37 protein-coding genes, 1 pseudogene and 1 other annotated feature are annotated in these 41,622 nt (G+C 36.8%); of the genes and pseudogenes, 7 read left to right on the top strand and 31 right to left on the bottom strand.

Annotation, left to right across the window (positions count from 1 at the left end):
- Positions 1 to 170: 170 nt before the first annotated feature.
- From aspS to AC2CGR_RS15985, 10 genes are all read right to left on the bottom strand, one after another.
- Entirely contained in the window at positions 171 to 1,946 is a 1,776-nt protein-coding gene (gene aspS / locus AC2CGR_RS16030) for an aspartate--tRNA ligase (protein ID WP_087965859.1), read from the bottom strand.
- Between the two features lie 12 nt (positions 1,947 to 1,958).
- Positions 1,959 to 3,230, bottom strand: coding sequence for a histidine--tRNA ligase (hisS, locus tag AC2CGR_RS16025; protein WP_033656406.1), 1,272 nt, complete (start codon positions 3,228 to 3,230; stop codon positions 1,959 to 1,961).
- A gap of 69 nt (positions 3,231 to 3,299) precedes the next feature.
- Positions 3,300 to 3,531 (bottom strand) — a binding site (T-box leader).
- A 54-nt stretch (positions 3,532 to 3,585) separates the two neighbouring features.
- Positions 3,586 to 3,762, bottom strand: a complete 177-nt coding sequence (locus tag AC2CGR_RS16020) for a hypothetical protein (RefSeq protein WP_001242605.1) — start codon at positions 3,760 to 3,762, stop codon at positions 3,586 to 3,588.
- Between the two features lie 187 nt (positions 3,763 to 3,949).
- Positions 3,950 to 4,390, bottom strand: coding sequence for a D-tyrosyl-tRNA(Tyr) deacylase (locus tag AC2CGR_RS16015; RefSeq protein WP_001266956.1), 441 nt, complete (start codon positions 4,388 to 4,390; stop codon positions 3,950 to 3,952).
- 17 nt (positions 4,391 to 4,407) lie between these two features.
- Positions 4,408 to 6,591, bottom strand: a complete 2,184-nt coding sequence (gene relA, locus AC2CGR_RS16010) for a GTP diphosphokinase (RefSeq protein ID WP_001262809.1) — start codon at positions 6,589 to 6,591, stop codon at positions 4,408 to 4,410.
- 209 nt (positions 6,592 to 6,800) lie between these two features.
- Positions 6,801 to 7,313 (bottom strand): adenine phosphoribosyltransferase, encoded by a 513-nt coding sequence (locus AC2CGR_RS16005; RefSeq protein ID WP_000346214.1) that lies wholly within the window; start codon positions 7,311 to 7,313, stop codon positions 6,801 to 6,803.
- A gap of 47 nt (positions 7,314 to 7,360) precedes the next feature.
- The gene (recJ, locus tag AC2CGR_RS16000) at positions 7,361 to 9,700 is read right to left on the bottom strand and encodes a single-stranded-DNA-specific exonuclease RecJ (RefSeq protein WP_087965863.1); all 2,340 of its coding nucleotides are present in this window, start codon (positions 9,698 to 9,700) and stop codon (positions 7,361 to 7,363) included.
- A 101-nt stretch (positions 9,701 to 9,801) separates the two neighbouring features.
- Positions 9,802 to 10,695 (bottom strand): cation diffusion facilitator family transporter, encoded by an 894-nt coding sequence (locus AC2CGR_RS15995; RefSeq protein ID WP_484481000.1) that lies wholly within the window; start codon positions 10,693 to 10,695, stop codon positions 9,802 to 9,804.
- A gap of 153 nt (positions 10,696 to 10,848) precedes the next feature.
- Entirely contained in the window at positions 10,849 to 13,113 is a 2,265-nt protein-coding gene (gene secDF, locus AC2CGR_RS15990; protein WP_087965865.1) for a protein translocase subunit SecDF, read from the bottom strand.
- Positions 13,114 to 13,382: 269 nt separating this feature from the next.
- Positions 13,383 to 13,667 (bottom strand): post-transcriptional regulator, encoded by a 285-nt coding sequence (locus AC2CGR_RS15985; protein WP_000886980.1) that lies wholly within the window; start codon positions 13,665 to 13,667, stop codon positions 13,383 to 13,385.
- A 172-nt stretch (positions 13,668 to 13,839) separates the two neighbouring features.
- On the opposite strand from AC2CGR_RS15985, the gene spoVB reads away from it, so the two are divergent.
- Positions 13,840 to 15,399 carry a stage V sporulation protein B gene (gene spoVB / locus AC2CGR_RS15980; protein WP_029440003.1) on the top strand — a complete coding sequence of 520 codons (1,560 nt, stop codon included), beginning with the start codon at positions 13,840 to 13,842 and terminating at the stop codon, positions 15,397 to 15,399.
- Positions 15,400 to 15,428: 29 nt separating this feature from the next.
- On the opposite strand, the gene AC2CGR_RS15975 is transcribed toward spoVB, so the two are convergent.
- Positions 15,429 to 16,076, bottom strand: a complete 648-nt coding sequence (locus AC2CGR_RS15975; protein WP_087965867.1) for a DUF421 domain-containing protein — start codon at positions 16,074 to 16,076, stop codon at positions 15,429 to 15,431.
- A gap of 102 nt (positions 16,077 to 16,178) precedes the next feature.
- Between AC2CGR_RS15975 and AC2CGR_RS15970 the strand changes: the two genes are divergently transcribed.
- Positions 16,179 to 16,562: a TIGR04086 family membrane protein gene (locus AC2CGR_RS15970; RefSeq protein WP_000349152.1), complete on the top strand. Its 384-nt coding sequence runs from the start codon at positions 16,179 to 16,181 to the stop codon at positions 16,560 to 16,562.
- A gap of 36 nt (positions 16,563 to 16,598) precedes the next feature.
- Here AC2CGR_RS15970 and yajC read toward each other — a convergent pair whose 3' ends face one another.
- Genes yajC through ruvA form a run of 6 tightly spaced genes read right to left on the bottom strand, consistent with a single transcriptional unit; the run spans position 16,599 to position 20,932 of the window.
- A complete protein-coding gene (yajC, locus tag AC2CGR_RS15965; protein WP_001068065.1) occupies positions 16,599 to 16,859 on the bottom strand; it encodes a preprotein translocase subunit YajC in 261 nt (86 codons plus the stop codon).
- A gap of 27 nt (positions 16,860 to 16,886) precedes the next feature.
- Positions 16,887 to 18,026, bottom strand: coding sequence for a tRNA guanosine(34) transglycosylase Tgt (gene tgt, locus AC2CGR_RS15960; RefSeq protein ID WP_000125362.1), 1,140 nt, complete (start codon positions 18,024 to 18,026; stop codon positions 16,887 to 16,889).
- 12 nt (positions 18,027 to 18,038) lie between these two features.
- Positions 18,039 to 19,091 (bottom strand): tRNA preQ1(34) S-adenosylmethionine ribosyltransferase-isomerase QueA, encoded by a 1,053-nt coding sequence (queA, locus tag AC2CGR_RS15955; RefSeq protein WP_087965869.1) that lies wholly within the window; start codon positions 19,089 to 19,091, stop codon positions 18,039 to 18,041.
- Positions 19,092 to 19,110: 19 nt separating this feature from the next.
- Entirely contained in the window at positions 19,111 to 19,311 is a 201-nt protein-coding gene (locus AC2CGR_RS15950; protein WP_000138162.1) for a DUF2905 domain-containing protein, read from the bottom strand.
- Positions 19,308 to 20,309, bottom strand: coding sequence for a Holliday junction branch migration DNA helicase RuvB (ruvB, locus tag AC2CGR_RS15945; protein WP_000344453.1), 1,002 nt, complete (start codon positions 20,307 to 20,309; stop codon positions 19,308 to 19,310). Before ruvB ends, AC2CGR_RS15950 begins: the two co-directional genes overlap by 4 nt.
- A gap of 5 nt (positions 20,310 to 20,314) precedes the next feature.
- Entirely contained in the window at positions 20,315 to 20,932 is a 618-nt protein-coding gene (gene ruvA, locus AC2CGR_RS15940; RefSeq protein WP_000464508.1) for a Holliday junction DNA helicase RuvA, read from the bottom strand.
- A 188-nt stretch (positions 20,933 to 21,120) separates the two neighbouring features.
- Here ruvA and AC2CGR_RS15935 point away from each other — a divergent pair, with 188 nt between their 5' ends.
- A complete protein-coding gene (locus tag AC2CGR_RS15935) occupies positions 21,121 to 22,065 on the top strand; it encodes an iron-hydroxamate ABC transporter substrate-binding protein (protein ID WP_484480999.1) in 945 nt (314 codons plus the stop codon).
- A 13-nt stretch (positions 22,066 to 22,078) separates the two neighbouring features.
- On the opposite strand, the gene AC2CGR_RS15930 is transcribed toward AC2CGR_RS15935, so the two are convergent.
- The 3 genes from AC2CGR_RS15930 to AC2CGR_RS15920 all read right to left on the bottom strand — a co-directional run bounded on the left by AC2CGR_RS15930 (position 22,079) and on the right by AC2CGR_RS15920 (position 24,044).
- Positions 22,079 to 22,606 carry a BofC C-terminal domain-containing protein gene (locus AC2CGR_RS15930; protein ID WP_087965873.1) on the bottom strand — a complete coding sequence of 176 codons (528 nt, stop codon included), beginning with the start codon at positions 22,604 to 22,606 and terminating at the stop codon, positions 22,079 to 22,081.
- A 120-nt stretch (positions 22,607 to 22,726) separates the two neighbouring features.
- Positions 22,727 to 23,656 carry a DMT family transporter gene (locus tag AC2CGR_RS15925; RefSeq protein ID WP_484480998.1) on the bottom strand — a complete coding sequence of 310 codons (930 nt, stop codon included), beginning with the start codon at positions 23,654 to 23,656 and terminating at the stop codon, positions 22,727 to 22,729.
- A 67-nt stretch (positions 23,657 to 23,723) separates the two neighbouring features.
- Positions 23,724 to 24,044, bottom strand: coding sequence for an ArsR/SmtB family transcription factor (locus tag AC2CGR_RS15920; protein WP_087965877.1), 321 nt, complete (start codon positions 24,042 to 24,044; stop codon positions 23,724 to 23,726).
- Between the two features lie 443 nt (positions 24,045 to 24,487).
- Here AC2CGR_RS15920 and AC2CGR_RS15915 point away from each other — a divergent pair, with 443 nt between their 5' ends.
- A complete protein-coding gene (locus AC2CGR_RS15915; RefSeq protein WP_000721231.1) occupies positions 24,488 to 24,922 on the top strand; it encodes a hypothetical protein in 435 nt (144 codons plus the stop codon).
- Between the two features lie 34 nt (positions 24,923 to 24,956).
- Here AC2CGR_RS15915 and AC2CGR_RS15910 read toward each other — a convergent pair whose 3' ends face one another.
- From AC2CGR_RS15910 to nadB, 5 genes and pseudogenes are all read right to left on the bottom strand, one after another.
- Complete coding sequence (locus AC2CGR_RS15910) at positions 24,957 to 25,598, bottom strand: YhcN/YlaJ family sporulation lipoprotein (RefSeq protein ID WP_484480997.1); 642 nt, start codon at positions 25,596 to 25,598, stop codon at positions 24,957 to 24,959.
- 1,844 nt (positions 25,599 to 27,442) lie between these two features.
- Positions 27,443 to 27,599, bottom strand: a pseudogene (gene safA / locus AC2CGR_RS15905) (SafA/ExsA family spore coat assembly protein); the annotation flags it as partial.
- A 220-nt stretch (positions 27,600 to 27,819) separates the two neighbouring features.
- Entirely contained in the window at positions 27,820 to 28,926 is a 1,107-nt protein-coding gene (nadA, locus tag AC2CGR_RS15900; RefSeq protein WP_061688010.1) for a quinolinate synthase NadA, read from the bottom strand.
- A 30-nt stretch (positions 28,927 to 28,956) separates the two neighbouring features.
- Positions 28,957 to 29,790 carry a carboxylating nicotinate-nucleotide diphosphorylase gene (nadC, locus tag AC2CGR_RS15895; protein ID WP_087965881.1) on the bottom strand — a complete coding sequence of 278 codons (834 nt, stop codon included), beginning with the start codon at positions 29,788 to 29,790 and terminating at the stop codon, positions 28,957 to 28,959.
- 19 nt (positions 29,791 to 29,809) lie between these two features.
- Entirely contained in the window at positions 29,810 to 31,339 is a 1,530-nt protein-coding gene (gene nadB, locus AC2CGR_RS15890) for an L-aspartate oxidase (RefSeq protein ID WP_087965883.1), read from the bottom strand.
- Between the two features lie 152 nt (positions 31,340 to 31,491).
- Between nadB and AC2CGR_RS15885 the strand changes: the two genes are divergently transcribed.
- From AC2CGR_RS15885 to AC2CGR_RS15875, 3 genes are all read left to right on the top strand, one after another.
- Positions 31,492 to 32,634, top strand: a complete 1,143-nt coding sequence (locus AC2CGR_RS15885; RefSeq protein WP_087965884.1) for an IscS subfamily cysteine desulfurase — start codon at positions 31,492 to 31,494, stop codon at positions 32,632 to 32,634.
- The gene (locus tag AC2CGR_RS15880; RefSeq protein WP_000812272.1) at positions 32,634 to 33,176 is read left to right on the top strand and encodes a transcription repressor NadR; all 543 of its coding nucleotides are present in this window, start codon (positions 32,634 to 32,636) and stop codon (positions 33,174 to 33,176) included. Before AC2CGR_RS15885 ends, AC2CGR_RS15880 begins: the two co-directional genes overlap by 1 nt.
- A gap of 79 nt (positions 33,177 to 33,255) precedes the next feature.
- On the top strand, positions 33,256 to 33,903 hold the full coding sequence (locus AC2CGR_RS15875; RefSeq protein WP_087965886.1) for an MOSC domain-containing protein: 648 nt from the start codon (positions 33,256 to 33,258) through the stop codon (positions 33,901 to 33,903).
- Between the two features lie 94 nt (positions 33,904 to 33,997).
- Here AC2CGR_RS15875 and pheA read toward each other — a convergent pair whose 3' ends face one another.
- From pheA to AC2CGR_RS15845, 6 genes are all read right to left on the bottom strand, one after another.
- Complete coding sequence (pheA, locus tag AC2CGR_RS15870; RefSeq protein WP_000621725.1) at positions 33,998 to 34,849, bottom strand: prephenate dehydratase; 852 nt, start codon at positions 34,847 to 34,849, stop codon at positions 33,998 to 34,000.
- 96 nt (positions 34,850 to 34,945) lie between these two features.
- On the bottom strand, positions 34,946 to 36,859 hold the full coding sequence (locus AC2CGR_RS15865) for an ABC transporter permease (RefSeq protein WP_087965888.1): 1,914 nt from the start codon (positions 36,857 to 36,859) through the stop codon (positions 34,946 to 34,948).
- Between the two features lie 49 nt (positions 36,860 to 36,908).
- Positions 36,909 to 38,831 carry an ABC transporter permease gene (locus AC2CGR_RS15860; RefSeq protein WP_484480996.1) on the bottom strand — a complete coding sequence of 641 codons (1,923 nt, stop codon included), beginning with the start codon at positions 38,829 to 38,831 and terminating at the stop codon, positions 36,909 to 36,911.
- Positions 38,806 to 39,582, bottom strand: a complete 777-nt coding sequence (locus AC2CGR_RS15855; protein ID WP_000114530.1) for an ABC transporter ATP-binding protein — start codon at positions 39,580 to 39,582, stop codon at positions 38,806 to 38,808. The genes AC2CGR_RS15860 and AC2CGR_RS15855 overlap by 26 nt, the downstream gene beginning before the upstream one ends.
- Before the next feature lie 93 nt (positions 39,583 to 39,675).
- Positions 39,676 to 40,758 carry a HAMP domain-containing histidine kinase gene (locus AC2CGR_RS15850; RefSeq protein WP_484480995.1) on the bottom strand — a complete coding sequence of 361 codons (1,083 nt, stop codon included), beginning with the start codon at positions 40,756 to 40,758 and terminating at the stop codon, positions 39,676 to 39,678.
- Entirely contained in the window at positions 40,748 to 41,455 is a 708-nt protein-coding gene (locus tag AC2CGR_RS15845) for a response regulator transcription factor (protein ID WP_061688020.1), read from the bottom strand. The genes AC2CGR_RS15850 and AC2CGR_RS15845 overlap by 11 nt, the downstream gene beginning before the upstream one ends.
- Between the last annotated feature and the right edge of the window lie 167 nt (positions 41,456 to 41,622).

Genomic DNA, 41,622 nt, shown 5'->3' with positions numbered 1-41,622 from the left:
CCGAGCAGATCGAGGCGCTGAAGCCAGGAGGAGCGCAGTGTAGCTTTAACTACTCGAGCACCGGACTGGCGAGGCAACGATGAGATGCGACAGTTATCTGAACCGGACTTTTTAAACTTCCTCTCAAAAAAAGTCTAGATGGTATTAGTATAACCATCTAGACCCTATTCTTACTTCTCTTCTTTTAAGCTTAATTTTAAGTTTAACTCTTCAAGTTGCGCTTCTGCAACTGGGCTTGGAGCTTCTGTTAATAAGCAGCTTGCGCTTGCTGTTTTCGGGAACGCAATTGTATCACGAAGGTTCGTACGACCTGCAAGTAACATAACAAGACGGTCTAAACCTAATGCGATACCGCCGTGTGGTGGCGTACCGTATTCGAATGCTTCTAATAAGAATCCGAATTGCTCTTGTGCTTCTTCTTGTGAGAATCCAAGTGCTTTGAACATTTTTTCTTGTACGTCACGCTCGTAAATACGAAGTGATCCACCGCCAAGCTCATAACCGTTTAATACAAGGTCATATGCTTGTGCACGTGCTTTTTCTGGTGCTGTTTCTAATAGCTCAACGTCTTCACGGAATGGCATTGTGAATGGGTGGTGAGCTGCGAAGTAACGATCTGCATCTTCATCGTACTCAAGAAGTGGCCAATCTGTTACCCATAGGAAGTTAAATTTACTTTCGTCAATTAACTCAAGCTCTTTACCTAGACGTAAACGAAGTGCGCCTAAGCTATCTGCAACAACGCTCTTCTTATCTGCTACGAATAGTAATAAGTCACCAGCAGTAGCTTCTAATGTGCTCATTAACACATTTGCATCTTCTTCACCGAAGAATTTCGCAATCGGTCCTTTTAAGCCGTCTTCTTCCACTTTAAGCCAAGCTAAACCTTTTGCACCGTATACTTTTACGAATTCAGTTAATGCATCAATGTCTTTACGAGAGTATTTGCCCGCAGCACCTTTTGCATTAATTGCTTTTACTTGTCCGCCGCTTTCTACAGCACTTGTAAATACTTTAAAGCCACAACCTGCTGCAAATTCAGATAGGTCTGTTAGTTCCATTTCAAAGCGTGTATCTGGCTTATCAGAACCGTAACGAGCCATTGCATCAGCATATTTCATACGAGGGAACGGTGCACTCACTTCTACACCTTTTGCATCCTTCATAACTTTCGTCATCATGCGCTCCATCATATCTAAAATTTCATCTTGTGTTAAGAATGAAGCTTCAATATCGATTTGCGTGAATTCTGGTTGACGATCCGCACGTAAATCTTCGTCACGGAAACAACGTGCTACTTGATAGTAACGCTCAAATCCGCCGACCATAAGAAGCTGTTTAAATAGCTGTGGAGACTGTGGTAATGCATAGAATTCACCATCATGTACACGGCTTGGTACTAAATAGTCACGAGCTCCTTCTGGTGTGCTCTTCGTTAAAATTGGTGTTTCCACTTCTAAGAACTCTTCTGTGTCTAAGAAGTTACGGATTGTTTTCGTTACGTCATGACGCATTTTGAATGTGTTAAACATTACCGGACGACGTAAGTCTAAATAACGATATTTTAAACGTACATCTTCTGATGCATCTGTATCATCAGCAATAATGATTGGCGTTGTTTTCGCTGCATTTAATACGTTTACTTTCGTTGCTTGTACTTCAATACGACCAGTTGCCATATTGTCATTAATTGCGCCTTCACCACGCTCAACAACTGTACCTTCTACGTGTAATACGTATTCGCTACGAATTGTTTCTGCTACTTCTAACGCTTCTTTTGATGTTTCTGGGTTAAATACAACTTGTACGATACCTGTACGGTCACGTAAGTCGATAAAGATTAATCCACCTAAGTCACGGCGTTTTTGTACCCAACCTTTTAATTGAACTGTCTGTCCAACTGCTTCTACTGTTACTTTTCCACATGCATGTGTTCTTTCAGCCACTGTAAGTTCCCCCTATATTAATTTCTCTGCTACGTATGAAGCGAATACATCTAATGCTACTTCTTCTTGTTCGCCTGTTGCCATATCTTTCAAGTTAATGATGCCTTTATCTAGCTCATCTTCCCCTAATACAGCTACAAATTTCGCTTTTAGACGATCTGCTGATTTAAATTGTGCTTTCATTTTGCGATCTAAATAATCTTTTTCAACTGATAATCCAGCTTTACGAAGATCAAACGCAACCTTTGCAGCATGGTCTTTTGCTTTTTCACCAAGCGCTACAACGTAACAATCGATACTATGTTCAATTGGTAATTCGATGTTTTCAGCTTTTAGCGCCATAATTAAACGCTCGATACTCATCGCAAAACCGATACCTGGCATTTCTGGTCCACCGATTTCTTGTACAAGTCCGTTATAACGACCACCACCGCTTAATGTAGTGATAGCACCGAAACCTTCTGCCTCACTCATAATTTCAAAAACAGTGTGTTGGTAGTAGTCTAAACCACGTACTAAGTTCGGATCTTTTTCAAATGGAACATCCATCATCGTTAATAGTTCTTGAACTTTGTCATAGTATACTGCTGAATCTTCGTTTAAGTATTCTGTAATAGATGGTGCTGTTCCCATTAATTCATGGTTACGGTCCTTCTTACAATCTAAAATACGAAGAGGGTTCTTTTCTAAACGAGATTGACAGTCAGAACAGAACTCGCCGATACGTGGCTCGAAGTGTGCGATTAACGCATCACGGTGCGCTTGACGGCTTGCTGCATCACCTAAGCTGTTTAATACAACTTTAATATTTTTTAAGCCCATGCCGCGATAAAACTCCACAGCAAGTGCAATTACTTCTGCATCAATTGCAGGATCGTTACTGCCGATTGCTTCAATACCGAATTGTACGAATTGACGATAGCGACCTGCTTGTGGTCTTTCATAACGGAACATTTGGCCGATATAGTATAATTTCGTTGGTTGTGTTGCGTCACCGAACATTTTATTTTCAACGTAAGAACGTACAACAGGTGCAGTACCTTCTGGACGTAATGTTAAACTACGCTCTCCACGATCTTGGAATGAGTACATTTCTTTTTGTACGATATCTGTCGTATCACCAACACCACGTAAAAATAGCTCAGTGTGTTCAAAAATTGGTGTACGAATTTCTTTATAATTGTAACGACGGCAAATTTCGCGTGCTTGCCCTTCGATATACTGCCATAACTCAACAGTGCCTGGAAGAATATCTTGCGTTCCGCGTGGGATTTGAATAGACATATTCAGTTCCTCCTCAAATTGTTTTAATCTTAATAAAAATAAAAAAACTCCCGCCTCTACTGTATAAACAGTAGGGACGAGAGTATTATACCCGTGGTGCCACCCTAATTGAAGCACGTATGCTTCCACTTTTTTTAATAACGCTTAAATGTGCGTTCATCTCTACTAAGCGTATATGCCGTTCAAGTTGAAACCTCTAGAGTGTCATTCAATCAGTCATCATGCAGAAATGTTTTCAGCCTAAGACATTTCTTCTCTTTCCATGTGTGTCTCATTTACTCTTCTCTATCAACGGTTATATTCATATGTAAATATAAAATTACTATACGTTTGTTCAGTAGGATTGTCAAGTATTCTAAGAGCGTTCAATCTGCTTCTTTAGACGCTTTACATCTTGAAGAGAAATGCCAAACTCAGAAGCAAGTTCCATTGAAGTATTGTTTTGCTCTTTCGAAATAAAATCATGAAAATTTACGTTAAACAGTTGATTTGCACCATTTGTAACAGAATGCCCTTTTTCATTCATACGCATACGTATATCCCTCACATTCAATATGGATGTTTTACTTTTTATTGTTCCATATTGAAGAGAGAGTTATACATAACTGAAACAGCTATTAATTCTAAAAATAAGAATCCAACTAGCGGAATAAATGAACAAAACATACAACAATGTATAAAAAAGAGAGGATGATTTCACCCTCTCTTCTTAAGCAACACTATTTACTTTCCACAATTAAGGTCACCGGACCATCATTGATTAATGAAACATCCATCATTGCTCCGAACTTTCCTGTTTCTACATGCAACCCTTGCTTACGAACTTCTTCATTAAAGAAATCGTATAAACGCTCTGCATAGTCAGGTTTGGCAGCATCCATAAAGTTTGGACGTCTTCCCTTGCGGCAATCTCCGTATAATGTGAATTGCGAAATTGATAGAACTTGTCCTTCTACATCAAGTACAGAATGATTCATCTTTCCGCTCTCATCTTCAAAAATACGTAAGTTCGCAATTTTTTCTGCAATGTAAGTTGCATCTTTTTCTGTATCTTCATGCGTAATGCCAACTAGTAATGTTAAACCGAACGGAATTTGTCCTACGATCTCACCGTCTACTGTGACAGACGCTTCTTTTGATCGTTGTAAAACAACTCTCATCTTTTCTACACTCCCTATTAATGCATCATGCGTCGTACTGCATAAATTTCTGGAACACGTTTAATGCGTTCTACTACTTTTTTCAAGTGTTGTAAGTTACGAATAGAGATTGACATATTAATTGTCGCCATCTTATTACGGTCACTTCTACCAGAAACTGCCGAAATGTACGTTTTCGTCTCTGTAACAGCTTGTAATACTTCATTTAATAAACCACGGCGATCGTAACCTGAAATTTCAATATCAACGTTATACTCAATTTCTTTTTCAGGGCTACCTTCCCACTCTACTTCTAATAAACGTTCTATAGCTTCTTCTGTATGAACATTTACACAATCACGGCGGTGAATCGATACGCCTCGGCCTTTCGTAATATACCCAACGATATCATCGCCTGGTACTGGGTTACAGCATTTTGATAAACGAATTAATAAATTATCCGCACCACTTACTTTAACGCCAGAATCCCATTTTCGAATTTTCATCGGTTTACGAACTTCTTTAACTTCAACAATCTCTTCTTCTTCACGTTGCTTACGGAACTTGTCCGTCAGTCGTGTAACAATTTGTGATGCAGTGATGCCATTATATCCAACTGCTGCAAACATATCTTCTTCATTTGCAAAGTTGAATTTTTCAGCAACACGTTTTAAATTGTCAGGAGCTAACACTTCTTTCATCTCATACTCTAGGCTACGTACTTCTTTCTCAACAAGTTCACGGCCTTTTTCAATATTTTCATCTCTACGTTGCTTCTTAAAGAATTGACGTATTTTGTTTTTTGCATGAGATGTTTGAGCTAGTTTCACCCAATCTTGACTTGGTCCATACGAATGTTTCGATGTTAAAATCTCAATAATGTCACCTGTTTTTAATTTATAATCAAGTGTCACCATTTTCCCATTTACTTTTGCACCAATTGTTTTATTCCCAATCTCTGAATGCACGCGATATGCAAAGTCAATCGGAACAGATCCAAGTGGTAATTCCATTACATCGCCTTTCGGTGTAAAGACGAATACCATGTCAGAGAATAAATCAATTTTTAACGACTCCATAAACTCTTCTGCATTAGAAGCTTCATTTTGCCATTCTAATATTTGACGGAACCATGTAAGTTTCTTCTCTAATGTGCCTGTTGTTTCTGCTGTTTTTCCTTCTTTATACGCCCAGTGTGCCGCAATCCCGAATTCTGCAATCTCATGCATTTCTTTCGTACGAATTTGCACTTCAAGTGGATCACCTTTCGGCCCAATTACAGTCGTATGAAGAGATTGATATAGATTTGCTTTCGGCATTGCAATATAATCTTTAAAACGACCTGGCATCGGCTTCCAGCACGTATGAATAATTCCAAGTACTGCATAACAATCTTTAATACTATTTACAACGACACGTACAGCTAATAAATCGTAAATTTCATTGAACTGTTTATTTTGCAGTGCCATTTTACGATAAATACTATAAATATGTTTTGGTCTTCCAGAAATTTCAGGTTGAATTGCAACTTCGTCTAATTTCTCACGAATACCAGTCATTACTTCGTCTAAATACTCTTCACGTTCTGCACGTTTACGCTTCATTAAATTTACAATACGATAATATTGCTGTGGATTTAAATAGCGAAGTGACGTATCCTCTAGCTCCCATTTAATAGTACTAATTCCGAGTCTATGTGCTAAAGGTGCAAAGATTTCTAACGTTTCATTCGCAATGCGACGCTGCTTCTCTTGAGGCAAATGTTTCAATGTACGCATGTTATGAAGACGATCAGCTAGTTTAATTAAAATAACTCGAATATCTTGAGCCATTGCAATAAACATTTTGCGATGGTTTTCTGCTTGTTGTTGCTCATGAGATTTATATTTAATCTTCCCGAGCTTTGTTACACCATCGACAAGCATAGCAATTTCTTTATTAAATTCCCGTTCAATATCTTCTAATGTAATCTCTGTATCTTCTACTACATCATGTAAGAAACCTGCTGATACTGTAGCTGGATCCATGTGTAAATCAACTAAAATACCTGCAACTTGAATTGGATGAATAATGTACGGTTCACCCGATTTTCTGTATTGTTCGCTATGTGCATCGCGTGCATATTCATAGGCACGTGCTACTAGCTCAATATCTTCATCCACTAAATATTGACTTGCTTTCTCGAGTACCTGTTCAGCTGTTAGTACCTGCTCATTTGCCATCGAATCACCTTTTATTGAAAATTGACTTTATCTTTATTAAATAGAATAAATTATATTCTATCATTATAACCCAATGATTGTGAATTGTGAAAAGGAAAAGATTTTACTGACATTTCACCATAATTTTTTGTTCAATTATACAAAAGTACCCGCTCCTCTCCAAGAGATTCACGGGTACTTCTTATCACCGTAGTTTTACTATATAGTAATTAGTATTTTTCTAATACTAATACATCGTAACCATCTAACATTTTACGACCATCTAAGTAAGTAAGTTCTACTAAGAATGCAATTCCTGCTACAACTCCGCCTAGCTCTTCAACTAGCTTAATTGTCGCTTCGATTGTTCCACCTGTAGCTAATAGATCATCTGTAATTAATACGCGTTGGCCTGGCTTAATTGCATCTTTATGGATTGTTAAAACATCTTTACCATATTCTTTACCGTAGTCAACTGTAATTACTTCACGTGGTAATTTTCCTAATTTACGAACTGGCGCAAATCCTACTTCTAATGCGTAAGAAACTGGGCAACCGATAATAAAGCCACGAGCTTCTGGTCCTACTACAAGGTCGATGTCTCTCTCTTTTGCATACTCAACGATTGCATCTGTTGCTGCTTTGTATGCTTTACCGTCGTTCATTAGCGGTGTAATGTCTTTAAACACGATACCTTCTTTCGGATAGTCCGGTACAATTGCGATATGTTGCTTGAAATCCATATTTCTGAATCCTCCTCAGATCTAAAAGGTTTGTAAATACAAATCCTTTACCCTAACTGTTCTACTTCTTTATGATTACGAATCGTTTCAAACCATGTATATAGTTGCTGATATGTGCTATAAACCAATTCTTTTTCTAATTGTAAGTGGTTCATTTTCTCACGATATGTGTTCGATTCAATTAAATCACGCTTTTGTTTTTTGTCTGCCATAAAAATGACGCCATCTTTTATTGTAACAAATTCTAACTCAAAAAACACCTGTGTCATGAAATTTACTGTATCTTTTGACCAACCTTTATGTTGACATAGTTGTTCTCCATATTGTCTTAAAGAAAATGGTGATTTTTGGCTCAAGAACGAATAATACCATTTAAAGTGTTCTCTCGTTGGAACAGTACTAAATAAATGATTATTCTCTTGATAAAATAGTGTATAGATTCGCGAAGGGAACCCTACTTTAAATAGCTCTCGTAATTCATCTGTTCCTTTTGGTAAATCAAGGAACACGATGTATTGATCATCTAATTCTGTTACTTCTGATGCATGCATCATATACTCTTTATAGTCTTCTAAAGAAAATTTATGCAATACCTCTTCAGAAAAATACACCATCGTTATTTTTTCTTTCGGAAGTTCTGCTACATTTGCTTCTACGTTACGCATACTGCGCCAATCAAATAATTGCCATGCCTCTACAGCAATATCTTGTACCATTAGTTGTGGCTTCTTAAAATTATTCCATTCATTAATAGACGCTTCCCCAATTACAGAGACCTTTGCAACTGGAGAGATTTCTTTCGCATATGCGCCAAAACCGAATCCAATTGTATCCAATGTTGCTTGTCCATCACGAAGAGCCATTTTTAAATGAGAACCGTCTGATCCAATTGCACGAATACTTTCTAACTCTGCATCCTTCACCGCAATACGTGGCTTTGGATTTCCAACACCAAATGGCGCCAACTTTTGCATATCCTCGATTGCTGCAAGTGTTACGTCCTCCACTTTACAAAAAGCATCAACAGCTGTAATCGGAATAAAATCTTCTTCTGTTAAAATTGTATCTGCTTGTTCATTTAAGCGGCGGCGTAATTCATCTACATCATTCATATGCAGCGTCATTCCCGCTGCCATCGGATGTCCCCCAAAGTGTGGCAATAACTCTCTACAATCTGACAAGTTTGCAAACAAATCGAATCCTGCAATACTACGCGCTGAACCTTTTGCAGTTTCTTTTACAGGATCAATGCATAATACAATCGTTGGACGATAAAAACGTTCAACTAATTTAGAAGCGACAATTCCAATTACACCTGGATTCCATCCTTCTTTTGCAAGCACTAATACTTTATTGTCTTCAGGCGGGAAATTCGTTTCCACTTCGGCGATAGCTTCTTCTGTAATTTTCTTTACAATATCTTTTCGCAGTTTGTTCAGCTCATCAATTTCTTCAGCCAACTCTTTCGCTTCTTCCGGATCCTCTGATAATAAAAGATGTACAGCCGGCGTAGCATCTTCTAAACGTCCAACTGCATTAATACGAGGTGCGATTGAGAAGCCAATACTCTCTTCTGTAATTTCACTTTGCGAAACGTTAGCAACTTTAAATAGCGCCTTTAGTCCTATATTTTTCGTCATGCGCATATGTTTTAAACCGCGCTTCACTAGCAATCTATTCTCACCATGAAGTGATACTAAATCAGCCACTGTACCAATTACTGCAATTTCTAATAAATGTTCTGGTACACGGCCCAGTAGTGCATGCGCAACTTTAAACGCAACACCAACGCCCGCTAAATAGTGAAACGGATACATACCGCCATCTAATTTCGGGTGAATAATCGCAAGTGCTTCTGGCAATTCTGGTGGCGGCTCATGATGATCTGTAATAATTAGATCTATCCCAAGTTCCTTCGCTACTTTCGCTTCATGTACAGCTGCGATACCAGTATCGACAGTAATAATTAATGAGAATCCTGCGCTATGTGCCCAACGAAATGCGTCTTCGTTTGGTCCATATCCTTCTGTAAAACGGTTTGGAATATAAAATTCTACATCTGCACCTAATTCTTGCAAGGCAAGATATAACACAGTCGTACTACTTACTCCGTCCGCATCGTAGTCACCAAATATTAATATTTGCTCTCCATTTTGAATCGCCTTATTTACACGTTCTACCGTTCTATCCATTCCTTCTAATAAAAATGGATCATGAAATTCTTGATTTTCTGTATTTAAAAAATCTAAAATCTTATCTTCTGTATCTAATCCTCTACCGAGGAATAACGAAACGACAAGTGGTGATAATTGTAATTTACTTGCTAATTCACTCACTTGCTCGCCATTATATTCTTTTTCTTTCCAACGCGTCTTCGGTTGTAACACGAAATCACCCCTTAACCTGTTCATTATACAAGACAGATTAAGGGGTGACAATATAATGCAAACTACGATGCAATATCTATATACTAAAATGTTAATAATGTTTAATTTGGAGAATACGGATTTATATGTACAAACACATTTTGTACGTTATCTTGTTTCATAAGCGTTTCTTTCACATGCTTTCCAATGCGATGCCCTTCTTCTACAGTAATGTATGGATCTACAGAAACTTTAATATCAACAATAACGTAATGACCATGTTCCCTTGCGTATAAAGAACCAATTTTTTTTACACCATCTATTTGAAGTACTGCTTCTCTAAGCGGAATAACATCTTCCTCATGAAGCACATGATCAAGCGTTGCATGAATTGCTTCTGCCCCAATACTCCATGCCATTTTTGCAACAAGAAGCGAAACAAATAACCCTGCAATTGGATCGGCATACACAAGCCAATCTAACCCGAACTTACCACCAATAATCGCTGCACAAATACCGATTAAAGCTGCAATTGAAGAAAATACATCTGAACGGTGCTCATATGCATTTGCAATAATTGCATCACTATTTACTCTTTTCCCTAATCGAAATTTATATTGAAACATTCCTTCTTTCACAACAATCGAAAGAACGACAGCAAAAATCGTAATCCCTTTCGGTGGTTCTAGTTCCTGCGAAAAAGCTTTTATGGACGAAATCGCTATCTCGATTCCCACAATAAATAATAATACTGCAACAATAATCGCTGAAATCGATTCCGCTTTACCATGACCATACGGATGATCTTCATCGGGCGGCTGCTTTGCTGCTCGTAACCCAAACAGTACAGCTAGCGAACCAATTACATCTGATGCAGAATGCACCGCATCTGCTAATAGCGCTTTACTGTTCCCAATATAACCAATTACCGCCTTTATAATCGCTAATAGAATATTACCAACGATCCCGACAATAGCACCAAACTCGGCCTGTTTAAAACGTTCATCTTTTTCCATAATTAAAATCCCTTCTTTTCTTAACCTATCTTTTTATTGTAACAAAAACAGCGATACCATCACCACTTTCTTCCATTTTATCATTTCAAAGTAACTATCTTATTGTATCCACAAACGAAAAAAGAGATGCCTCATAAAGAGACATCATCTTTTTTATACTTGCGGTTCAGATTCTACTTTCTCAACCTTTTTCTTGTTTTTGCCCTTTTTCAAACGACGGTTTTCAAGCATTAACCAAATTTGAGAAGCAACGAAAACAGAAGAATACGTACCTACAACTAATCCAACAAGTAACGCAAACGAGAAGTTACGTAGTGACTCACTACCGAAGATAAGCAGTGCAATTACTGGGAATAACACTGTTAATACGGTATTAATCGAACGACCAAGCGTTTGACGAATACTCGCATTTACGATTTCTTCTAAGTCTTTTATATCGCGTACTCGTTTTTTCTGTTTGTATAATTCACGGTTTCTATCGAATGTAACGATCGAGTCATTAATAGAATAACCGATGATTGTTAATACCGCAGCGATAAACGTTAAGTCTACCTCTAATTGGAAAATACTAAATATAACAATCATAACGAATGCATCATGTAATAATGCAAGTACTGCAGATAATGCGTACGTAAATCGGAATCGAATACTTACGTATAAAATGATAACCGCAGAAGCGATTAATACTGCGATAAATGCATTTCGTGCAATTTCTTTACCGATTGTCGGCGAAACTGTACTTACGTTTGGATCTGTACCATATTTATCGTGGAAGAATGTTTTTGTTTTCGCAATTTCATCTTTTGATAGAACACCTAATGTACGAACTGCGAATCCTTTATTGTCATCTCCAGTCGGTACAATGTTTTCTTCCTTCACATCAATGTTCAATTCTTTAAAATCTTTATAAACATCAGACACAGTAACTGCTTGTTTTGATTGCAAGTCGATACGTGTACCACTCGCAAAGTCAATACCAAGATTCAATTTGAAAATTGGTAAAATAATTGCACCTGCAATTACAACTACAATCGAGAAAACAAGGAATTTATGACCGATATTTACGAAGTTAATACGATCAAATCTTGTCGGTGGGTGTACTACACCTTTTGTTAATGGAATAATATCCTTTTGTTTCACACCAAAGTATCCTGGTTTTTTATCGAAGTAACGGCTCTTTACAAGTAAACTTAGTAAGAAACGAGTACCGAATACGTTCGTAATGAAACCGACTAAAATACTTACGATTAAACTTGTTGCGAACCCTTTTACAGAACTATTACCATAAACGAATAATACACCAGCTGCCGCAAGAGTCGTAACGTTTGCATCTAAAATTGTTGCTAATGAACGATGGTTACCAGCACGGAATGCTGACATCATTGACTTACCAATTTTCAGTTCTTCTTTCAGTCTCTCGTACGTAATAATATTCGCATCAACGGCGATACCTACCCCGAGCACTAACGCCGCAATACCTGGCAACGTAAGAACTGCATGCATCCAGTTAAAGACAAGTAATGTAACGAAAATGTATAGACCTAACATAATAACCGCTACAAGTCCTGGTAAACGGTAGAATACAAGCATAAATAAGAAGATAAGAGCGATACCAATCGCACTAGCGAAAATTGTTTGCTCTAATGCTTGTTGACCAAACTTCGCCCCAACAGATGTTGAATACATTTCTTTTAAATCAACAGGAAGTGCACCTGCATTTAATAATGATGAAAGTTGTTTCGCACTTTCAACTGTGAAGTTTCCACCTACGATAGATACTTCAGCTTGGTTAAATACTTGACTTACTGTCGCTGCTGATAAGAACTTCGGATTCGGTTTTGCAGATTCTGCTTTGTATGAATCTTTTCCTTCTTCAAAATCAAGCCAAATTACCATTAAATTCGTTGGTGGTGGCATTTTTGAAATTTTCTCAGTTACTTCACGGAATTTTTCAGCGCTTTTTAGTGTAAGACCTACGCTCGCACGGCCTTGCTCATCAAATGTTTGCTTCGCTCCGCCGCCTTTTAAATCCGTTCCATCCATAAGAAGATTGTCATCTACATCACGGAATGTTAATTTCGCTTGTGTTGATAACATCTCACGTGCTTTTTGCTGATCTTGTACACCAGCAAGCTGTACACGAATACGATCTTGCCCTTCAATTTGAATGTTCGGCTCACTTACACCGAGTACATTGACACGATTTTCAAGGGCACCTACTGTACTTACAAGTGCCTCTCGGTCAATTTTATCACCTTTTTTGGCTGGTTTTACTTCATACAGAATTTCAAAACCACCGCGAAGGTCTAGTCCTAGACTAATTCCTTTTGCTATGTCTTTTCCTGCCGCACCAATTACTCCACCGATTAATAAAACGATGAGGAAAAAGGCGGCAATTCTCGTACCACGCTTTGCCATATGTACCCTCTTTCCGCTACTAACACTTCAAATAAATCTTTTACGATTCACTTTTACACGTGTGCATACGCCTAGTTAGTAGACTTCCTTTCTATAATTTTGCTAGTTCATCACCAGCTGTGTCGGTAAGTTTTTCACAATACCTTCACTTTTATTATTTATTTTTCTCTTCACTACCCCCTTTATATATAATCTTAGACATAATTATTTCCTCATTATCAATACCTATCATTATACTGCAAAAGGAAGAACAAACCAATTGCAGTCGGTTATTTATTTTCATATTCATCAAATGACCAAAGCGGCGCTTGATATGCTTCAACAGTTAAATACGTCATGTATTCATTAGCTGTTACTGTTAATACATCATTAACTAATTCATACAATCTAACGTCGCTGTCTATCTTCTTCCACTTTTTCACTTTAAGAAACTTCCAAATGTCATCATCTGTTACTCGGTCGTAGCCGAACATTTGGAACTCTTCTACTTTACTTTCTAAAACGACTTGTAACTGTCCGCGGTATGATTCTACCAAAGCCTCTCTATCTAACATATATAACATCTCCTTCTTATTTCCGCACGAAAAGTCGCTTTTAATCCCGCTCTAATGGACAGCAATAACTACTTTCAAGAGCACTCTCTTAAATGCTTGTCATTCTTGTCTCGTACGTGCATATAAATTATTGTAAATCATTCCACTGATTTTGAGAAGGTAGGAGAAGACCATGACGAGACAAAGCTTTTTAAAAGGCGCATTTATTTTAATGATAGCCGGCTTTATTACCAAAATCCTAGGATTTATTAATCGTATTGTAATGGCACGTATTTTAGGAGAAGAAGGCGTTGGCCTTTATATGATGGCTGTCCCTACATTTATTCTAGCAATTACATTAACACAAATCGGTCTTCCTGTCGCAATCGCAAAATTTGTAGCAGAAGCGGAAGCTGTGAATGATAAACAAAAAGTAAAAAAAATATTAACCGTATCATTAGCTGTCACATCCGTTATTAGTATCATTTTAACAATTGGAATTATGCTCCTCACACCTATTTTAGCAAAAACATTATTAACTGATGAACGAACGTATTATCCATTAATGGCTATTTTACCTGTCGTTCCTGTTATTGCTGTTTCTTCTGTTTTACGCGGGTATTTCCAAGGGAAACAAAATATGAAACCTAGCGCTTACGCCCAAGTGATAGAACAAGTTGTCCGTATTACAATTATCGCTATCTGTATTCAATTATTTTTACCTTACGGCGTAGAATACGCTGCAGCTGGCGCTATGTTATCAGCCGTTCTCGGTGAAGTGGCATCGTTATTATTTTTACTCACTTTATTCCAGCGCGAAAAACATTTATCTATACGCTCTGGATTTTTCACTACTGTAAAGGAAAGCAAGGGGACATTTTATTCTCTTATGGATATTGCACTTCCAACTACAGGAAGTCGCTTAATCGGTTCCGTTTCCTATTTTTTTGAACCTATCGTCGTTATGCAAAGCTTAGCGATTGCCGGCGTTGCTGCCTCTGTCGCAACCCAGCAATACGGTATATTAAACGGGTATGCATTCCCGCTCCTTTCACTGCCAGCCTTTATTACATACGCTCTTTCGACAGCACTCGTTCCATCTATTAGCGAAGCAATGGCAAAAAGGCAGCATAAATTAGTAGAACACCGCTTACAACAAGCTCTACGCATCTCACTCATTACTGGCGGATGGTCAGTCGTTATATTATACGTATTTGCTTCTCCTGTTTTAACTCTTATGTATGGATCAGATAGCGCAACAGCGTTCATCCAACTTCTTGCACCTTGCTTTTTATTTCATTATTTTCAAAGTCCACTTACCTCTGTTTTACAAGCTTTAAACTTAGCACGCGCAGCCATGATGAATACATTTATTGGCGCAATCGTGAAATTAATCGTTATTTTTGTACTAGCTTCAAGGCCAGAGTTTCAAATGATGGGGGTTGCCCTTGCAATTGCAGCAAATATCGTAACAGTAACATTTCTTCATTACGCTACGGTTTTAAAGAAAATTACATTTACCATTTACGCAAAAGACTATATTTTTGGCGGACTTGCCATCGGTATCGCAGGATCCTTCGGTTTTTACCTTCATAAGTATATGGTTTTCTCTCATTCACTTGGCATACAAACATTATGGGAAATCACTTTAACAACACTCGTTTATATTGTGCTCCTCTTCATTTTCAAGCTCATTCGAAAAGAAGAGTTAAGTCGCCTCCCTATCATTCGAAAACTTTCATTTTTGAAGTAAACGGGCTTACTATTCCATATAGTAAGCCTCTAGTTTTCTTTCAAATCAACAAAAAATTGTCCATTTTGAAAGCTACAGTATAAAATTTTTGTTACATCGTTATAGCCTAATTTTTTTAATTTTTCAACGAGCCACTCATCTGTATGTTCAATCATTTGCAAATGACTAGATTGAATTTCTCCATCAATAATAAGAGGAAGAGTAAACTGCAATACGTCCTGCCCGCCTTTTTGTTTTTGAAAGACAGATAACTTCCCAGATGGTTCTAAAATAGCGTATTCTACATCCCGGATGTCTCCAACCCCTTGTTCCCTTAATTGCATCATTAAATCATCTATATTATAACGTTGCTTTCTCATCTTCTTTTCATCAATCTTCCCCGCATTTACAAGAATAGCCGGCTCACCTTCTATTAAATGCCGAAATCGTTGATACTTTAACGAAATAACTGACAAAATGATTTGTATACACATAAGAAAGGTCATCGGAACTAGTTGGTGCCAAAGTGATTTATCAGTATTTTCAATTGCGACTACAGCCATTTCACCAAGCATAATGAATACGACTAAATCTAATACACTTAGCTCTCCAATTTCACGTTTACCCATAAGACGAAAAATAATTAAGATGATGATATACAAAAGCATCGTCCGGCCAATAATTGATACCCATTCCATTTCTACATCTCCTTTTTACATATAGACTCCCCTTTAAAAAAGAAACTAGTCTAACTTAAGCAAAAGGAAAATATGCTTGTATTAAAAAGGGGGAATGTATAAATGGATGGAACGAAAAAATTATCAACTGCAATCGGCTTCGGTATCGTTACCCTATTAATCCTCGCAACAGTTACTAGCATGATTATGGCTCTTTTATTAAAATTCACTGATATGAATGAAGGAACATTAGCTGTCACTATTTTTATACTAGCACTTTTATCTATGCTTATATCCGGGTTTACTGCCGGCAAAAAAGCACAAGGGAAAGGTTGGCTAGTAGGCTTCACAACAGGACTTACATTCACCATACTTGTTTTTCTAGTTAACTATTTAGGCTTCTCTCAAACTTTATCGAACTCACAGTTACTTTATCAATTAGCATTAATGGGTGCGAGTACACTCGGTGGTATTTTCGGTGTAAATATGTCCAAACAAAATAACTAAAAAAGGCCCTGCACATTTCATGCAGGGCCTTCCTCATTAGTTTTTCACAACTTCACGAATCGCATTACGATCGAAAGTTAAGTGTGAACCACCAGATTTAATAACGATTTTCGTCTCATCTACTGATTCGATTGTACCGTGTAAACCACCGATTGTTACGATAGCATCACCTTTTGCTAACTCACTTTGCATTTGAGCAACTGCTTTTTGACGCTTTTGTTGCGGGCGAATTAATAAGAAATAGAAAATCGCAAACATCGCAACGATCATAACGATATTCATCATACCTGGATTCATCTTTTTTTCCTCCTTTTAAATTATGTATTAGAAGTTTTTAGCATTCGGTTTATTAAAGCCATACTGTTCAAAGAATTCTTCGCGGAAATCGCCAAGACGGTCTTCACGAATAGCTTGTCTCACCTGCTCCATTAAGTTTAACAGAAAATGAAGGTTGTGATAAGACGTTAAACGAATTCCGAACGTTTCATCACATTTCATTAAGTGACGAATGTACGCACGAGAATAATTTTTACATGTATAGCAATCACAATTTGGATCAAGCGGACCGAAGTCTCTTGCGAATTTCGCATTTTTTACAACTAGACGGCCTTCACTTGTCATACATGTACCATTTCGAGCGATACGAGTTGGAAGTACGCAGTCAAACATATCAATACCACGAATTGCACCGTCGATCAATGAGTCAGGAGAACCTACTCCCATTAAGTAACGTGGCTTATTATCCGGAAGAAGTGGTGTTGTAAACTCAAGTACACGGTTCATAATATCTTTCGGCTCACCTACAGATAAACCACCTACAGCGTAACCAGGGAAGTCCATTGAAACAAGGTCTTTTGCACTTTGACGACGAAGCTCTTCAAACTCTCCGCCTTGTACAATACCAAATAAACCTTGATCTTGTGGACGTTCATGCGCTTTTAAACAACGTTCTGCCCAGCGGCTTGTACGCTCTACAGACTTCTTCATATATTCAAAAGTAGCTGGGAATGGTGGACACTCATCAAATGCCATCATAATATCTGAACCTAATGCATTTTGAATTTCCATCGCTTTTTCTGGTGATAAGAATAATTTATCTCCATTTAAGTGGTTACGGAAGTGAACGCCTTCCTCTTCAATACGGCGGAAATCACTTAAACTGAATACTTGGAAACCACCAGAGTCCGTTAAGATTGCACGATCCCAGTTCATAAATTTATGCAAACCGCCTGCTTCACGAATGATTTCGTGACCTGGACGTAGCCATAAATGATACGTATTACTTAAAATAATGCCAGAATCCATTGCTTTTAATTCTTCTGGTGACATTGTCTTAACTGTTGCAAGCGTACCAACTGGCATAAATGTTGGTGTATCAAATGAACCGTGCGGCGTATGTACACGTCCTAAACGGGCACCTGTTTGTTTACAAGTTTTAATAAATTCATAACGAATTGCTGTCATAATTTACTCCTTTTATTTGTTTCCCATTTTAGCGTGAGAGGCAACGAACATTGCATCACCAAAGCTAAAGAAACGATATTTTTCTTTTACTGCTTCATTATAAGCATGAAGTACATTATCTCTATTTGCAAATGCACTTACAAGCATAATTAATGTTGATTTTGGTAAATGGAAGTTTGTAATTAAACCATCAATTGCTTTAAATTCGTAACCTGGGTACATAAAAATGTCTGTCCAGCCAGAAGCAGCACAAAGCTTGCCATCATGATCTGTCGCAATTGTTTCTAACGTACGAGTTGATGTCGTACCTACCGTAATGATACGTCCACCATTCTCTTTTACACGGTTTAATAATGCCGCTGTCTCTTCAGACATATGGTAATATTCTGCGTGCATATGGTGTTCTTCAATCGTATCAGCAGAAACTGGTCTAAATGTTCCAAGCCCTACGTGAAGTGTAATAAATGCTAACTCAATACCTTTTTGTTTTAACTTCTCCAGTAACTCTTCTGTAAAGTGAAGTCCTGCAGTCGGCGCTGCTGCTGAACCGATTTCTTTCGCATATACTGTTTGATAGCGATCGCGATCTTCTAGCGTCTCTTTAATATATGGAGGAAGTGGCATTTCTCCAAGTTCATCTAAAATTTCATAGAAGATGCCGTCATATGAAAATTCAAGCTGACGTCCACCTTGATCTGCAGTTCCTGTGCAAGTTGCTTTTAATTTCCCTTCGCCAAAAGAGATAACAGTTCCTTCTTTTACACGTTTCGCTGGCTTAACAAGCGTCTCCCACTTATCACCTTCTTCTTGTTTTAAAAGAAGTACTTCAATGTGTGCGCCTGTATCTTCTTTCACACCATGCAGACGAGCAGGCATTACCTTCGTTTCATTTAAAACTAAGCAATCCCCCTCATGTAAGTAAGAAAGAATGTCTGTAAAATGTTTATGCTCAATATCACCTGTTTCGCGGTCTAACACCATTAATCTTGATGTTTCACGCTCTTCTAATGGGACTTGTGCAATAAGTTCTTCTGGTAAATGAAAATCAAACAGATTAATATCCATAACTATATCCACCTATTTCTTATTTGAATCGATTTATTATATACATAATAAAAGATAATACAATACTTAACACAATACATGTAATGATAGGAAAATAAAAGGTAACGTTTCCTTTTTTCACAAAAATATCGCCTGGAAGTCTTCCAATGAACTTCCAAGCTAAGCCAACAACGATAAGTAAGATACCTGCTGTAATAAGCAATTTTGGCATCTCCGTCATATTTTTGGCATCTCCATTCCGAAATGCTCATATGCAAGTGGCGTTACAATTCGGCCCCTTGGCGTTCGTTGTAAAAAGCCAATTTGTAATAAATACGGCTCATACACATCTTCAATCGTATGAGATTCTTCTCCAATCGTTGCCGAAACCGTTTCTAATCCAACTGGACCACCGCGGAATTTCTCAATAATACCAAGCAATAATTTATGGTCAATATGATCTAGACCTAATTTATCTACTTGCAGTAGTTCTAACGCCATTTGTGTAATTTCCATCGTAACCGTTCCATTACCACGAACTTGTGCGAAATCTCGTACACGTCGTAATAAACGATTCGCAATACGAGGTGTACCACGAGCACGTCTTGCAATTTCTAGTGCGGCTAACGAGTCAATTTCAACTTCGAATACTTCTGCTGTACGTTCAACAATCTCAGAAAGCTGATCTACTGTGTAATATTCTAATCTTGAAAGCACACCGAAACGGTCACGAAGCGGCGCTGATAATGCACCTGCACGCGTCGTTGCTCCAACTAATGTAAATGGCGGTAAATCTAATCGTACAGACCGTGCTGAAGGCCCTTTTCCAATTACGATATCAAGGCAAAAGTCTTCCATCGCAGGATATAGTACTTCTTCAATTGATCTATGCAAACGATGAATTTCATCAATAAATAATACATCCCCTGGCTGAAGTGCTGTTAAAACAGCCGCTAAATCACCTGGTCTTTCAATTGCCGGTCCTGAAGTTGTTCTAACATTTACGCCCATTTCATTGGCAATAATATTCGCAAGCGTTGTTTTACCAAGACCTGGTGGTCCATATAAAAGCACGTGATCTAGCGTCTCTTCACGCATTTTCGCCGCTTCAATAAACACCTCTAAATTATGTTTCGCTTTATCTTGGCCAATATACTGACGGAGCGTCTGTGGCCGTAATGAATATTCTAAATCCGCATCTTCATATGCAGATTCCCCTGAAAGGAGACGTTCGTCCATTATACTCACCTCTTACCATTTAGTAAAAGACTAAGTGCCTTTTTAATATACTGATCCGTCGTTAATGATTCTTTTAATAACTCTGGTACAACGCGAGAAACTTCTCGTTCCGCGTATCCAAGTGCGCGCAGAGCTTCCAGCGCCTCATCAAGTTCAGCTGACGAACCTTTCTTCTCATCAAAACGTTCTTCGTCTGAGAATAAATCAACAAATGCATCTGGTACAACGTCTGCTAGTTTTCCTTTTAAATCTAAAATCATTTGACGCGCTGTTTTCTTTCCTACGCCTGGGAATTTCACTAAAAACTTCTCGTCTTCATGTTCAATCGCTTGAACGACCTGTCCTGTTTGACCAGAAGCTAATATCGCAAGAGCGCCTTTTGGTCCAATACCAGACACACCTAACAACTTTGTAAATAATAAACGCTCTTCACGTGTTTTAAACCCGTAAAGTGCCATAATATCTTCTCTCACATAATGATATGTATAGACACGGATTTCTTGCTTACTTCTTTGAAATACATACGGATTTGGTGTGAAAATTTGATAACCAATTCCATTATGATCAATTACGACATATTCCGGTCCTACATACTCCACGTAACCTGTAACATATTCAAACAAAATACGATCTCTCCCTCTTAAATCATGTATTCCATTTTAACATATTTAATGATAGAAAAGCGAGACTGCCCCAACAAATGTTCTCTATTTAAACCTTCTGTTATTTTCCATTGACAGAAAGTATAAAGCACATTAATATACAGAAGTCGATAATGATTATCAATACCAATTAAAGGGGTTACATCAGGATGAAACAGAAGTTATTTATTTTATTTACTATTATGCTAGTTGTTCTTTCTATCGTTGGCTGTTCTTCTCAAAAAGAAGAATCAAAAGCAAAAGAACAACCGAAAACAAAAGTGGTAAAACACGCTAAAGGGGAAGCTACAATTCCAGTAAATCCAAAGAGAATTGTTGATTTATCTGGTTCAACGGAAGAATTATTACTTCTTGGGCACAAACCTGTTGGTACAGCAAATACATATAAAGATAAAATCCAAAATCACTTAACAGAAAAATTAGATGGCGTAAAAGCAGTAGGCTGGTACTGGGCACCTAAAGTTGATTTAGAAGCTGTTACTGCTTTAAAACCAGACTTAATTATTTTAAATAATCGCCAATTAAAGATTTATGATCAATTAGAAAAGGTTGCACCGACAGTAGTTCTAGAAACAAACTTAGAAGACTGGCGTGGTAAGTTTAAAGAAGTAGGTAAACTATTTGATGAAGAAAAGAAAGCGGACAAATGGATTGCAGACTACGATAAAAAAGCAGACTCTTTATCTAAAAAGATTAAAGAGAAAACAAAAGATGAGAACTTTATGTTCGTCGCAGTTACACCACAAAACTTACGTGTATACGGTAGCTTCGGGTACGGTGACATCATCTTTAACGACTTAAAACTTCCAGCAATAAAAGGTACAGATTTAAAACAAACGATGGCGCAAGTATCACTAGAAGGTCTTGTTGCATTCCAGCCTGACCAAATGTTTATTGTAAACTTTAGCGGCGAAGCTGATAAAGTTTACGAAGACTACAAAAACAGTGCTGTTTGGAAAGACAATAAAGCTGTGAAAAACAATCATGTATATGAAGTATCAAACGAAAGCTTCAATACGAAAGCTTTCAATCCAATCGGAAAAGATATGCTAATCGATGAAATCGCAAAACAAATTTTAGATAAAAACAAGTAAAAAAAGCAGCTCATCATGAGCTGCTTCTTTTCTTATTTTGCACTGCATATTGCTTCATTTTTTCAATCGTCTTCACAAAACCTTCTTTTGATTTAATACGAATACCACGCTTCAATTTCGCACGCTCATAACTCTCAAGCTTTTTCATATCAATTTGAAAGAAGGAATGAATCGCATTATCACTTTTCGGTACACCTTTAAAAATTTGTAATATTCCTTCCTCTGACACTCCAAAATAACCGCTCGTTTTTAATAACGGAGAAATATCGTCAACTTTCTTTTGTAATACGATTTGTACATCATCACGATCAACGAGCTGCCATTCTTTATACTGCTGTAAAAACTTTTCCAAGTCCGCTACTTTTTCTGTAAAGATTTCCTCACTTACTTCTCCATCAACATACATTCGCTCTAATAAAATTGTAACTTCAGGCTCTTTTTCTGTTACTTCTGGTACTGGCCCTTCCGCCTTCGCATTCGTTCCATTAACGAAACAAAACATAATAACGAAAGCTTGCATCGCAATCAGTATCCATTTCATTTCCGTTCACCTCTTTTAGGCAAGATCATACTTTCATTAGTAGTTTTTCCGGAAATGGGGGTTTTATCCCTAATTCATAGATTGCTCACATCAAGAATTATAGAGTTCAATTATTCCTATTTATTTAGAAGCGTATTGATTATGCGAAAGCTTCTTTATATCTTTATTGGATTTCACCGTTGCTATGTAAACACCAATTAACACAATTATCATTCCAGCTATTTGTTGCCACGTAACAGCTGCTCCATATAAGACAACTGATATACCAGTAGCTACAATAGGAGTTAGATTTAAATACATACTCGTTTTGCTTGCACCTAACTCTTCTACTCCTTTATTAAACACGATATATCCAATTAATGTCCCGCATATGACCATATACAACATTTCTATCCATCCCTGTAAAGAAAATGCCCCAACCTTTCCCCATCCATCTTCATATAGAGAAAGGCCCGCTAAAAACACAGTACCTAATACCGTCATACTCATTGTAGTTAACAAAGGGGAGACACCCCTCATAACTTTTTTGCCTGTTAAGCTATATAACACCCCACAGATTAAAGCAGCTATAAATAAAAGATCTCCCTTATTAAATGACAAAGACATAAGTGTATTCATTGAACCACTCGTAATCACAACTATTACACCGATAAGGGACAAAATTAAACTTATTCCGACTTTTATACTCCAAGACTCTTTAAAAAACAATATTGCTCCTAATGTTACAAAAACGGGCATTGTAGCAATAATAAGCGAGCCATTCAGAGTAGAAGTATAGTTAAGTCCCATAAAGAAAAAAACATTATAGCCAAAAATACCTGTTAATGATACAAATAACAGCCCTTTCCAATTCTTTAATAACAAACTTGTATTCCATTCAGATTTCATAAAAACTATGCCTATTAAAATACAACCTGCTAAACCAAAACGAATTGTTGCCGCAGTGATCGGTGGAATTTCAGTAATAACATGTTCTGCTGATGCAAAAGACCCACCCCAAAACAAAGGAACAAATAACATAATGACATACATACGATTTATTCTGTTCATTTTCATTACCCCTTTTACGCAAACAGGTTTAAAAGTTTAAACTTGTTTGCGTGTTAGTTAAAAAAAATTAATAATTTGACTCTATTGCTTGTAGTAAATCCTTCACCTGTTTTAAAAATTCTCCAGCTATTATAGAATAAAAAATTTCTTTTCCATGTCGATCCGCTACAATTAGTTCTGCTTGTCTTAAAATTTTCAAATGATGCGAAACAGCCGGTCTAGAAATCCCCATTTTATCTGTTATTTGCGTTACATTCATCTGTTTGCTTTCTAACAGCAGCATAATAATTTGCTGACGATTCTCATCTCCCAACGCCTGAAATATAGGTGTTACGACCTGAAATTTCTCTAATACAACTTCTGTATTTCTACATTCAAAATTCTCCATATCCTATTCATCCCAACCTTTTACACTAAAAATATGTAATATATTACCATTAAATAATAACTCTTTCATATACACTTGTAAATAACTTTATTTTCCGACTTTTATTCAAATAAAAAAGGGAAGATCGGATTCCTCCATTCTTCCCATTACATTCATATAAAATGAAAGACGCCTGCAAAGCAGGCGTCTTGATGCGTTTACGGCGAGAGACCAGGCGACCACATTCGCGTGTTTAGCACTTAAGCATATCTCTCGTCTTACGTAAATTAGCTCATCGCTTTGCTAATATAACATTAATAAAGTATAAGTGCAACATGTTTATAAAAATATTTTATTTCCTCTTTCATCCAAATGAATTATATGTAAATTATAAATTGATAAATGTAATATATATGTTACAATTAATATAACAGCGAAATCATAATAAACAGGAGATGGATATTATGAAAAAAATTAAGGATGAACGTCTTATTCTGCAAACGTTAAAAAACATTCGAATTGCTTTTCTTTTTCAATCACTTGGTATAATTGGCATTTTAGGCTATATCGGATTCACTGAAGGAATGGATCAAATTACGAAATCACCATTATGGCTATTATTTATACTTACGAGTATTGTGCTTAGTTATTTACAGTTAAGCGTTTCTATCGATGTAGAAGAAAGCGAAAAAGAAATAAAATTAACTCCTTATTACAAAATTGTTTTACGTTCTCTTATTGTAGGAATTGTTATGGCTATTATTTATATCATATTCAGTCCAGAAAGACCTCTCTTTGAAGCTATTTTAACAGGTGGCATTCTCTTTATTTGCTTTTTAGGTTCTTATTCCATTAGTTATTTTATTAAAAAGCGTCGTTTACAAGATGACGATGAATAAAGAGGAAGGGCTACCCCTTCCTCTTTTGTTTTTGCTATCGCACTGTACCAGTTAAACCGTAACGAATGTCTCGGAACATATTCACTATGTCACGATTAAAATCGTTTGTAACTGTACCGTTACGTAAGCGTGTACTCATTGCATCGACACGAGTAAACATATCATTTCTTACAGAAACATATACGTTTCTGTTTCCTACTTCATTTGAAACCGCTTGACGAATTTCGTTTGCCATCGCCGTTTCATTTGTCACTGTGTTACGTGGTTTTACCGCAATCGCCACATCGTTTCCATATACAACTGTAGACACACGGTCTACGTTATTCATACGTTTCACACGATTTGTAATTCTTTCTGCAGTTTTACCATCATTGTTAATGTATGAATTGTTCATTGTAATATTACGCGTTGGATGCGGATTAGCAATTTGACCGTTGTAATTTACATCACGGTAATAGTTATATCCTGTATCGTTACGACCATTTCTATATGTTACATAGTCTGTATAACGATCGTTACGCGCCACATTATCACGATACTGATGTGTATCATTATAAGATGTACGCTCGTAATTGTAGTTACGTCCATCCATTGCATTGTTTTTTGGTGTACCACATGCAGCTAATGCACTAGTAACTAACAAAGAAGCAGCAATCACTTTTACTTTCGTATTCAATACAAAAACCCCCTCTGTTAGAATGAGCTTCTCTTCTGAAAAGCTCCCTCTTATGATGAGTAACAGAGAAGGTTTTTACACTGTTAATATTTCACTGGGGATTTTCTAACATTTGGTGTAAATCTTTCGTTTCCAGAATGAATCTACATACAAAAAAGGTGGGAATAATCCCACCTTTTTTTAAACTTCTTCTTCATCCTCTTCTTCTGAAACTGGCTCCCCAAATACATTTGGCGGATCAGGTTGATAATACATCGTTCCTGGCTGTGGTGCATATGCTGATTGAGTTGGTTGATAATATAAAGGATTCGCGTATTGTGGCCCTCCAGGTTGCGGACTATATAGCCTACTCTCTCCTCCGCATCCACAATCTTCCTCTCCTTGCACGAGCGGCGGCATATTATTATCTATCGGCATCATATTTGGATTTGGCATAGACGTATATTGCGGTCCAAACGGTGCTCCTTGCTGATATGGCATTTGATATGGATTTTGTTGTTGATAATACGGATTCGGCGGCATCATAGGTTGTTGGTACGGCATTTGATATGGCATCATATTCGGTGGTTGATTATTATCCATAATCGGCATCATGTTTGGCATTTGATTGTTATCCATAATTGGCATCATGTTTGGCATTTGATTGTTATCCATAATTGGCATCATGTTCGGCATTTGATTGTTATCCATAATTGGCATCATGTTCGGCATTTGATTGTTATCCATAATTGGCATCATGTTTGGCATTTGATTGTTATCCATAATTGGCATCATATTTGGTATTTGATTATTATCCATAATTGGCATGATGTTTGGTGGTTGATTGTTATCCATGATTGGCATGATGTTTGGTGGCTGATTATTATCCATAATTGGCATGATATTTGGTGGCTGATTGTTATCCAACATTGGCATGATGTTTGGCACTTGAATATTTGGCGGTATTACTTGCGGAATAACTACATTTTCTTTCGATACATTTGGTGACACTATATTTCCTACATTTTCTTTCTTTACTTGTGGTGATACTATGTTTCCTATATTTTCTTTCTTCACTTGCGGTGACACTATGTTTCCTATATTTTCTTTCTTTACTTGTGGGGATATGATATTCCCTACATTTTCTTTCTTCACTTGCGGTGACACTATATTTCCTATATTTTCTTTCTTTACTTGTGGGGATACGATATTCCCTATATTTTCTTTCTTCACTTGCGGTGACACTATATTATCTTTTTTCGTTTGCGGAGAAATGATGTTATTAGGTTTCATTTTAGTAATTTGAGGAGCAATTAATTCGCTTCCTTTTTTAATTACATCTGAAATTTTATATTCTTTTTTCGCTTTTATTGGTGGTTGTGGTGGCTGTGGTAACACATTGACCGAAAACTTCGTATTTTCTTTCTCTGCTGGTTTTTGTTTTTCTATAACAGGTGGCTTTTGAATAACAGACGGTTTTTCAACTGGTTTTTCTATTTGAATTGGCTTTTCTTTTTGCACTTCTTTTTGAGGCTTTACCTGTACTTCTTTTTGCGGTTTCACTTGCATTTCCTTCTGTGGTTTTACCTGTACTTCTTTTTGTGGTTTCACTTGCATTTCCTTCTGCGGTTTTACCTGTACTTCTTTTTGTGGTTTCACTTGCATTTCCTTCTGCGGTTTTACTTGCACTTCTTTTTGCGTTTGTTGCATAGCAGGCTGCTGTGTAATTGGCGCTGATTGATACGTAACTTCTTCTTCATCTTCTATTCCAAGCGGCGTTGGCGTTGCTGCAAATTCTTTTTGTTGCACTTCTTTTACGTATTGTTTTGGAGGTGCTGAGCCTGCACCAGCATGTTGTTTCACGTGAACGCTGTTTGATGGTACTTTAATTTTCATACCTGGCATGATTAGATCTGGATTACTAAGTTGTGTATTTGTTTTTTTCAGCGTATCAAAATCCACTCCGTACTTTTTCGCAATTTTCCAAAGGGTATCCCCTTTTTGCACGATATGAATTTTCAAATTTTCCCCCTCCTGTATAACTTATCTATAAGTAACAAATCTCATGAAGTAACTCTTTCTACATAACGTTAACTTCTTTTCACTTTCATCACTTCTTCGATTTTCAATATCATTTGAAGTGGAATAAGCATAAAAAAATCGCAATGATTTCTTCAAAACAATGTATGCCCATTTCGTTCTGATTATGTGTATGAAAAAAAGCACCGGGAATCCCGCTGCTTCATACACGCTCTAACATACGATTTAATGCAAGAACCGCTTCTTCAGTCACTTGTTTATCTACGCTAATAACGTTAATTTCTTCTCCTCTTTCTATCGTTTCAAGCGCCCATAATAAGTGTGGCAAATCAATTCGGTTCATCGTTAAACATGGACACATAAAGGGGTTAAGTGAAACAATCTCTTTATCTGGATGTTGTTGAATAATGCGGTTCACTAAATTCATTTCTGTACCAATCGCCCATTTACTTCCGGATGGAGCCGATTCAATCATATCAATAATGTATTTCGTTGAACCTGCATAATCCGAAGCAGCTACAACTTCATAGCAACATTCCGGATGTACAATAATATTCATATCCGGATGATTTTTTCGTACATTCTCTATATTTTTCACTGTAAAGTTTTGATGAACTGAACAATGCCCTTTCCATAAAATCACTTGAATTTCTTCTATATCTCCATCGTACTCTAATGAATCAGTATGCGGGTCCCATACTGCCATTTTATCTAACGGTATACCTAAATCGTACGCTGTATTTCTTCCTAAATGTTGGTCTGGTAAAAAGACGAGACGCTCTTTTTGTGTAAACGCCCAAGATACCATTTGTTTTGCATTAGAAGACGTTACTGTCGCTCCGCCATTACGACCACAAAACGCTTTAATGGCAGCCGTAGAGTTCACATACGTTAACGGAATCATCGTATCTCCAAATAATTTTGTAAGCTCTTTCCATGCTCTTTCTGTTTGTTCGATATCTGCCATATCTGCCATCGAACAACCTGCGCGCATATCTGGCAAAATAACGATTTGATCATCTGTCGTTAACATATCAGCTGTTTCTGCCATAAAGTGTACACCACAAAATACAATATATTTTGCTTCTTTATTGCTCGCTGCAACTTGCGCAAGCTGAAGTGAATCTCCTGCTGCATCTGAAAATTGTACAACTTCATCTTTTTGATAATGATGTCCTGGAATAAATAACGTTTCCCCCATTTTTTCTTTAATTTCACGAACACGCTTTTCCATATCTTCTGTTGACATCGTGTAATAACGCTCTGGTAACATCGTTTCAATTGGCTGCACTTTTTCTAAAATACTCATATTTCTTTCTCCCCCTCTAAGCCACTTTCCTTACGCTTCAATATTGAAACTAATATCAAGTGCTTTCACTGAATGTGTTAACGCTCCAAGTGAAATGTAATCTACCCCTGTTTTTCCGTATTTCGATAAATCTTCAATTGTAATGCCTCCCGATGCTTCCGTAACGATAGCGCTTGGCACAATCTTTGAAAACTCCCAAATCTCATCTGGCGTACGGTTATCAAACATAATAATATCCGCACCAGCAGCTACAGCCTCTCTCACTTGTTCCTCAGTTTCTGTTTCTACTTCTACTTTCACCATATGTCCTAATTTTTCTTTCACCGATGTAACAGCTTTCGTAATAGAACCAGCAAAAGCAATATGATTGTCTTTGATCATGACACCGTCATATAAGCCGAAACGGTGATTAAATCCGCCTCCGCATACAACTGCATACTTATCAAACATACGTAGCCCTGGCATCGTTTTTCGCGTATCACAAATGCGTGTATGGCTGCTATCTAAAGCAAAAACAGCTTTATGTGTCATTGTCGCTATCCCGCTCATACGCTGGATAACGTTTAATATAACGCGCTCTGCCGTTAATAACGATGCGATTGGCCCTTGGATAGTTGCAATTATTTCGCCTTTTTCTACAAGATCTCCATCTTTTTTATGAAGCTCCACTTCAATTCTCTCATCAATTAATTTAAACCCTTCTTCAATGACTAAACGTCCCGCAAAGACCCCTGTATCCTTCGCAAGAAACGTTCCTTTTGAAAGTAAATTATCTGGAAAAATAAACTGAGATGTTACATCTCTTTCTCCTATATCTTCTAGAAAAAATCGATTTAATGCTTCTTTAACCTTTATCGTATTCATAAAGCCCCTCTTCCCCTCATTACACAAGTTGTAGTTTTCTTTTCACTCGAATGATCTCTTTTTTTACGCTATTTCTATGTGGATAATCACTTCGATAATGACCACCAATGCTTTCTTCTCTTTGCAAAGCTGATACGACGATAAGCTCACAAACTGTTAACATATTAATAAGCGTTATCTCTTCATTTGTAAGAACATCATGTTGTAATATCATATTTCGAACACCGTACTTACTAAGCCATCTCTTTGCAGAAGATAAACTTTGCTCTGTTCGCACAATCCCAACATATTTCATCATGCATTCTTGTATTTCTTCTTTCGTCGGCAAATGATTCAGAACGATAAATTTCTTTTCCTTCTCAGCAAAGTTGTTCAATCTGTCTTTTGTCGCTTTCGTTAAAATATGTTGTCCTATTCTTTTTCCAAACACGAGACCTTCTAATAACGAATTACTTGCTAATCTATTTGCTCCATGAACACCATTACAAGCTACTTCACCGACTGCATATAAATTTGGAATGGACGTCTCTCCATCACAGTTTGTTTTCACGCCGCCCATATGAAAATGAGCTCCAGGTACGACCGGAATGCGTTTTTCATTTATATCAACACCATTCTTTTTACACAATGCTGATACAGTTGGAAAACGTTCTTCGAAATTTTGGATGGACTCGATATTCAAATACACTTTTTCACCCGACAAAAGCTGTTCATGAATTGCTCTTGCCACTACATCACGCGGTGCGAGATCATGATCATGGTGTATATCCACCATAAAACGCTGCCCTTTCCCATTTATAAGGACAGCTCCTTCACCACGGACAGCTTCAGAAACAAGTCCACAGCATCGCCCGCCTGCATATAACATTGTTGGATGAAATTGTACAAACTCTAAATCTACGAGTTCTCCACCTGCGCGGTATACCATCGCAATTCCATCACCCGTAATTGTTTTGTCATTAGAAGTAAAGGCGTATAAACCACCAATCCCGCCTGAGGCTAGCACCGTATAATCTGCATCATAACGCTTCAGTTTCCCTTCACTATCTCGTGTTAAAACTCCAGCACATTTTTCGTTTTCTATAATAAAATCAAGCACCATTTCCTGTTCCACTACCGTAACGTGCGGCGCTACTTCTTGAATGAAATGCTCTAATAAATTCTTTCCTGTCGCATCGCCACCTGCATGTAAAATGCGGCGCTTTCGATGTGCACCTTCTTTTCCAAGATGAGGACCCGTTTCATCTCCATCAAATTTCATTCCATTTTTAATGAGATTATTTATTTCTTTCGGTCCTTCCTCGACTAAATGACGGACCACATCTTCATTGTTATAGTGACATCCTGCTACTAACGTATCTTCAAAATGATCATTCGGATTGTCATATGTAGCTACCGCTGCGGCAATTCCACCTTGCGCTAAATATGTATTATTATTACGATTCGTTTCCTTTGTGATAATAATCACATTCTTTTCGTGACAAATCTCTTTCGCAACACGAAGTGCCGCAACGCCACTTCCAATAATTAAGACATCTGCACTTGGCATAATTGTTGCCTCCTACTTTACACTTTTCAACTGTCTTGACACCTATATTTACATAGTTTTAAAATAATGACAAGAGTTTTTTTATAATTCTTATTTTCACTACCATTTAAAAAATAAAAGAAATGTAACTCTTACTAGAGAGAGGACCTTACATGATGATATATCTTGACTATGCAGCTACTACACCTATGAGCGTGGAAGCATTACAAACATATATGAAAGCAGCATCGCAATACTTCGGAAATGAACAAAGTTTACACGACATTGGAGGAACAGCCTCTTCTTTATTACAAGTCTGCAGAAAAACATTTGCTGAAATGATTGGCGGAAAGGAACAAGGGGTATTCTTCACGAGCGGCGGGTCAGAATCGAACTATCTTGCGATTCAATCCCTTCTCAATGCCCAAAATAAGAAACATATTATTACGACACCTATGGAACATGCATCCATTCGAAGTTATTTTCAATCCTTACAATCAAAAGGGTATACAATTACTGAAATTCCTGTTGATAAAAATGGACTCATTCGTTTAGTAGATTTAGAAGCAGCTATTACAGAAAATACTGTTCTAGCAAGTATACAGCACGGAAACTCTGAAATCGGAACTGTTCAAAATGTCGCAAAGATCGGGGCACTTTTAAAAAAATATAACGTTTTATTCCATTCAGATTGTGTACAAACATTTGGTAAACTTCCTATCCATGTTTTTGAGATGGGGATTGATAGTCTTTCTGTTTCAGCACATAAAATATACGGACCAAAGGGTGTTGGCGCTTGCTATATAAATCCGCAAGTTCGCTGGGCACAAATATTCCCGGGAACCTCTCACGAAAAAGGTTTTCGCCCAGGCACAGTGAACGTTCCTGGCATCGCTGCTTTTTTAACAGCTGCTGAGAATATATTAAAAAACCATCAGGAAGAATATTTACGTTTTAAAGAGTTACGATCCTACTTTTTAGAAAAAATACGAACACTTCCGCTAGAAATTGAAGTAGAAGGTCATTCTACTTCTTGTTTACCACATATTATTGGGGTTACAATAAAAGGAATAGAAGGTCAATATACAATGCTAGAATGTAATCGCCATGGTATTGCCATTTCCACTGGAAGTGCTTGCCAAGTCGGTAAACAAGAACCTTCGAAAACAATGCTTGCAATTGGAAAAACGTATGAAGAGGCAAAACAATATGTCCGCTTCTCTTTCGGACAACAAACAACGAAAGATCAAATTGATACTACTATTCATGCACTACACACAATTGGAAATCAATTTTATAGAGGTGTTAAATCATAATGAAACAAAATGAACAAAAAAAGATTTTAGGTGAAGAAAGACGACAGCTTATCCTTCAGTGGCTTCTCGCTGCAAATGAACCGTTATCCGGGAATGAGCTATCGAAAAAGACAAACGTAAGTAGACAAGTTATCGTGCAAGATATTTCCTTGCTTAAAGCACGAAACGAACCGATTATTGCAACTGCTCAAGGATACTTATATTTAAAACCACAAGAAAAACAGCAAGCTTTCGAGCGCGTAATTGTATGCCAACATAAACCAGCTGAAGTACGTCAAGAACTTACAATGCTTGTTGACCACGGCGTTACGATTAAAGATGTAAAAGTAGAGCATCCTGTATACGGTGACTTAACAGCATCCATCATGGTAAGTAATCGATTTGATGTAGAGCAATATTTACAAAAAATCGAAAACACAAATGCTTCCTATCTATCGCAATTAACAGACGGTATTCACTTACATACAATTGAAGCAGATTCTAAAGAAAAGTTAGACGCTGCTTGCGAGGCTTTAGATAAAGCAGGATTTCTCGTTTATTAATGTAAAGCACAGAGTTTTTATCATTCTCTGTGCTTTTTTAATGCTATAATATTGTAATCAATTGTAAAGGAGATCAAATATGAGAATTGAACTCGTTCACTTTAGCATTGGCAAACCGAAACAAATGAAATATGGCGAAGATAAAGAAATGATAACAGGTATATGTAAAGATTCTACGGAAGAAGCTTTTCTCTCAAAAGATGGCTTCCTTGGTGATGACGTAGCGGATTTAAAACACCACGGGGGACCTGATCGCGCTGTTTGTGTGTACCCACACGAGCATTACGCACTATGGGAAAAAGAATTCCAAACAACACTTCCAGCTTCCGCATTTGGCGAAAACATTACCGTAACAAATATGTTAGAGCATGATGTTTGCATCGGAGATACATACAAATTAGGTGAAGCGATTATTCAAGTGACACAAGCGCGCGTACCTTGTAGCACGATTTCAAAACGCCTCGGTATTCCTGGCATACTGCCGCGCATTGTAGCAACTGGATTTACTGGCTACCTATGCCGCGTTCTTCAAGAAGGTACTGTACGTAAAGATTCTAAAATTACATTACTAGATCGTCCATCAAACAATGTATCTGTTTTATTCTCTAACGAAATTTATTTTCATAATAGAAAAGATAAAGATGGCATTGAAAAAATCCTTGCTGTAAAAGAGCTAGCTGATATTTGGCGTGATCAGTTAGAAGATCGTCTTGCGAAATTAAAATAAAGAATCCCACCATTTATAGGTGGGATTTTATTTATCTATCAGACGGTATACTAGCGACTGAATTTATATCGACTTAACTACAAAATACTCTCTCTTACAACCAATAAGAAGAATAACTTCCCAGCACAGTAACAGAAAAACCGAGTGCTTCAAGTTCCATCGTTACGCCTGGCAATAATACGTCATCGTATGCTTTATCGACATCGATTAAGAAAAAGTAATTTCCAAGTCCTGTTTTCATCGGACGCGATTCGATTTTTGATAAGTTTAATTTTCTCCATGCGAAAGCTGATAACACTTGATATAGCGCCCCTGCATAATCAGCAGGTAACGTTATCATAAGCGTCGTTTTCTCTCCGCGGTTTTCTCCATTATTTGAGAGTATTGCTTTCTTTTTCTTATGGAGCACTAGGAAACGTGTATGATTATTTTTATGTGTATGAATGCTTCGCCTTACAATCGTTAATCCGTATTTCTCTGCAGCTGCTTCATTTGCAATGGCAGCAATTTTTTCTTCAGGATGTTCTTTCACATATTGCGCAGCAGCACTTGTTGATGTCATATCTCGGGCGGTTATCCCTTTTAATTCTTCATTTAAAAACTTATGACATTGGGCAATAGCGTGTGGATGAGAATGCACTGCATATACTTCTTCCCACACTTCTGCATACTGCGGATGTACAAGTAAATGTTGCTGAATTGGCACTGTTATTTCTCCTACAATAGAAAGTGGTTGCTCATGTACGAGGTAATCAACTGTTATATTCACTGAGCCTTCTATGGCATTTTCTAGTGGTACCACTGCATAATCTACATTTCCATTTGCAGCTGCATCCATACAATCTGGAATCGTTCGATACGGTACATGCTCTGCTTCCGGAAAAAAACGACTCACCGCCATATTTGTAAATGTTGCTTCTGGTCCTAAATATCCTACTCGAATCATCGTCTTTTCCCCTCCTTTTCGTTTTCTTACTGTTATACCATACTTTTTTACATTCTTCTATGTAAATTTCGAATATTAAAAAAAGACTAGCGTTTGCTAGTCTAAATGTTTCTTATATTCTCTTTGAGCGAAAAAGAAATACATGATGCATGCGGCGATATAAAATAGAATAAACAAGCCTACTTTTCGTAATGAACCATCCATAAAGATTGTATTATGAAATGTATATAACGCAACCGCACTATGCATACTCCCGACTATAATAGGCGCAAAAAAGAGCATACACAATTGCCAGCGAGAAATCTTCCACACTTCTTCTTTCGTCATTCCAAGCTTAGATAGCGCTTCGTACTGCTTTCTATCTGATGAAATATTATGAAACCATTTAAAATACACGATACTACATGAAGTAAGAAAGAATAATATACTAATGAATGAGCCTACAAATAGAGTAATATCGCCGAACTCTTTCATATTCACATATAACTCCATATTACTTCGAAATGCGTTATTATCATCTTGTTTTATATGTTTCCGTAAAGCTTCATTTAATTTTTTCGTATTTTCGATATTTGGTAATGTGTATCCTCTATACATCATTTTTTCAGAATCCGGAACCTTATTGGCTATTCCGTCAAAATCTTCATCATTCATGACGAAAAACAGACCGTTAATGTGCGCAAGATGATAGTTAAACTGCACCCCTTCTTTCTGACCGTTAAATACGAATTGATATGGTCGATTCATTACTTGCAATTGAATCTCTTTTTGATTATATATATTCGAACGATTGTATTTATTATAAAAAACAAGTGTAACAGTTCCTTTTTTAGGATGATACGTTTTCTGTTTTTGTTTTCTTGCCTCCTGATTGTATTCACTTTCTTTAATGAGCGGCGCTACTTCTGTTTCTCCCTTGTTGGACTGAAAAGATGCATACACTCCAACAAAACTCATAAATTGAAAATCATCATATCCATATTGATGCAGTAATTGTTCAACCGTACCTTCCTCAAAGACTTCATGGGTAGAAACACCTTTTTCTATGTATGAAAATGAGTGTGCGCCCCCATCTCGCCACATATCTTGCATGCTAGAAAAATATAAGAACACCGTACCTGTTGCTGTAACTACAAATGTCGTTGCCATAGAAAGCATAAAGAAAAAGCGACCATTTTCCTTCATTCGATGTGACAATTGATTCACTATAAATAAATACGGATATGTATACATAATCTTTTTATTTCGTTTAATCATTTCTAACAATTGGATTGTACCGTGTGTAAAAGAAAAGTACGTTCCGAAAAAAACAAGTATAGACACAGGGAAAAAATATAATCCTATCGTTTCCATTGTCACTTGTAGCGCTAACGCATATCCTGTCCCTAAACAAATAAAGCCGAATATACAAAGCCATATTGATGTTTTCTTCTCTTTTTTATCCGCTCGAAATTCTTTTAATAACCGAATGATTTTTATGTTCCATATACGTAAAGCACTTATAAAAGATAACAGAATAAAAACAACCATATATGTAATAAACGTTACCACAATCGCTTTCACGTCAAATATAACAGGGAGTTCTTTCGGAAGACGCATTAGCATGCTAAACACCATAAAAAAGAGTTTCAAAAAGATCATGCCAATCCCAATACCGAAAATATTAGCAAATACCCCGATCAACATTTGTTCGGTCATAATTACACCAATTACGTTAGATTTCGTTGCTCCCATTAACATATATAATCCTAATTCTTTCTTACGTGCCTCTATGAAAATAGAAGTGGAGTACAAAATAAATATGACGAAAAAAGAAATGATAATAACATTACATATAACAAGTCCCCAGCGTACATTTTGATACCACAGTGTCTCTTGCATATACGGATGTACAATGACAGACATGTATGCAAAAGACGCAAATATTGCAAAACAACTACTTAAGAAAAACACTTTATAATTACGCCCATTTCCTTTTATATTTTGTAGCGCTAGTTGTCGAATGTTCATCTATCGTCCCCCTATAACTTACTACATAGGCAAAAAGCTAGAGGTTTCTCTAGCTTTGCACGTGTTTCAAATATCCTCTTTGCGCGATTATAAAGTAAATCGCAGAAGCTACAATGTATGCTCCAATTACAATCGCACCTGATTTCCATAAATCGAGATAAAGCATTTTTCCTAACGTATGAAGAGCAAATCCACTATGAATGGCACCAATTACAATTGGGATAAAGAAGATAACACCCATTTGTCGAATTGCAATTTTACGAATTTCTTTATCTGTCATACCGATTCTTTTTAACGATTTAAATTGAATACGATCTTGTTCTTTATCGTTAAACCATTTAAAGTATGTCATACTACAAGCGAAGAAGAAGAATAGTACAGCTACAAAGAAACCGATAAACATTGTAATTGCCCCTGATTCCCTTATATTTTTATAAGCGAGCACTGAGTTGTTTAGTTCTCCTTGTTTATCTGGTGCAATCTCCTTTTTCAAATCTAACACAAGGTCTTCCGTACTTTTCCAGTCTTCTATATAATAACCGTAATATTTCGTCTTTTCTTCATCCGGTACGAGCTTTGCGTATTTCTCAAAATCTTGATCATTTACAATGAGATATTCACTATCATTAAAAACAGAAAATGAAGTTGGGTCATTTAATTGAACAGATTGCTTTTGTCCGTTAATTTTAATTTCATGCGGTTTCGAACGATCTATCTTCATCATATCGTTCGCCATATCCGTTATGACCATCGTTGCACTACCAGGTGCATTATGAACTTCTCTAACTTGCTCTCTTTTTTGTTTACGTACTTCAGCGTTATATTCTTTTTCTGAAACAATCGCCATTGGCATCTCATGTTCACTGTTAAACATCGTGATTTTTTGAGTTCCAGGAAGTTTTACGTACGTTACTTCTCGCGCTTCTTCAAATCCATGTTTTTTTATTAACTCTTTTGCTTTTCCTTCTTTGATGACATTATGCGTATGTATTCCCTTTTCCTCATACGAAATAGCATGCGGGGTACTAGTTGCTGCCTTATAACTCATATCCTCGAAAAATACGTACAGCGTACCAACTGCTGAAGATACAACGGCCGTAATGATAGAAATTACAAATAGAAAACGAGCATTATCTTTCATTTTATAAATAAGATTGCTAAGTACGAACATATTTGGATATGTATAAAAAGATTTTTTTTGTTTTTGTAAAGCCTTTAATACAACTGTACTACCTTGTGTAAACAGCAAATAAGTTCCGCCTATCGTCAGCCCTACAATCGGTAAAAACAGAATGATAAAATTCATAAATGTTACTTGGAAGCTAAGTACATATGCAACAATAATACATCCTATACCAACTACGCATAACCATGTAAATGCAAAAGGCTCTACTTTTTGTTTTCTTGCTTCTCTTAATAAATCGATAATTTGCAAGCGTCCTACTGTCCAAACGCTAAACAATGATAGGATTAAAAATAGAATAAAGTATACACCTGCTGTAATCAAAACCGCTTTACTATTCCATACAAGTGGAAGTGTTTTATCTATTTTCAATATTACGCTTAATGCTTGGAAGAATAATTTTGAACAAAGCATACCAAGTCCAATACCTACTACAATTGCAATACTACCTAACATAAGCTGCTCTAATATAATCATTCGGCCAAGTTGAGATTTCGTTCCGCCTATTAATGTTAATAGACCAAACTCTTTTTTCCTTGCTCGTAAAAATGTTGAATTTGCATATAAAATAAAGAGTGCTGAGAAGATGACTACAATATAATTCATCGATTCTAACCCTTTTGAAATCATCTCCCTCATACTAATATTACCGCCTACAACATCTGGATGATAAATAAAGGAAGCATACATGAAAAATACGACTATAGATAAACAACTGCTAATAAGAAACGCTTTATAATTACGCCAATTTCCTTTTACGTTATTAAGCGCGAGCTGGCGAAAGTTCATGATATTCTCCTCCTAGCATCGCAAGTACGTCCAGAATTTCTTGGAAAAAGGCTTGTTTCGTTCTTCCTTTATGAATTTCTGAGAAAATCTCTCCATCACGTATGAAAAGAATACGTTCGCAATAACTCGCCGCTACTGGATCATGCGTTACCATTGCAATCGTCACTTTCTTTTGTTCGTGCAAATCTTGCAACGCACTCATTAATGATTTTGCTGACTTTGAATCTAAGTTTCCAGTTGGCTCATCCGCTAAAATTAACGTCGGTTCATGAATGATCGCTCTCGCAGCTGCTGCACGTTGTTGCTGTCCGCCTGATACTTCATATACTTTTTTATTTAATATTTCTTCGATATTTAAGAACTTTGCAATCTCAAGCACTTTTGCATCGATTTCATTTACAGATTTCTTCGCCATTACAAGTGGTAAAATGATATTTTCTTTAATCGATAGCGTATCAAGTAAGTTAAAATCTTGGAAGATGAATCCTAAATGTGTACGACGAAACTCCGCTAATTTTGCAGCACGCATTTGATTAATTTCTTCCCCATTTACAAGCACATGACCTGAAGTTTGCTTATCAATTGTTGCTAATAAATTTAAAAGCGTTGTTTTCCCGCTCCCTGAAGGACCCATAATCCCTACAAATTCGCCTTCTTCTATTTTAAAATTTATATCATTTAAAGCAGTCGTCGCTACTGAACCTTTTGATTGGTACACCTTCGTTAATCCTTTTACTTCAAGAACACTCATTTCTAATCCCCCTATGTGTTTTCTTCTTACATTTACTATAAGAAAAATAAGAAAAAGAAACGAGTGATTTCCCTTACAAAACGTTTTGTTATCTTACAGTTTTGTCATTTTTCTCATTAATGTATGATATTCTTCATCTTTTGCAAATTGGAACGTGAATGTTGTCCCTTCTCCTTCAGCCGATTGCACAAAAATACCGTGATGTAAATTATCGCAAATTTCCTTCGTAATATATAAACCCATTCCAGTCGCTTCTCTCGTTTTACGGCCATTTACCCCCGTAAAGAATGGATCAAATATACGCTTTACATCTTGCTCTGGAATACCGATTCCATTGTCCTTAATATGTAATAACACCTTTTGATCTTTCTCTTCAATTTGAAATTGAATTTCCTTTTTCTCTGCTTCTGAAATTTTCGTATACTTAATTGCATTTACAACGATTTGACCTATAGCAATACTTAGCCATTTTCTATCAGAGGCAACCATACAAGTATCTTCTTCAAACATCACTTTCGGAAATACAGACGATTGAATGAAAGACTTTCTATTTTCATTAATAATACCTCTAATAATATCTATCACATTTACTACTTCTACTTTATAGTCTTTCGCAAACTGCTCTAACCTTGCCATATGTAACGCTAAATCTAAACCATTTAGTATACGATTATTTTCTTCACGAATACTTTCAACTGTTGCTCTTGCTTCACGATGCTCTTTACCAAACTTCTGTAATAATAACTCAATAACAGATACTGGTGTTTTCATTTGATGAATCCATTGATTCATAAATATCATTTGCTGTTGCTCTTTCGCATGTTGTTTATGAACTTCATTCATATATTGCTGTCTTAACAGCGTAAACGATTCAACGACCATCTCTTGCTCTGCCGTATAAGAAGTATCAATAAGTAATGAATCATGTAATGTATTTCCGCCAGTAACATACTTTTCAATCCTCTTTAAAAACACACTCCGTTTTCGGTAATCGTAAATGAGATATACAGTAAAAACAACTGTCCCTAATAAAAGTCCGTATAACCACGTATTCCAATCAATAGATCGCTTTTCTAAAAGACTTTGCAACTGCAAAACGAGCCCAAATAAACAGAGGCTAACAATGTAAGAAAGAATTAAAGAAAAGCGGTCCATGAGGTAATTTTTAACCTTCATGCCCTTCTCCCCACTCTGTAAGAAGCGCATAACCATATCCACGTTTCGTTACAATTGCATTTTTAATGCCTAGCTCCTCTAGTTTCTTCCTTACACGTTTTACATTTACGGTTAATGTATTATCATCAACAAAGGCTACTTCATCCCACAGAGCTTCTAACAATTCTTCACGCGTTACATATTGATTCGCCTGTTTCATTAAACACTCTAATAAGTAAAATTCATTTTTTGTCAGTTCTGTTTGTTGTCCTTGCCACTCAATAACGTGCTGAGACGGAAATAACAACAGTCCATTTACACCTAAACAATCACTTTCTGCCGCAGAAGCGTACTCACCATACCCACGTCGAAGTGCACTTTTCACCTTAGCCATTACAATGTCTAAATGGAATGGCTTCGTAATGTAATCATCTCCGCCATTTTCAATTGCCATGACTTGATCCATTTCCCCCGTTCTTGCAGAAACAAAAATAATTGGTGCATTCGATACATTGCGAATTTGACGACACCAATAGAAACCATCAAAATACGGTAAATTAATATCAAGTAACACGAGATGTGGATTTACTTTTACGAACTCATCTTTTATATGTCGTAAATCACTTGCTCTAAATGACTGATAGCCATACCTTTCTAAATGTTCCTCTAATATCCCCGCGATTTTCTCATCATCTTCTACAATTAATATTTTATACATGTTCACTTTCTCCCCATAAAAAGTTCTTATAAAACTACTTCTTTTTCTATTATAAATTGAAAATTTAATTAGTGGGGATTTTTTCCTGTACGAATCAGACTTTTACGATATAAAGTGAAACTTTAATCAGTGGGGTTTTTTTCTTCATCCCCCACTGATTATCAGCC

Source organism: Bacillus sp. LSHTCR4 (assembly GCF_057197025.1).
This window is presented reverse-complemented; position numbering and strand designations above follow the sequence as displayed.

Bases quoted from the DNA above. Each gene is read 5' to 3' on its own strand.
- secDF (WP_087965865.1), bottom strand. From the start codon at position 13,113: ATGGCAAAGCGTGGTACGAGAATTGCCGCCTTTTTCCTCATCGTTTTA.
- AC2CGR_RS16020 (WP_001242605.1), bottom strand. From the start codon at position 3,762: ATGCGTATGAATGAAAAAGGGCATTCTGTTACAAATGGTGCAAATCAA.
- yajC (WP_001068065.1), bottom strand. From the start codon at position 16,859: ATGAATCCAGGTATGATGAATATCGTTATGATCGTTGCGATGTTTGCG.
- ruvB (WP_000344453.1), bottom strand. From the start codon at position 20,309: ATGGACGAACGTCTCCTTTCAGGGGAATCTGCATATGAAGATGCGGAT.
- AC2CGR_RS15855 (WP_000114530.1), bottom strand. From the start codon at position 39,582: ATGAGTGTTCTTGAAGTAAAAGGATTAACGAAGGTGTACCAATCAAAA.
- pheA (WP_000621725.1), bottom strand. From the start codon at position 34,849: ATGATTCGAGTAGGATATTTAGGACCAGAAGCAACATTTACAAATATG.
- AC2CGR_RS15970 (WP_000349152.1), top strand. From the start codon at position 16,179: ATGGATGGAACGAAAAAATTATCAACTGCAATCGGCTTCGGTATCGTT.
- AC2CGR_RS15935 (WP_484480999.1), top strand. From the start codon at position 21,121: ATGAAACAGAAGTTATTTATTTTATTTACTATTATGCTAGTTGTTCTT.
- AC2CGR_RS15860 (WP_484480996.1), bottom strand. From the start codon at position 38,831: ATGAACTTTCGCCAGCTCGCGCTTAATAACGTAAAAGGAAATTGGCGT.
- AC2CGR_RS15920 (WP_087965877.1), bottom strand. From the start codon at position 24,044: ATGGAGAATTTTGAATGTAGAAATACAGAAGTTGTATTAGAGAAATTT.
- AC2CGR_RS15930 (WP_087965873.1), bottom strand. From the start codon at position 22,606: ATGAAATGGATACTGATTGCGATGCAAGCTTTCGTTATTATGTTTTGT.
- AC2CGR_RS16015 (WP_001266956.1), bottom strand. From the start codon at position 4,390: ATGAGAGTTGTTTTACAACGATCAAAAGAAGCGTCTGTCACAGTAGAC.
- queA (WP_087965869.1), bottom strand. From the start codon at position 19,091: ATGGATATTAATCTGTTTGATTTTCATTTACCAGAAGAACTTATTGCA.
- AC2CGR_RS15975 (WP_087965867.1), bottom strand. From the start codon at position 16,076: ATGGAATGGGTATCAATTATTGGCCGGACGATGCTTTTGTATATCATC.
- AC2CGR_RS15885 (WP_087965884.1), top strand. From the start codon at position 31,492: ATGATGATATATCTTGACTATGCAGCTACTACACCTATGAGCGTGGAA.
- nadA (WP_061688010.1), bottom strand. From the start codon at position 28,926: ATGAGTATTTTAGAAAAAGTGCAGCCAATTGAAACGATGTTACCAGAG.
- hisS (WP_033656406.1), bottom strand. From the start codon at position 3,230: ATGTCTATTCAAATCCCACGCGGAACGCAAGATATTCTTCCAGGCACT.
- AC2CGR_RS15915 (WP_000721231.1), top strand. From the start codon at position 24,488: ATGAAAAAAATTAAGGATGAACGTCTTATTCTGCAAACGTTAAAAAAC.
- AC2CGR_RS15995 (WP_484481000.1), bottom strand. From the start codon at position 10,695: ATGGAAAAAGATGAACGTTTTAAACAGGCCGAGTTTGGTGCTATTGTC.
- AC2CGR_RS15925 (WP_484480998.1), bottom strand. From the start codon at position 23,656: ATGAACAGAATAAATCGTATGTATGTCATTATGTTATTTGTTCCTTTG.
- relA (WP_001262809.1), bottom strand. From the start codon at position 6,591: ATGGCAAATGAGCAGGTACTAACAGCTGAACAGGTACTCGAGAAAGCA.
- nadB (WP_087965883.1), bottom strand. From the start codon at position 31,339: ATGCCAAGTGCAGATGTCTTAATTATTGGAAGTGGCGTTGCGGCACTT.
- nadC (WP_087965881.1), bottom strand. From the start codon at position 29,790: ATGAATACGATAAAGGTTAAAGAAGCATTAAATCGATTTTTTCTAGAA.
- AC2CGR_RS15850 (WP_484480995.1), bottom strand. From the start codon at position 40,758: ATGAAGGTTAAAAATTACCTCATGGACCGCTTTTCTTTAATTCTTTCT.
- AC2CGR_RS15950 (WP_000138162.1), bottom strand. From the start codon at position 19,311: ATGACGGAGATGCCAAAATTGCTTATTACAGCAGGTATCTTACTTATC.
- AC2CGR_RS15875 (WP_087965886.1), top strand. From the start codon at position 33,256: ATGAGAATTGAACTCGTTCACTTTAGCATTGGCAAACCGAAACAAATG.
- AC2CGR_RS15865 (WP_087965888.1), bottom strand. From the start codon at position 36,859: ATGAACATTCGACAACTAGCGCTACAAAATATAAAAGGAAATGGGCGT.
- AC2CGR_RS15985 (WP_000886980.1), bottom strand. From the start codon at position 13,667: ATGTTAGATAGAGAGGCTTTGGTAGAATCATACCGCGGACAGTTACAA.
- AC2CGR_RS15845 (WP_061688020.1), bottom strand. From the start codon at position 41,455: ATGTATAAAATATTAATTGTAGAAGATGATGAGAAAATCGCGGGGATA.
- AC2CGR_RS15880 (WP_000812272.1), top strand. From the start codon at position 32,634: ATGAAACAAAATGAACAAAAAAAGATTTTAGGTGAAGAAAGACGACAG.
- AC2CGR_RS16005 (WP_000346214.1), bottom strand. From the start codon at position 7,313: ATGGATTTCAAGCAACATATCGCAATTGTACCGGACTATCCGAAAGAA.
- spoVB (WP_029440003.1), top strand. From the start codon at position 13,840: ATGACGAGACAAAGCTTTTTAAAAGGCGCATTTATTTTAATGATAGCC.
- tgt (WP_000125362.1), bottom strand. From the start codon at position 18,026: ATGACAGCAATTCGTTATGAATTTATTAAAACTTGTAAACAAACAGGT.